This is a genomic window from Fundidesulfovibrio soli (assembly GCF_022808695.1).
Classification (GTDB): Bacteria; Desulfobacterota; Desulfovibrionia; order Desulfovibrionales; family Desulfovibrionaceae; genus Fundidesulfovibrio; species Fundidesulfovibrio soli.
This window is the reverse complement of sequence record NZ_JAKZKW010000006.1, coordinates 57,672-114,968: the sequence shown is the minus strand read 5'-3', so window position 1 is coordinate 114,968 and position 57,297 is coordinate 57,672. Positions and strand designations below refer to the sequence as shown.

The 57,297-nt window shown below is 65.3% G+C and carries 49 protein-coding genes (2 of these 49 running past the window's edge); 23 read left to right on the top strand and 26 right to left on the bottom strand.

Annotation, left to right across the window (positions count from 1 at the left end; all coding sequences use genetic code 11):
* Positions 1-31, bottom strand: partial view of a Smr/MutS family protein gene (locus tag MLE18_RS08200; protein WP_243438302.1) — the 5' portion only. 674 nt of this gene lie to the left of the window's left edge; the window shows 31 of its 705 coding nt (coding positions 1-31); it begins with the start codon at positions 29-31; the stop codon falls past the left edge of the window.
* A 229-nt stretch (positions 32-260) separates the two neighbouring features.
* On the opposite strand from MLE18_RS08200, the gene MLE18_RS08195 reads away from it, so the two are divergent.
* From MLE18_RS08195 to MLE18_RS08180, 4 genes are all read left to right on the top strand, one after another.
* Complete coding sequence (locus MLE18_RS08195; protein WP_243438301.1) at positions 261-1,277, top strand: DnaJ C-terminal domain-containing protein; 1,017 nt, start codon at positions 261-263, stop codon at positions 1,275-1,277.
* 57 nt (positions 1,278-1,334) lie between these two features.
* A complete protein-coding gene (locus tag MLE18_RS08190; protein ID WP_243438300.1) occupies positions 1,335-1,655 on the top strand; it encodes a chaperone modulator CbpM in 321 nt (106 codons plus the stop codon).
* Positions 1,656-1,706: 51 nt separating this feature from the next.
* On the top strand, positions 1,707-4,322 hold the full coding sequence (gene clpB / locus MLE18_RS08185; RefSeq protein WP_243438299.1) for an ATP-dependent chaperone ClpB: 2,616 nt from the start codon (positions 1,707-1,709) through the stop codon (positions 4,320-4,322).
* A 238-nt stretch (positions 4,323-4,560) separates the two neighbouring features.
* Positions 4,561-5,226, top strand: coding sequence for a GGDEF domain-containing protein (locus tag MLE18_RS08180; protein WP_243438298.1), 666 nt, complete (start codon positions 4,561-4,563; stop codon positions 5,224-5,226).
* A 51-nt stretch (positions 5,227-5,277) separates the two neighbouring features.
* On the opposite strand, the gene MLE18_RS08175 is transcribed toward MLE18_RS08180, so the two are convergent.
* Positions 5,278-5,973: an HD-GYP domain-containing protein gene (locus MLE18_RS08175; RefSeq protein ID WP_243438297.1), complete on the bottom strand. Its 696-nt coding sequence runs from the start codon at positions 5,971-5,973 to the stop codon at positions 5,278-5,280.
* Between the two features lie 156 nt (positions 5,974-6,129).
* Complete coding sequence (locus MLE18_RS08170; protein WP_243438296.1) at positions 6,130-7,125, bottom strand: polysaccharide deacetylase family protein; 996 nt, start codon at positions 7,123-7,125, stop codon at positions 6,130-6,132.
* A 96-nt stretch (positions 7,126-7,221) separates the two neighbouring features.
* Here MLE18_RS08170 and MLE18_RS08165 point away from each other — a divergent pair, with 96 nt between their 5' ends.
* From MLE18_RS08165 to MLE18_RS08145, 5 genes are all read left to right on the top strand, one after another.
* Positions 7,222-8,343: an aminotransferase class I/II-fold pyridoxal phosphate-dependent enzyme gene (locus tag MLE18_RS08165; protein WP_243438295.1), complete on the top strand. Its 1,122-nt coding sequence runs from the start codon at positions 7,222-7,224 to the stop codon at positions 8,341-8,343.
* 151 nt (positions 8,344-8,494) lie between these two features.
* The gene (locus MLE18_RS08160) at positions 8,495-9,232 is read left to right on the top strand and encodes a basic amino acid ABC transporter substrate-binding protein (protein WP_243438294.1); all 738 of its coding nucleotides are present in this window, start codon (positions 8,495-8,497) and stop codon (positions 9,230-9,232) included.
* A 58-nt stretch (positions 9,233-9,290) separates the two neighbouring features.
* Entirely contained in the window at positions 9,291-10,082 is a 792-nt protein-coding gene (locus MLE18_RS08155; RefSeq protein ID WP_243438293.1) for an amino acid ABC transporter permease, read from the top strand.
* Positions 10,069-10,809, top strand: a complete 741-nt coding sequence (locus MLE18_RS08150) for an amino acid ABC transporter ATP-binding protein (RefSeq protein ID WP_272881549.1) — start codon at positions 10,069-10,071, stop codon at positions 10,807-10,809. The genes MLE18_RS08155 and MLE18_RS08150 overlap by 14 nt, the downstream gene beginning before the upstream one ends.
* 484 nt (positions 10,810-11,293) lie before the next feature.
* The gene (locus MLE18_RS08145; RefSeq protein ID WP_243438292.1) at positions 11,294-11,809 is read left to right on the top strand and encodes a nitrous oxide reductase accessory protein NosL; all 516 of its coding nucleotides are present in this window, start codon (positions 11,294-11,296) and stop codon (positions 11,807-11,809) included.
* A gap of 268 nt (positions 11,810-12,077) precedes the next feature.
* Here MLE18_RS08145 and MLE18_RS08140 read toward each other — a convergent pair whose 3' ends face one another.
* Positions 12,078-13,424 carry a TrpB-like pyridoxal phosphate-dependent enzyme gene (locus MLE18_RS08140; protein WP_243438291.1) on the bottom strand — a complete coding sequence of 449 codons (1,347 nt, stop codon included), beginning with the start codon at positions 13,422-13,424 and terminating at the stop codon, positions 12,078-12,080.
* A gap of 166 nt (positions 13,425-13,590) precedes the next feature.
* Here MLE18_RS08140 and MLE18_RS08135 point away from each other — a divergent pair, with 166 nt between their 5' ends.
* Positions 13,591-14,889 carry a YhjD/YihY/BrkB family envelope integrity protein gene (locus MLE18_RS08135; RefSeq protein ID WP_243438290.1) on the top strand — a complete coding sequence of 433 codons (1,299 nt, stop codon included), beginning with the start codon at positions 13,591-13,593 and terminating at the stop codon, positions 14,887-14,889.
* Positions 14,890-15,102: 213 nt separating this feature from the next.
* Here the strand turns inward: MLE18_RS08135 and MLE18_RS08130 are convergent, their stop codons facing one another.
* Positions 15,103-16,110: a zinc-binding alcohol dehydrogenase family protein gene (locus tag MLE18_RS08130; protein WP_243438289.1), complete on the bottom strand. Its 1,008-nt coding sequence runs from the start codon at positions 16,108-16,110 to the stop codon at positions 15,103-15,105.
* 146 nt (positions 16,111-16,256) lie between these two features.
* On the opposite strand from MLE18_RS08130, the gene MLE18_RS08125 reads away from it, so the two are divergent.
* Positions 16,257-17,144 carry a LysR substrate-binding domain-containing protein gene (locus tag MLE18_RS08125; protein ID WP_243438288.1) on the top strand — a complete coding sequence of 296 codons (888 nt, stop codon included), beginning with the start codon at positions 16,257-16,259 and terminating at the stop codon, positions 17,142-17,144.
* Here MLE18_RS08125 and MLE18_RS08120 read toward each other — a convergent pair.
* Genes MLE18_RS08120 through MLE18_RS08105 form a run of 4 tightly spaced genes read right to left on the bottom strand, consistent with a single transcriptional unit; the run spans position 17,101 to position 20,799 of the window.
* Positions 17,101-18,228 carry an ABC transporter permease gene (locus MLE18_RS08120; protein ID WP_243438332.1) on the bottom strand — a complete coding sequence of 376 codons (1,128 nt, stop codon included), beginning with the start codon at positions 18,226-18,228 and terminating at the stop codon, positions 17,101-17,103. The genes MLE18_RS08125 and MLE18_RS08120 overlap by 44 nt on opposite strands.
* Before the next feature lie 5 nt (positions 18,229-18,233).
* A complete protein-coding gene (locus MLE18_RS08115) occupies positions 18,234-19,196 on the bottom strand; it encodes an ABC transporter ATP-binding protein (protein WP_243438287.1) in 963 nt (320 codons plus the stop codon).
* Positions 19,193-20,167, bottom strand: a complete 975-nt coding sequence (locus tag MLE18_RS08110; protein WP_243438286.1) for an HlyD family secretion protein — start codon at positions 20,165-20,167, stop codon at positions 19,193-19,195. The genes MLE18_RS08115 and MLE18_RS08110 overlap by 4 nt, the downstream gene beginning before the upstream one ends.
* Positions 20,164-20,799, bottom strand: a complete 636-nt coding sequence (locus MLE18_RS08105; RefSeq protein WP_243438285.1) for a TetR/AcrR family transcriptional regulator — start codon at positions 20,797-20,799, stop codon at positions 20,164-20,166. The genes MLE18_RS08110 and MLE18_RS08105 overlap by 4 nt, the downstream gene beginning before the upstream one ends.
* A gap of 205 nt (positions 20,800-21,004) precedes the next feature.
* Between MLE18_RS08105 and MLE18_RS08100 the strand changes: the two genes are divergently transcribed.
* Positions 21,005-22,231: a DUF2235 domain-containing protein gene (locus tag MLE18_RS08100; protein ID WP_243438284.1), complete on the top strand. Its 1,227-nt coding sequence runs from the start codon at positions 21,005-21,007 to the stop codon at positions 22,229-22,231.
* A 185-nt stretch (positions 22,232-22,416) separates the two neighbouring features.
* On the opposite strand, the gene MLE18_RS08095 is transcribed toward MLE18_RS08100, so the two are convergent.
* Both MLE18_RS08095 and MLE18_RS08090 read right to left on the bottom strand, forming a co-directional pair.
* Positions 22,417-22,806, bottom strand: a complete 390-nt coding sequence (locus tag MLE18_RS08095; RefSeq protein WP_243438283.1) for a tautomerase family protein — start codon at positions 22,804-22,806, stop codon at positions 22,417-22,419.
* 154 nt (positions 22,807-22,960) lie between these two features.
* Complete coding sequence (locus MLE18_RS08090) at positions 22,961-23,476, bottom strand: hypothetical protein (RefSeq protein ID WP_243438282.1); 516 nt, start codon at positions 23,474-23,476, stop codon at positions 22,961-22,963.
* Between the two features lie 83 nt (positions 23,477-23,559).
* On the opposite strand from MLE18_RS08090, the gene MLE18_RS08085 reads away from it, so the two are divergent.
* Genes MLE18_RS08085 through MLE18_RS08065 form a run of 5 tightly spaced genes read left to right on the top strand, consistent with a single transcriptional unit; the run spans position 23,560 to position 27,465 of the window.
* On the top strand, positions 23,560-24,783 hold the full coding sequence (locus tag MLE18_RS08085; RefSeq protein ID WP_243438281.1) for a class I SAM-dependent rRNA methyltransferase: 1,224 nt from the start codon (positions 23,560-23,562) through the stop codon (positions 24,781-24,783).
* Positions 24,780-25,583 (top strand): MlaE family ABC transporter permease, encoded by an 804-nt coding sequence (locus tag MLE18_RS08080; protein WP_243438280.1) that lies wholly within the window; start codon positions 24,780-24,782, stop codon positions 25,581-25,583. Before MLE18_RS08085 ends, MLE18_RS08080 begins: the two co-directional genes overlap by 4 nt.
* A gap of 46 nt (positions 25,584-25,629) precedes the next feature.
* Positions 25,630-26,088, top strand: coding sequence for an outer membrane lipid asymmetry maintenance protein MlaD (gene mlaD / locus MLE18_RS08075; RefSeq protein WP_243438279.1), 459 nt, complete (start codon positions 25,630-25,632; stop codon positions 26,086-26,088).
* Positions 26,088-26,660 (top strand): Tgt2/MlaC family protein, encoded by a 573-nt coding sequence (locus MLE18_RS08070; RefSeq protein WP_243438278.1) that lies wholly within the window; start codon positions 26,088-26,090, stop codon positions 26,658-26,660. The genes mlaD and MLE18_RS08070 overlap by 1 nt, the downstream gene beginning before the upstream one ends.
* Positions 26,661-26,670: 10 nt before the next feature.
* The gene (locus MLE18_RS08065) at positions 26,671-27,465 is read left to right on the top strand and encodes an MlaA family lipoprotein (protein WP_243438277.1); all 795 of its coding nucleotides are present in this window, start codon (positions 26,671-26,673) and stop codon (positions 27,463-27,465) included.
* 87 nt (positions 27,466-27,552) lie between these two features.
* Here MLE18_RS08065 and MLE18_RS08060 read toward each other — a convergent pair whose 3' ends face one another.
* Positions 27,553-29,346 (bottom strand): diguanylate cyclase domain-containing protein, encoded by a 1,794-nt coding sequence (locus MLE18_RS08060; protein WP_243438276.1) that lies wholly within the window; start codon positions 29,344-29,346, stop codon positions 27,553-27,555.
* A 100-nt stretch (positions 29,347-29,446) separates the two neighbouring features.
* Positions 29,447-29,710, bottom strand: a complete 264-nt coding sequence (locus MLE18_RS08055; protein ID WP_243438275.1) for a hypothetical protein — start codon at positions 29,708-29,710, stop codon at positions 29,447-29,449.
* Between the two features lie 135 nt (positions 29,711-29,845).
* Here MLE18_RS08055 and MLE18_RS08050 point away from each other — a divergent pair, with 135 nt between their 5' ends.
* Positions 29,846-30,226, top strand: coding sequence for a restriction endonuclease (locus MLE18_RS08050; RefSeq protein WP_243438274.1), 381 nt, complete (start codon positions 29,846-29,848; stop codon positions 30,224-30,226).
* A gap of 7 nt (positions 30,227-30,233) precedes the next feature.
* On the opposite strand, the gene MLE18_RS08045 is transcribed toward MLE18_RS08050, so the two are convergent.
* Positions 30,234-31,556, bottom strand: a complete 1,323-nt coding sequence (locus MLE18_RS08045; protein ID WP_243438273.1) for an NAD(P)/FAD-dependent oxidoreductase — start codon at positions 31,554-31,556, stop codon at positions 30,234-30,236.
* Positions 31,557-31,898: 342 nt separating this feature from the next.
* Here MLE18_RS08045 and MLE18_RS08040 point away from each other — a divergent pair, with 342 nt between their 5' ends.
* The 5 genes from MLE18_RS08040 (at position 31,899) to MLE18_RS08020 (ending at position 39,841) form a co-directional block, all read left to right on the top strand.
* Positions 31,899-33,995 carry an acetate--CoA ligase family protein gene (locus MLE18_RS08040; RefSeq protein WP_243438272.1) on the top strand — a complete coding sequence of 699 codons (2,097 nt, stop codon included), beginning with the start codon at positions 31,899-31,901 and terminating at the stop codon, positions 33,993-33,995.
* A gap of 21 nt (positions 33,996-34,016) precedes the next feature.
* The gene (locus tag MLE18_RS08035; protein ID WP_243438271.1) at positions 34,017-35,084 is read left to right on the top strand and encodes a phosphotransacetylase family protein; all 1,068 of its coding nucleotides are present in this window, start codon (positions 34,017-34,019) and stop codon (positions 35,082-35,084) included.
* A gap of 32 nt (positions 35,085-35,116) precedes the next feature.
* Positions 35,117-38,755, top strand: coding sequence for a pyruvate:ferredoxin (flavodoxin) oxidoreductase (gene nifJ, locus MLE18_RS08030; RefSeq protein WP_243438270.1), 3,639 nt, complete (start codon positions 35,117-35,119; stop codon positions 38,753-38,755).
* Positions 38,756-39,085: 330 nt separating this feature from the next.
* On the top strand, positions 39,086-39,442 hold the full coding sequence (locus MLE18_RS08025) for a hypothetical protein (protein WP_243438269.1): 357 nt from the start codon (positions 39,086-39,088) through the stop codon (positions 39,440-39,442).
* Between the two features lie 153 nt (positions 39,443-39,595).
* Positions 39,596-39,841, top strand: a complete 246-nt coding sequence (locus MLE18_RS08020) for a hypothetical protein (RefSeq protein ID WP_243438268.1) — start codon at positions 39,596-39,598, stop codon at positions 39,839-39,841.
* Between the two features lie 80 nt (positions 39,842-39,921).
* On the opposite strand, the gene MLE18_RS08015 is transcribed toward MLE18_RS08020, so the two are convergent.
* The 12 genes from MLE18_RS08015 to MLE18_RS07960 form a co-directional block, all read right to left on the bottom strand.
* A complete protein-coding gene (locus tag MLE18_RS08015; RefSeq protein WP_243438267.1) occupies positions 39,922-40,500 on the bottom strand; it encodes a flavin reductase family protein in 579 nt (192 codons plus the stop codon).
* A gap of 120 nt (positions 40,501-40,620) precedes the next feature.
* Positions 40,621-41,049, bottom strand: a complete 429-nt coding sequence (locus tag MLE18_RS08010) for a MarR family winged helix-turn-helix transcriptional regulator (protein WP_243438266.1) — start codon at positions 41,047-41,049, stop codon at positions 40,621-40,623.
* Positions 41,050-41,365: 316 nt separating this feature from the next.
* The gene (ldhH, locus tag MLE18_RS08005; RefSeq protein ID WP_243438265.1) at positions 41,366-43,495 is read right to left on the bottom strand and encodes an L-lactate dehydrogenase (quinone) large subunit LdhH; all 2,130 of its coding nucleotides are present in this window, start codon (positions 43,493-43,495) and stop codon (positions 41,366-41,368) included.
* Positions 43,495-44,046, bottom strand: a complete 552-nt coding sequence (locus MLE18_RS08000) for a LutC/YkgG family protein (RefSeq protein WP_243438264.1) — start codon at positions 44,044-44,046, stop codon at positions 43,495-43,497. Before MLE18_RS08000 ends, ldhH begins: the two co-directional genes overlap by 1 nt.
* Before the next feature lie 477 nt (positions 44,047-44,523).
* Entirely contained in the window at positions 44,524-45,270 is a 747-nt protein-coding gene (locus MLE18_RS07995) for a LytR/AlgR family response regulator transcription factor (protein ID WP_243438263.1), read from the bottom strand.
* On the bottom strand, positions 45,267-47,534 hold the full coding sequence (locus MLE18_RS07990; RefSeq protein WP_243438262.1) for an ABC transporter substrate binding protein: 2,268 nt from the start codon (positions 47,532-47,534) through the stop codon (positions 45,267-45,269). Before MLE18_RS07990 ends, MLE18_RS07995 begins: the two co-directional genes overlap by 4 nt.
* A 186-nt stretch (positions 47,535-47,720) precedes the next feature.
* Positions 47,721-48,341 carry a nitrous oxide reductase accessory protein NosL gene (locus MLE18_RS07985; protein WP_243438261.1) on the bottom strand — a complete coding sequence of 207 codons (621 nt, stop codon included), beginning with the start codon at positions 48,339-48,341 and terminating at the stop codon, positions 47,721-47,723.
* Between the two features lie 579 nt (positions 48,342-48,920).
* A complete protein-coding gene (locus MLE18_RS07980; protein ID WP_243438260.1) occupies positions 48,921-50,141 on the bottom strand; it encodes a methyltransferase domain-containing protein in 1,221 nt (406 codons plus the stop codon).
* Between the two features lie 147 nt (positions 50,142-50,288).
* Entirely contained in the window at positions 50,289-51,713 is a 1,425-nt protein-coding gene (locus MLE18_RS07975; protein WP_243438259.1) for a ferredoxin reductase family protein, read from the bottom strand.
* Positions 51,714-51,727: 14 nt separating this feature from the next.
* Positions 51,728-54,454 (bottom strand): cation-transporting P-type ATPase, encoded by a 2,727-nt coding sequence (locus tag MLE18_RS07970; protein WP_243438258.1) that lies wholly within the window; start codon positions 54,452-54,454, stop codon positions 51,728-51,730.
* 77 nt (positions 54,455-54,531) lie between these two features.
* Positions 54,532-55,038, bottom strand: coding sequence for a DUF2062 domain-containing protein (locus MLE18_RS07965; protein WP_243438257.1), 507 nt, complete (start codon positions 55,036-55,038; stop codon positions 54,532-54,534).
* Positions 55,039-55,554: 516 nt separating this feature from the next.
* On the bottom strand, positions 55,555-57,297 hold the end of the coding sequence (locus MLE18_RS07960; protein ID WP_243438256.1) for a translocation/assembly module TamB domain-containing protein. It continues 2,409 nt past the right edge of the window; only the last 1,743 of its 4,152 coding nucleotides appear in the window; the start codon falls outside the window, past its right edge; the stop codon is at positions 55,555-55,557.

The following is a 57,297-nucleotide window of genomic DNA, read 5'->3' as shown; positions in this document are numbered from 1 at the left end:
CGAAGGGATTGTTGAATGTGTCTTTTGCCATGAAGGCGTGCTAACGTCTCCGGGACCGGATGGCAATGCTCCCCTCCGGCCGCCGCGCCGAGTCGCGCCGCCGCATCCGCCAAGGCTGGCATTCAGACTGAAAATTCCGTAAACAAGGCCAATTGCGCGCTTGGCCCGAATATTCGGAATACGCCTTGACGGGTCACCTGACCAGATTATTATGTAAACTTGGCGGCGGCATCCCGCTCCATCTAACAGAGGGCACTCTCGTGGAATACAAAGACTACTACAAACTCCTCGGCGTGGACAAGAAGGCCACCCAGGATGAGATTTCCAAGGCTTTCAAGAAGCTGGCGCGCACCTGCCACCCGGACCTCAATCCGGGCGACTGCACGGCCGAGGCCAAATTCAAGGAGATCAACGAAGCCTACGAGGTGCTGCGCGACCCCGAGAAACGCAAGCTTTATGACACGTTAGGCCCCAACTGGCAGCACGGGCAGAACTTCCAGCCCCCGCCGGGCTACGAGAACTTCCGCTACAACTTCGGCGGCGCGGGCCAGGGCGGCCAGCAGTTCGACATGGGCGGCTTCTCGGACTTCTTCCAGACCATCTTCGGCGGGTCCGGTGGAATGGGCGGCTTCGGCGGGCGCGGCGGCTTCGGCGGCCAGGGCGGGTTCGGAGGCCAGGGCGGCTTCGGCGGCCAGACCTTCCAGCGCAGGCCCACCCGCGGCGGCGACGTGGAGGCCCTGCTGGAGCTCACCCTGGAGGAGGCCTACCACGGCGGCTCCAAGACCGTGACCATCCAGGAGGAGGCGCTCTCCCCCGACGGCAGGCCCTACATCCGGCCCAAGACGCTCTCAGTGAACATTCCGGCGGGCGTGCGCGACGGGGCCAAGATCCGCCTGGCGGGCCAGGGCGAACCCGGCGGGGCCGGCGGCTCCGCGGGCGACATGTACCTCAAGGTGAGCATCCGCCCGCATTCGCGCTTCAAGCTGGAGGACGTGAACGTGCTGGTGGACGTGCCCCTGGCCCCCTGGGAGGCGGCGCTCGGCGCCACCGTGCGCGTGCCCACCCTGGACGGCGACATCGACCTGAACATCCCCCCCGGCTCCAGCAGCGGGCGCAAGATGCGCATCCGGGGCAAGGGGCTGCAGGGCAAGGCGGGCCGGGGCGACCAGTTCGTGCGGGTGATGATCCACTCGCCCAAGACGCTCACGGACGCGGAGCGCGCCCTCTGGCACGACCTGGCCGAGGCGTCCTCCTTCAACCCGCGCGAGCACCATTGATCCCGCGGCGGCTGCAAGGCCGCCCGGAGCTAACGCCACGACAAAGCAGAGGCATCCATGGTCGATATCACGATACTCTACGGCTCGGACCTGCCCGCAAAATCGGACCGGATCGCCTGGGCGCAGTTCATCGAGATGACCGAAATGCACCCCGCCCTGGTGGGCGAGCTCATCGAGCTGGGCTGGCTGCGGCCGCAGATGACCTCGGGCAGCCAGTACCTGTTCCGCCACGCCGACGTCTACCGGGTGAAGAAGCTCTGGCGGCTCTGCAAGGACCTGGACATCTCCCCGGTGGGGGCCTCCATCATCGTCGATCTGGTGGAGCGCGTCGAATTTCTCGAGAAACGCGTCCGCGAGCTGGAGAAGCTGATCATCTAGCGCCACACGTTCACGACCGGAACAGAGAACGACTCCTCAAGGAGAACACATATGGACCTCAACAAGTTCACGCAGAAGTCCCAGGAAGCACTCGCCCAGGCCCAGGCCGTGGCCATCCGCCTCGGACATCAGCAGATAGACTCCGGCCACTTCATGCTCGCGCTCGTGCAGCAGGAGCAGGGCCTCGTGCCACGCCTGCTGGAGCGCGCCGGATACGACGTCCGCGCCTTCCAGCGTGCCGTGGAGGAGGAGCTGGCCAAGCTGCCCCGCGTCTCCGGCCCCGGGGCCCAGCCCGGGCAGCTCACCGTCACCCAGCGGGTCAACGAGATCCTGGTCAAGGCCATGGAGCTGGCCCAGTCCATGAAGGACGAGTACGTCTCGGTTGAGCACGTCTTCCTGACCATGCTCGACGAGCCGCCCTCCTCCCCCCTGGGCAGGGTGCTCAAGCAGTTCGGCCTCACCAAGGAGAAAATCCTGGCCGTGCTCACCGACGTGCGCGGCTCCCAGCGGGTGACTTCGGCCAACCCCGAGGATACCTACGAGGCCCTGGCCAAGTACGGGCGCGACCTGGTGGACGAGGCCCGCAAGGGCAAGCTCGATCCGGTGATCGGCCGCGACGAGGAAATCCGCCGCGCCATCCGCATCCTCTCCCGGCGCACCAAGAACAACCCGGTGCTCATCGGCGAGGCGGGCGTGGGCAAGACCGCCATCGTCGAGGGCCTGGCCCAGCGCATCGTCAACCGCGACGTGCCCGAGGGCCTCAAGGAGAAGACCCTCTTCGCCCTGGACATGGGCGCGCTCATCGCCGGCGCCAAGTACCGCGGCGAATTCGAGGAGCGGCTCAAGGCCGTGCTCAAGGAGGTGCAGTCCAGCGAGGGCCGCATCATCTTGTTCATCGACGAGCTGCACACCATCGTGGGCGCGGGCAAGGCCGAAGGCTCCATGGACGCGGGCAACATGCTCAAGCCCATGCTGGCCCGGGGCGAGCTGCACTGCATCGGCGCCACCACCCTGGACGAGTACCGCAAGTACATCGAAAAGGACCCGGCCCTGGAGCGCCGCTTCCAGCCCGTGCTGGTGGAGGAGCCCACCCTGGAGGACACCATCTCCATCCTGCGCGGCCTGCGCGAGCGCTTCGAGGTGCACCACGGCGTGCGCATCGCGGACGGGGCCCTGGTGGAGGCCGCCGTGCTCTCCAACCGCTACCTGCCGGACCGCCAGCTGCCCGACAAGGCCATCGACCTCATCGACGAGGCAGCGGCCATGATCCGCACGGAGATCGACTCCCTGCCAACGGAACTGGACACCATCAACCGCAAGATCATGCAGCTGGAGATCGAGCGCGAGGCCCTCAAGCGCGAGACCGACAAGGCCTCCAAGGAGCGGCTGGAGAAGCTGGAGGCCGAGCTGGCCGACCTCAAGGAGGACCAGGGCATCCTGCTGACCCAGTGGGACCGCGAAAAGCAGTCCATTGAGGGCCTGCGCAACATCAAGAGCGAAATCGAGCGCACCCGCACCGACATCGAGCAGGCCGAGCGCGACTACGACCTGAACAAGGCCGCCGAGCTGCGCTACGGGAAGCTGGCCCAACTGGAGGCCGAGCTGGCCAAGCGCGAGGAAAAGGCCGACCAGGACGCGGGCGGCCAGCGCCTGCTGCGCGAGGAGGTCAAGCCCGACGACATCGCCCAGGTGATCGCCCGCTGGACCGGCATCCCCGTGTCCAAGCTGCTGGAGACCGAGCGCGAGAAGCTGCTGCGCCTCCCCGAAGAGCTGCACCAGCGCGTGGTGGGCCAGGAAGACGCCGTGACCGCCGTGGCCGACGCCGTGCTGCGCGCCCGCGCGGGCCTCAACGACCCCAGGCGGCCCATCGGCTCCTTCATCTTCCTTGGCCCCACGGGCGTGGGCAAGACCGAGCTGTGCAAGACCCTGGCCCAGTCGCTCTTCGACTCGGAGGACAACATCGTCCGCCTGGACATGAGCGAATACATGGAGAAGCACACCGTCTCGCGCCTGATCGGCTCGCCCCCGGGCTACGTGGGCTACGACGAGGGCGGCCAGCTCACCGAGGCGGTGCGCCGCAAGCCCTACTCCGTGGTGCTCTTCGACGAGGTGGAGAAGGCGCACCAGGACGTGTTCAACGTCCTGCTGCAGATCCTTGACGACGGCCGCCTGACCGACAGCCACGGCAAGACGGTGGACTTCAAGAACACCATCATCATCATGACCTCAAACCTGGGCTCGACCTACCTGCTCGACGGCATCCGCCCCGACGGAACGTTCAAGCCCGGCACCGAGGACAGGGTGATGGAGACCCTGCGCGGCCACTTCAGGCCCGAGTTCCTGAACCGCGTGGACGAGATCGTGCTGTTCAAGCCCCTGCTCAAGGAGCAGATCGGGCGCATCGTGGAGCTGATGCTCACCGGGCTGCGCGCCAGGCTCGTGGAGCGCAAGATCGGCCTGGAGCTGAGCGACGAGGCCAAGGCCTTCATCGCGGACGCCGCCTACGACCCGGTCTACGGCGCGCGCCCCTTGCGCCGCTACCTCCAGACCCACGTGGAGACGCCCCTGGCCCGCAAGATCATCGCGGGCGAGGTGCTCGACGGGGAGCTGGTGACCATCGGCGTGGAGAGCGGCGAACTCGCCTTCCTCAAGCAGACGATCCAGTAACGTCCAGCAAGCGGGCCGCGCCGGAAATTCCGGCGCGCCCCGCACTGCTGCCAATACCACACCTTTATGGTCGTGATTGCAATAGCTTAATCGTATTCGAAATTTTACTTGAATTTTCCCCGCCAGGGCGTAGAAGCTCCGCACCCGTTTACAGTGTGGTAGGTCATAAGCAGTGGGTTTGCCGTATTTCCACCTCCGTCCGCGCCTCGCCAGGGCTCTGCAAGGCGAACTTCTTGCCGTGTTCGCGCCCCTGGGCTGGCTCGCGATCCAGACAGCCCGTGGCGGCTCCCCTTTTGACATCCTTTCCGGGCAGGCGGACCTCTTCGCGTACATGCTCCTGGGCTCCATGCTGACGTTCGGCACCTTCGGCTGGCTCCTGGGCAAGGAGCAGGAGCGTCTCGCCCAGCTGGCCACCATCGACGAGCTCACCGGCCTTGCAAACTCCCGCCACTTCCACCAGCGCATGAGCGAGTTCGCCAACCTCTCCCAGCGCCAGGGCCGGCCCATGAGCCTGCTCCTGGTCGACCTGGACCGCTTCAAGGGCATCAACGACACCTACGGGCACCAGGTGGGCGACCTGGCCCTCAAGACCGCCGCCGAAGTCATCCGCTCCGCCGTGCGCCGCTGCGACATCGCGGCCAGGATCGGCGGAGAGGAATTCGCCCTGCTGCTGCCGGACACCGGAACATCCGAAGCTTCCCAGGTAGCCAAACGCATCCTGCGCGCCTTCTCCCAGGCCACGGTCATGCTCGGGGACGGCCGCGAGGTGATGCTCTCGGCCTCCATCGGCGTCTCGGGCGGTGTGCCTTCCGGCCAGGAATCGACCGAGGACATCTTCGAGGACGCCGACAAGGCTCTTTACCGCGCTAAGGCCGAGGGCCGGGGCCGCATGGTCCTGGCCTGATCCCGCTGCCCTCATCCGAACTCCGCCTCCACGATCCGCCCGACCCGCTGTTTATCCCGCGGACGCCTTCGCCTCGTTTCCCTGAAGGGCCTCCGTGTGCGCGTGGCGCCGCACCACCGCCTCCACTTCCGCCTCGTGTTGCAGAAAATCCCTGCATAGCGACGGGTCGTACCAGCTCCCCGAGCAGCGCTCGATCTCGGCCAGAGCCTCGCCGAGCTGCAATGCCGGCCGGTAACTGCGGTATTCGAGCATGGCGGCCACGCTGTCCGCGATGGCCAGGATGCGCCCTCCCAGCGGGATTTCCCTTTTACGAAGCCCCCGAGGATAACCCCCGCCTTCGAACCGCTCATGGTGCGTGAGCACGATGTCGCGCACGCCGTTCCTGGCCCCGAAATTGGCGATGGGCGCCAGGATCTGGGCCCCGATGGCCGGATGCTGCCGCATGACGGCCCACTCCTGGTTGGTGAGCCTGCCCGGCTTGCCCAACACCGCGTCCGGGATGCCGATCTTGCCGATGTCGTGCAGGTGCCCGGCTATGTGGATGATGTCGGCCTGCTTGTCGGAGAGGCCGTGGGCCAGGGCCAGCAGCGTGGCCAGGTCGGCCGTGAGCGCCGAGTGCTCGAAGAGGCGTTTGTCCTTGGCGTCCACGGCGCGGCCAAGGCTTTCGGCCATCTGGTGGAGGGTGGCCGCCATCTGGCCGCATTTGTAGGCCCCGATGCAGCCTTCGAGCTTGCAGAGAAATTCCATTGCGTCTCGCTCCGAAGTGATTTCGGCTGCGTATAACGAAATTGATTGTCATTATCAACATAAAGTGAAGGATTTCATAAGGGACTGAAAAGATCCGAAGAACCTGCACCGGAGCCGTGGAGGAGCGGCCGTACGGCCCCTGGGCCGCATAAACTTTCAGGGCCTGTTCCTGCGCGGGTGCACGGTGCCCTCGCCGAACTGGGCGTCGTACACCGCCGTGTCCCCGGGGCGGGAATCGTAGCAGTCCGCCGTGGTCGCGGGCTTCCCAGCCTCCAGCAGCGCGCTCACGGTGACGAGCTCATAGCCCTTCTCCCGAAGCGCCGGGATGAGCGCCCGCAGTGCCTCGGCAGTGGCGTGGCCGAAGCCGTTGGCATGGCCCAGCACGATGGAGCCGGGGCGCACCTGGCGCAAGGCGTCGCGCACGATGGCCTCGGCCGTGCGCGATTTGGCGGCGTCCATCATGTTCACGTCCCACTGCACGGCGGCCAGCCCACGCGCCGCGAGCAGTTCCAGGGCCTGGGCGGAGCAGCGCCCATAGGGGAAGCGGAACACGGCGATGGACTCCCGTACGCCCTTGACCGCCTCCCCCACTCCCCTTTTACCGGCCAGCGCCGCGAGATCCTCGCGCAACAGCTCGTACTGGGCCTGGGTCCAGTCGATCTGGCGGGCCATCTCCTCCCTGCCGAGCACCCCGAAGTTGCCGTGGGTCCAGGCGTGGCTTCCCACCTCGAACAGCGGGTCGGCCATGAGCTGCATGGCGCGCTCCGGGTGGGAGCGCATCCACCTGCCGCCCGCGAAGAAGGTGGCCGGGGCCTTCAGCTCGCGCAGCACGGCCACCAGGGGGGCGTCGTACCCGGCGCGCTGGTCCGAGAGCTCGCAGAGGTCGAAGGTCAGGGCCACGAGCTTGCGCCCGCCCGTTTCGACGCGGCGGATGGAGCCGCGCTGATCGTTGGGCAGCGGCGAAGCCACATGCCGGGGCATCGCGCGCTGCGGGCCGGAGAGGTCCGGCGCGGCCAGCTTGCCGGGCAGCTTCTCCTGCGCTGAGCCCTCCAGCTCCGAAGCCTCGAAAACGGGACGCTGGGCGCACGCCGCCCAGGACCAGACCAGAACCGCCGCCAGCGCAGTGCACGCACCCGAAATCACCTTGTTCATGCCTCGCCTCCGCCCCGCGCTCTACGCCCCAGGCCCGGGGCTGGCAAGATGGCGCTCAGCCTGCTACACGGGCGCACCGCAACCGCAGGAGAATCCATGAAGCTGCCCCCGTTCATGCTGGAACGCTACTTCGCCGTGCACGAATTCTCTGTCGAGCATCTGCTGTGCGTCTCGGACTGCCAGACCCTCACCGCTGGCCAGCTGCTGGACCTGGAGCCCGGCGCGCGCCAGGCCTTCGAAGCCCTGCCCCTGGGCTACACCGAGGCCGCGGGCGGCCCGGCCCTGCGGGAGGAGATCGCCCGCACCTATCGCGGCATCGCCCCTTCGCAGGTGCTGGCGCATGTGGGGGCGCAGGAGGCCATCTTCAACTTCGCCACAGCCTGCCTCAACCCCGGGGACGAAGTGGTGGTGCACACCCCGTGCTACCAGTCCCTGCATCAGGTGGCGGCCACGGCCGGGTGCACGGTGCTGCCCTGGGAGGCCCGGCCGGAGAACGGCTGGCGGCCGGATATGGACGAGCTTGAACGGCTGGTGGGCCCAAGGACCGGGGCGGTGATCATCAACTCGCCCCACAACCCCACGGGCTTCGCCTTCAGCGCGGCCGAAATGGCGCGCATCGTGGAGATCGTCTCCGCCAGGGGCTGCCTGCTCTTCTCCGACGAGGTGTACGCGGGCCTGGAATACGACATGGCCAGCGCCCCGCGCCCGGCCTGCGAGCTGTACGAGCGGGCGGTCTCGCTGGGTGTGATGTCCAAGGCCTACGGGCTGGCGGGGCTGCGCGTGGGCTGGGTGGCCGCCCGGGACGAAAGCGTGCTCGCGGCCATGGCCGCCGCCAAGGACTACACCTCCATCTGCGGCAGCGCCCCCTCGGAGTTCCTGGCCGCCCTGGCCCTGCGCCACGGCCGGGAGATCGTCTCCGGCCTGCGCGCCCTGTGCCAGGAGAACCTGTCCCTGCTTGAAACCTTCATGCGCCGCCACGCCGGGCGCTTCACCTGGGTGCGCCCCCTTGCCGGGCCCATCTGCTTCCCGGCGCTGGCCTCGGGGCAGGACGCCGAACCCTTCTGCGCCCAGGTGCTGGACGGATGCGGCGCGCTGCTGCTTCCTGGCCGCCTCTACGGCGAGGCCTGGAGCGCCCATTTCCGCATGGGCTTCGGCCGGACCGGATTCGCGACCGGGCTGGCTGCGCTGGATGAATACCTCATGAAATCAACTTGTTGAAACCACGATAGTTTCCGAGAAAGTTGTTCATTCTGCTTGAATTCTTTCCAAATTCGGGCAATTGTTTCCGGTCGCGTGACGACCATGTGAAACTTTAACCGCTGAGGCAACCAAGCCCCCGAGCGGCTAACATCCAACCGTGGAGGAGAACATGCGCAGAATCGTCGTCCTGGCCGCCCTGCTGATCGCCCTTGCTTCCCAGTCCGCCTGGGCCAAAACCATCGTCTTCGCTTCCGACGCCACCTGGCCGCCCATGGAGTTCGTCGGCCCCGACAAGCAAATGACCGGCTTCGCCATCGACTACATGAAGGCCGCCGGCAAGGAAGCCGGGTTCACCCCCGAATTCAAGGCAGTCGCCTGGGACGGCATCTTCGCCGGCCTGGCCGCCAACAAGTACGACGCCATCTGCTCCTCCGTGTCCATCACCGACGAACGCAAGAACGCGATGGACTTCTCCACCCCCTACTTCAAGGTCCGCCAGGCCCTGGTGGTCCCCGTGGCCTCCAACGCCAAGACCCTGGCCGACATGAAAGGCAAGACCCTGGGCGCCCAGATCTCCACCACCGGCCACTTCGCCGTGAAGAAGGCCGAAGGCGTGAAGGACAAGTCCTACGACGAAGTGGGCCTGGCCATCGAAGACCTCTTCAACGGCCGCATCGACGGCGTCGTCTGCGACGACCCCGTTGCCGCCCAGTACGCCCTGCAGAACGACAAGTACAAGGGCAAGCTCAAGATCGCCGCCATCATCGAAACCGGTGAGGACGAGTTTTACGGCATCGCCGTCAAGAAGGGCGACAAGGAAACCCTGGCCCTCATCGACAAGGGCATCAAGGCCGTGAAGGACAAGGGCATCGAGAAGGAACTGATCAAGAAGTGGATCGGTCAGTAGACCTCTAAATTCAAATGGGGGACCGGGCGCTGGCCCGATCCCCCGTTTCAAATCGTACATGCAGACGCAACAAACCGTACCCGTCATCGAGCAGCACGACGGCCCCGCCATCCCGCGCAAGTCGGACAAGGGGCTCGTCTCAGCCTGGTGGCTTTCCCTGGTCGTGTCCGTGGGCACCCTGCTCTACCTCGTCCTGGTGGAGAAAGGGGCCTACCTGCGCCTCGTCAAATTCATACCCGACGGCGTCCTGGTCACTTTCCAGGTGACCATCTACTCCATCGTGCTGGCCCTGTTCCTGGGGCTGCTCACGGGCCTTGGGCGCGTGTCCCGCAACCGCTGGATCAACCTGGTCGCCTCCACCTACGTGGAGATCGTGCGCGGCATCCCCCTGCTGGTGCAGCTGTTCTACATCTATTACGCGCTGGGCCGCTTCGTGCGCGTGCCGGACATCCTGGCCGCCGTCATCGCCATGGCCGTGTGCTACGGCGCCTACCTGGGCGAAATTTTCCGCGCGGGCATCCTGGCCATCGACAAGGGCCAGACCGAGGCGGCGCGCTCCCTGGGCTTCAACCGCGCCCAGACCATGCGCTACGTCATCCTGCCCCAGGCCATGCGCATCATTCTGCCGCCGGTGGGCAACGAGTTCATCATGCTCCTGAAGGACACCTCGCTGGTGTCCATCCTGGCCGTGGCGGACCTGCTGCGCAGGGGCCGCGAGTTCGCGTCCGAAACCTTCCTGTATTTCGAAACCTACACCGTGGTGGCGCTGGTCTACCTGATCATCACCCTGCTGCTCTCCAAGTTGGTGTCCAGGCTCGAAGAGAGGCTCTCCTACTATGTCAAGCGCTGAGCCCATCATCACCATATCCGGAGTCGCCAAGTACTTCGGCAAGCTCAAGGCCCTCTCCGGCGTGAGCATGAACGTGCGCCCCGGCGAGAAGGTTGTCATCATCGGGCCGTCCGGCTCGGGCAAGTCCACCCTGCTGCGCACCATCAACCGCCTGGAGAACATCGACGCGGGCCGCATCGTCGTGGACGGGCAGGACCTCGACGACCCCAAGGTGGACATCAACAAGGTGCGCATGGAAGTGGGCATGGTCTTCCAGTCCTTCAACCTGTTCCCGCACTACACCGTGCTCGACAACCTCACCCTGGCCCCCATGAAGCTGCGCGGCATGAAACGGGACGAGGCCGAGGCCACCGCTTTCGCCCTGCTGGACAAGGTAGGCATCAAGGACAAGGCCACGGTGTTCCCCTCCATGCTCTCCGGCGGGCAGCAGCAGCGCGTGGCCATCGCCCGCGCCCTGGCCATGAACCCCAAGATCATGCTCTTCGACGAACCCACCTCCGCCCTGGACCCCGAGATGATCGGCGAGGTGCTCTCCGTCATGCTGGACCTGGCCCGCGAAGGCATGACCATGGTCGTGGTCACCCACGAGATGGGCTTCGCCCGACAGGCCTCGGACCGCATCGTCTTCATGGACCACGGCAGCATCATCGATGAGGGCGCGCCCGCCGAGTTTTTCGAGAGCGCCCAGCACCCCAGGGCCCAGAAGTTCCTGGAACAAATCCTCTGATGTGACGCGCGCAGTCACAGACGAGCGCCCGGTCAGGTTGTCTGGCCGGGCGCTTTTTTTGTGCTCCGGGATCGGGCGGAGGAAGGCCTCCGGGGGCCTTGGGGCCTGACTGCCCCACCTTCATCGGCGTGGAGGAGGAGGCAGGCTCTCAATCGGATGTCTCTCATGACGCCCACTTTTGCCGCTTCATTCCCCGGGGGAATTTCGTGGGAAGGATGTCGCGGTGTCATACGGAATATCGCCTGAATTGCTTGCGTGACAATCGGCAAGAGGCTTATGAAGCCAGAGTTGAGCCACCACACCGGATGCTCTCATGTGAAGGTTTCGCCACCCCGTTTTTGCTGATCGCGGCCAGTGCGTTACGTGTTAGGAGCACATCCCGACGAACGAACCATTTTGGAGGGCATCAATGCGCCGTACCTTCTGTGTTGTCATCCAGCTGCTCGGTTGCATCCTCGTTTGCGCAGGGCTCGCCGCAGCGCAGATGGAATCTCACGCCCAGTCTGGGGCCGGCGGCCACGGGGACATGCACGGGCATGCGGGCACCCCTGCCCCCGAGGACATGGCCATGGCTGCCGACATCACGGCGCATCCAGCATGCCCTCTGTGCAATATGAATAGGGCCATGTTCGCCTATGCGCGAATGGTGCTCGAATACGACGACGGCACGTCCTACGGCACCTGTTCCATACACTGCGCGGTGCTTGAGATGGCCGTGAGCCTGGACAAGGCTCCCGCCAGAATCCTGGTTGCGGATTACGACACGAAGAACCTCATAGACGCCGAATCGGCCGTTTGGGTGCTCGGAGGCGAGAGGATGGGCGTGATGAGCAAGCAGGCCAAGTGGGCTTTTGAAGATAAATCGGCGGCTGAGGCTTTCATCAAGAAGCGCGGGGGCAAGCTTGCCGATTTCGACACGGTGATCCAGGCCGCCTTCAAGGACATGGCCGCCGACACCCTTATGATACGCAGCCGCCGCAAGATGATGCACGGCAAATAGCTGGATATATCCGGCTGCCGGGGCCACGGCCGCCAGGCAGCGGCGCCCGCGGCTCAATTCGCCAGCCCCCCCGGAGGCACCCGTCAGGCAGGCCGGCTCCGGGGCATGCCCGACACAACGCTCACGCCACAGGCGTTGCGGGGTCGGCGACACCCCGTGGCGGCCGCGCAGCTCAACGCCAAGCCGCGTCGCGGGCCTGCGAGGGCGATCAAAAAGGCCGCCGGGCTTTCCCGGCGGCCTTGTCGCGTCGGTGGCGTTCCCCCGCGCCCTACCCCTCGATGGTCGGGCAGGTCTTGAGCGCCTCGTCGATCTCGGCCTGGGAGTGCTCGAAGTCGGTCAGGTTGCCCTGCAGGTAGGCGTCGTACGAGGCCAGGTCCAGTAGGCCGTGCCCGGAATACAGGAACACCACGTTCTGCCCCGCCTCGGCCTGCTTGGCCACGTCGATGGCGGCCTTGATGGCGTGGGAGGTCTCGGGCGCGGGCAGGAAGCCCTCGGTGGACTGGAAGAGCAGCGCGGCCTCGAAGCAGTCGTTCTGGTAGTAGGCGCGGGCGTCGATGAGCCCCTCGGCCATCAGGTTGCACACGAGGGGCGCGTCGCCGTGGTAGCGCAGCCCTCCCGCGTGGATGGGCGCGGGCATGTAGGCGTGCCCCAGGGTGTGCATCTTGAGCAGCGGGGTCAGGCGGGCCACGTCGCCGTAGTCGTAGCGGTACTGGCCGCGCGTCAGCGTCGGGCAGGCCTTGGGCTCGGCGGCCACGAAGGTGATCTTCTCCCCGGCCAGCTTCTCCGGCAGGAAGGGCAGCACCAGCCCGCCGAAGTTGCTGCCGCCGCCCACGCAGCCCACCAGGTAGTCGGGCTTGTCCCCGGCCATGGCCAGCTGGCTCTTGACCTCCTGGCCCACGATGGTCTGGTGCAGCACCACGTGGTTGAGCACGCTGCCCAGGGCGTACTTGGTGTCTTCATGGGTGGCGGCGTCCTCCACGGCCTCGGAGATGGCCAGGCCCAGGCTGCCCTGGCAGTCCGGGTCGGAGGCCAGCACGGAGCGGCCCACCTGGGTCATCTCGGAGGGCGAAGCGAAGATCTGCGCCCCGTAGGACTGGATCAGGATGCGGCGGTACGGCTTCTGGTTGTAGCTCACCTTGACCATGTAGACCGTGCAATCCATGCCAAACATCTTGCAGGCGAAGGAGAGCGCCGTGCCCCACTGGCCCGCGCCCGTCTCGGTGGCCAGGCGCTTAACGCCTTCGAGCTTGTTGTAGTAGGCCTGGGGGATGGCCGTGTTGGGCTTGTGCGACCCCGCCGGGGAGCGGGACTCGTCCTTGTAGTAGATCTTGCACTTCACGCCCAAGGCCTTCTCCAGCCTGCGGGCGCGCACCAGCGGCGTGGGCCGGTACAGCCGGTAGATGTCCAGCACCGGCTCGGGGATCTCGATCATGCGCTCGGGGCTCATTTCCTGCTGGATGATGCCCATGGGGAAGATGGGGGCGAGCTGCTCCGGGCTCACCGGCTTGCCCGTGCCCGGGTCCAGCGGGGGCGCCAGGGGTGTGGGCAGGTCCGGCAGGGCGTTGTACCAATGTCTGGGCATCTCGGATTCCGGCAGCATGATCTTCGTGTCCATCCGCATCCTCTTTTCGTCGGGGTTGGTGAAAAGGCCTTGTCCGGCAATGAATTCGCTACCCACGGGCTCGCCACCATGTCAAGGACGGCCGCCCCGCGAAAAGGCCATCGTCAAACCGAGCCGTGATTGGTATCATGCGGAAAATCAACTTCCTGCGAGGACCGACATGACCCCCGCGCGCCTGGGCCCCTCCCTCGTCCGCTCCTTCCTGGACAACCGCTGCCTGATGATGGCCTCGGCGCTGTGCTACGCCACGGTGCTCTCCCTGGTGCCGCTCCTGGCCGTGGCCTTCTCCCTGGCCAAAGGCTTCGGCGTCTACGACGCCCCCTACCTGCGGGAGGCGCTCCTGCGTCTCACCGCCGAGAAGGCCGACATCGTGGACGCGGTGCTGGGATACATCCAGAACACCAACGTGCGCGCCCTGGGCTTCATCGGCGTGGCCATGCTCTTCATCACCTCGGCGGGGCTGATCTCCACCATCGAGGAGGCCTGCAACGTCATCTGGCGCGCCCCCGGCAACCGGGGGGTCTGGAGCCGCCTCACCAACTATCTCACCGTCATCCTGGTCTGCCCGCTGTTCATCCTGGCGGCCTTCAGCGTCACGGCGACCTTCCAGAACGCGCAGGTGGTGCAGTGGCTGGGCGAGATCGATCTGGTCAACCAGGCCTTCGCTCTGGGGCTCAAGGCCGTGCCCATGCTGATGGTCTGCGTGTCGCTCTTCGTGCTCTATAAGTTCCTCCCCAACGTGGAGGTGCGCGCCGTTCCCGCCGCAGCCGGGGCTCTGGCCGCAGGGATCGGCTGGCAACTGGCCCAGGCGGCCTACATCCGCTACCAGATCGGGGTCACGGGCTACAACGCCATCTACGGCAGCTTCGCCCAGATACCGCTGCTGCTGGTCTGGCTCTACATCAGCTGGCTCATCGTGCTGGCCGGTGCCGAGTTGGCGCACGCCATCCAGAGCGCCCCCACCGAGGCCGCTCGCAAGGCCAGCGCGGCCTATTCCCTGGCGGACAGGCGCGGCGTCGCCCTGCTGGCGGCGCTGATGCTCACCGAGAAGGCCGAGACCGCGGGCGGCCCCCTGCTGTCCGAGGACGCCGCCCAGGCCGGGGGCCTGCCGCCCCTGGTGGTTGAGGAGGAGCTGGAGCGCCTGACGCGCATCGGCATCGCCGCCCGGGTCGAGGGAGGTGGCTACGCGCTGCTGGCAGCACCGGACAGGATCACCGTGGGTGAGCTGCTCTCAGGGTGGGAGAACCTGCGCGGCGACGGCACCGTGCCCGACCTGGACGGACGCTACCCCGTGCTGGCCCGGCTCCGCCGCGGCATGGAGACCGCCTGCCGCGGGGTGGACGGCCGGACACTGCGGGAGCTGTACGAGACGCTGCCGCCGCAGGAGCAGGACTCTGGTGGCGATGGCGGCAGCGGGCAGGCGACGCCGGCAGCGCCGGGCTGGCGGAGATTTTTTTAGGAGGAGCGCCTCCGGCGGCCAAAGGGAGTTCCTCCCTTTGGAATCCCATACGGCTTCGCGTTCTTGTCGGTGAAGGCACCGACCGCCGGTTTGTTCAGCCAATCAACAACAATATAAAGGATTCCAAAGGAACGAAGTCCCTTTGGCGGGAGAGTGCAGAGAGGACGGCGCCCTCTCTGCCCGCCGGAGGCTTTCCCCCAAAATTCCCCCAAATCAGAACACGATCACCTGCTTGCCGATCATGGTCGCGCTCTCCTGCCGCACATGCGCGGCCTGCACGTTGGCGGCGGTGAGCCCGTCCAGCGTCTCACGCAGGGTGCTGCGCAGCACGCCCGCATCCACGAGCCCGGCGACTTCCTCCAGAATCTCGCCCTGCCTGCCCATGTCCGGCGTCTCGAACAGCGGGCGGGCGAACATGAACTCCCAGTGGATGGACGCGCACTTGCGCTTGAAGACCGTGATGTCCAACGGCCCGCTGGGGTCGTCGATGAGCGCCACGGGCCCCTGGGGCCGGATGATTTCGGCCATCTGGTTCCAGTGCTTCTCCATGTGCGTGGTGCAGAAGATGGCGTTGACCTCCGGAAATCCCTGGGCGCGCACTGCCTCGGCCAGGGGCTGGCGGTGATCCACCACCACGTCCGCGCCGAGCTCCTTGCACCAGTCCACGGTGTCCGGGCGGGAGGCCGTGGCCACGACGGTCATTCCGGCCCAGCGCGCCAACTGGATGGCCATGGAGCCCACGCCGCCCGCTCCGCCCACGATGAGCACGCTGCGCCCCGCGTTGGCTCCCTGCGCGGGGACGAAGCCTAAGCGGTCGAACAGGGCCTCGAAGGCGGTGATGGTGGTCAGGGGCATGGCCGCCGCCTGGGCGACGGACGCGCTCCTGGGCGCGCGGCCCACGATGCGTTCGTCCACCAGGTGGTATTCGGCGTTGGTGCCGGGCCTGTTCACGGCACCGGCGTAGTAGACCCTGTCGCCCTTGGCGAAGGCGCGCACGTCCGGGCCCACGGCCTCCACCACGCCGCAGGCGTCCCAGCCGAGCACCACGTCGGTGCCCACGGGGGTGCGCACGCGGATTTTGGTATCCACGGGGTTGACGGAGACGGCCTCAACCTTCACCAGCAGATCACGCCCGGCGGCCCGGGGCGCTTCCAATTCGGCCTCGCGGAAGGCGTTGGGGTCGGCGGCCTTGCTGCCGCCTGCGGCCAGGATAGCTTTCATGGCGGTGTCCTCCTTCTTTGTGCTTGTGGTATCGAATTTTCAATCAGTGTCCATCCCCTGGGCCGTGAATACCCGCCCCAGATTGATTATGGAAATTAATTCGAGTTGATTTATTGATTAGCATTACTTATTTCTGTGTCATGAGAATGCCAGACTTGGAAATCGATCTGCTGCGCGGCTTCGCAACGGTGGCTGAGTCGGGCAGCTTCACCGCCGCAGCGGTGGCATTGAACCTGACGCAGTCTGCAGTGAGCCAGCAGATCAAGCGGCTGGAAGGCTTGGTGGGCAAGGAACTTCTGGAGCGAAGCAGGCGGCGTGCGACTCTCACCCCGGAAGGGGAGACGCTCTACGGCTACGCCAGACGGGTACTCGCCTTGAACGATGAGGCCGTGCGCCGCCTGGCGGCCCCGCCGATGAGCGGTGTGCTTCGCCTGGGCGTTTCGGAGGATTTTCTGCCGCTGCGGCTCCCAGCGCTGCTGGCCGGGTTCGCCAAGGCCTACCCGGGTATCCAACTCGAGCTAACCACGGGCCTGAGCACGGCCCTGGTAGGCGCCCTGGCGTCGGGATTGTTGGATTTCGCCATCGCCAAGCGCGATGCGCATCCCCATACAGGGCGGGTCATCTGGCGGGAGAAGCTGGTCTGGGCGGCTGGCGCCGCCCTCCCGACGGAGCCGTTGCCGCTGGTGCTGCTGCCTCCCCCCTGTTCCTACAGGCGGCTCATGCTGGACACCCTGGCCGCTGCGGGCAGGCCCTGGCGCGTGGCCTGCACCGCCCACAGCCTCATGGGCATGCAGGCCGCCGTGGCCGGAGGGCTGGGCGTTTCGGTGCTCGGCCGCTCCTTCATGCAGTCCGGCCTGCGCGACATAGGGGGGGAATGCGGCCTCCCGGATCTTCCGGATACCGAGATCGCCCTGTTCGGGGAAAACGGCGCGCGCGCCGAACTGGTGGAGTGCGCCTTGTCCTTCCTGTTGGAGGGCCTTCCGGCCGGAGCTAATCCAAAGTCTGGCGGTAGCGCTTCACGGCCACGGTCATGAGTACCACCAGGAAGGCCAGGATGGGCCAAAGCTCCGGTAGCAGGTCCGCAAACCCGATGCCCTTGAGCACGATGCCGCGCACCACGCGCAAATAGTGCGTGAGCGGCAGCACCGAGCCCACCCACTGGGCCCACTCCGGCATGCCCCGAAAGGGGAACATGAAGCCCGAGAGCAATATGGAGGGCAGGAAGAAGAAGAACGCCATCTGCATGGCCTGCAACTGGTTGCTGGCAATGGTGGAGAAAGTGATCCCCACGGCCAGGTTGGCGGCGATGAACAGGATGGACACGGCCAACAGCAGCGGCAGGCTGCCCAGGATGGGCACCCCGAACACCACCTTGGCCGCCAGTATGATGAGCATCATCTGGATGTAGCCCACCACGATGTAGGGCACGATCTTGCCCGTCATGACCTCGAAAGGCCGCACCGGGGTGCAGAGCAGGTTCTCCATGGTGCCCCGCTCACGCTCGCGGGTGATGGCCAGGGCCGTGATGATGACCATGGTCATGGTCAGCACCACGCCCATGAGCCCGGGCACGATGTTGTAGCGCGTCTGGATTTCGGGGTTGTAGAGGCGGTGCACCACAAGGTCCACGGGGCCGGGCTGGGCGCGCAGGGGCAGCAGCGGGCCGATGAGGTCGCGGTTCAGGCTCTGGCTGAAGATGGTGTCCAGCGCGCCCAGGGCGAAGCCCGTGGCCGCCGGGTCCGCGGCGTCGGCCTCCACCAGGGCCTGGGGCCTGTCCCCCCGGGCCAGCAGGCGGCCGAAGTCGTGCGGGAAGGTCAGCACGAACTGCACGTCGCCCAGGTCAAGCAGACGCTTGGCCTCGGCCTCGCTACGAATGACCTTGGTCACCCGGAAATAGACGCTGTTCTGCATGGCCGCCACCAGGGTGCGCGAGAACTCGGAATCGTCATTGGAGAGCACGGCCAGGGGCAGGTTCTGCGGATTGGAGTTGATGGCGAAGCCGAACAGCACCAGCTGCATCAGCGGGATGCCGATCATCATGGCGAAGGTCAGGCGGTCGCGGCGCATCTGCACGAACTCCTTGACGACCATGGCCCAGAACCGGCGCGGGGAGAACATAAGGCTCACTCCCTGCCCCCTTTAGCCGCTCCGCCCGCCTGCGGGCTCGGGCTTCTGCCCATGAGGCTGATGAAAACCTCCTCAAGGCTGGTGGGCACCTCGTTGAACGTCTGCGCTCCCCTGGCCAGGAACGGGGCCAGGGCCTCCCGGAGTTTCTGGGCGTCCGCCCCGGAGACGTGCAGCGTATTGCCGAAGTGGGCCACCTGCTCGACGCCGGGCTGGCCCTTCAGTTCGGCGGCCAGCTCGTAAAGATCCCCGCCGGAGACCTCCCAGGTGTGCAGGCCGCAGCCCGCGATCACGTCCTCCACGGTCCCCTTGGTCAGCAGGTTGCCGTAGGAGATGTAGGCCAGGCGGTGGCAGCGCTCGGCCTCGTCCATGTAGTGGGTGGAGATGAGCGCCGTGAGCCCCTGCCCCGCCAGTTCGTGCACCTGGTCCCAGAAGTCGCGGCGGGCCTTGGGGTCCACGCCCGCGGTGGGTTCGTCCAGAAGCAGCAGTTCGGGGCCGTGGATCAGGCTGGCGGCCAGGGCCAGGCGCTGCTTCCAGCCTCCTGAGAGGTTCTGGGCCAGCTGCTCGGCGTAGGGGCCAAGGCGCATGCGCTCGATCATGGCTTCCACAGTACCCCGGCGGTCGTCCACGCCGTAGACGCGGGCCATGAAGTCCAGGTTCTCGCGCACGGAGAGGTCGCCGTAGAGGCTGAAGCGTTGGGCCATGTAGCCCACACGGGTCTTGATGCGGGCCGCGTCCTTCATCACGTCCATGCCCAGGCAGGAGCCCGAGCCGGAGTCGGGCTTGAGCAGCCCGCAGAGCATGCGGATGAAGGTGGTCTTGCCGGAGCCGTTGGGGCCCAGGAAGCCGTAGATTTCCCCCGGCTCCACGCGCAGGGAGAGGTTGTTGACCACCACCTTGCCCCCGAAGGACTTGGTGATGCCCGACACGTCGATGGCCGGGCCGCTGCGCCCGGAGTTCACGCGCCGCCCCCGGGGTTCGCTGGGGCCAGGCGCACGTCCACGGGCTGGCCGGGTTTGAGCAGACGGGCGGTCTCCGGGTCGAAGCGCGCCTCCACCATGTACACGAGCTTGGAGCGGAAATCCTGGCTGTAGATCACGGGCGGAGCGTATTCGGCCTGGGGGAACACGAAGCTCACGGCACCCTCGAAGGGCTTGGAGCAGCCGTCGCAGCTCACCGTGACCTTCTGGCCCAGGCGCACCGCGCCCAGGGACTGCTCAGGGATGAAGAAGCGCACCTTGATGGCGTCGGGCGGCAGCAGTTTGACCACGGGGGACCCGGCCTGGACCCACTCGCCCCGGTAGTGCAGCAGGTCGAACACCAGTGCGTCGCGCGGGGCGTTCTGGAATTTCTGGCCAAGCGACCATTTGGCCTGCTCCAGATCGGCCTGGGCGGCCTTGACCTGGGCCTGCGCCGCCAGGATCTGGTCGATGCGGGAGCCGAGCTTGCCCGTAGCCAGCTGGGCCCGGTAGTCGTCCAGGCGTCCCTTGGCGGTCTGGTAGGCGGTGTCGGCCCGGTCGTAGTCCTCCTTGGCGACGGCTCCCGTGGCCAGCAGGTTGCGCCTGCGATCCAGCTCAAGCCGGGCCAGGGCCAGGTCCGCCTCGGACTGGGCGATGCGCGCCAGGATCTGGTCGATCTCCTGGGGGCGCAGGCCCTTCTTGAGATCCTCCAGGGTGTCCTGGGCGCGCTTGAGGTTGGCCTGGGCGCGGTTGACGCCCTGGCTTTCCAGTTCGTGCTCCAGCACGAAGAGGGCTTCGCCCGCGCGCACGGAGGCCCCGCGCTGCGCCGCCAGTTCGTCCAGCCTGCCCCCGTAGGGGGAAGCCACATACACGAACTCGCCCTCAACATACCCCTGGTACACGCCCTCGGCGCCCTTCGAGCATCCCCAGCAGAGGGCGGTCGCGGCTGCCAGCGCCAGAATCAGTCGTTTCATGAGGCCTCCCCGGCTGCCTTGCGGATCATATCCGCCAGAAACGCGGCCATGTCGCCCGCATGGGCCGAGGCCGCCGTACGCAGATGCTCGGGCAGCTCGCCGCCGAAGCGTCTGCGGATGGGCTCCGTAAGCGAGATGAAGACCATGGGCCCGACCATGGAAAAATACGTCAGCACCGGATCGAGCCCCAGCTCCACGGCCAAGGGCGCGACGGATTGCAGGATGCGGCCCCAGTGGCGCACCACCGCGCCGGGCATGTTGCTCCCGCCGGAGGCCAGCTCCCAGGCCATGATGCGCGGCAGGCGCGGGTCGGCGCGGAAGAGCTCGGCCACGCGCTCCAGCACGGCCCCGAGCTGGCGCGCGGGGGAGCCCTGCACCTGCCTGCCCTGCTCCACGGCGCGAGCCACACGGTCGAAGAGCGTGCCCACCACAAGCTCGTACAACCGGGCTTTGGCCCCCACCCGATAATAGAGCATCGCCTTGTTGATCCCGGCGGCCTGGGCTATGGCCTCCACGCGCGCGCCGGAATAGCCGTGCTCGGCGAACACGGTCGCCGCAGCCTGGAGGATGGCCTCCACAGGGGCGTCGTCCTGAGGCTGCGCAGGCTTGGTTGTGGCGGTTCGGGCTTTCATTTACCGAACAGTTTAACCAAACGGTTAAACATGTCAACGCCTCAACTCGTGACAGATCCAAACACCCCTGCCTGCAAGATCGGGCTTGCATCCAGCACAACCCGTGCTAGAAGCAAGCAAATACAATATTCAGTTATTTTAAATATTTAAATATAGATTCGTAAAAGTCGTGCGTGGATGACAACCTGAACAGGAAGGAGAAGCCATGGCGAAATTCATAGTGTTTTGTGCCGACGGAACCTGGAACGGACCCGACTGCGAGGATGCGGACCACGACAACCTCGCCGACATCACCAACGTGCTCAAGCTCTACCGGCGGCTTGAATGCGATTCGCCGGTGATATCCAAAGACACTGAGCAGGAGTGCGTGCTCACCGCCAGCGGATCGCCGGTGATGGTCGCCAAGTACCTCCATGGCGTGGGGCACAGCTCCAACAAGCTCGTGAGAGCCTTGGGCGGGGCTTTCGGGGCGGGCATCATCGCGCGCATCGTGCGCGGCTACACGTTCATCTCGCGCCATTACCAGGACGGCGACAAGATCATCCTGGTGGGGTTCAGCCGTGGGGCCTACACCGTGCGGGCCCTGGCGGGCATGATCTGCGCAATGGGGCTGCTGGACGCTGAGCGGATGAAACTTTCCGACAAGGATGCGGCCTACCATGCCGGTGTCGCCACCTGGAGCGAATATCGTAGGGAAAAGATGGCGGTTCCGGGGCTGTTCGAGAAAATCACGGACTTCCTGAAAGGCTTTGAGAAGTATCTCACCACGCATCCCGCGGAGGAAAACCCTGACGAGAGGCTCGACGCCGTGCTGCAGCCTTTTGAGGTCTACCTTCAAAAGCGTTTCCCGCCCATCTACAGACGTTTGCCCATACCCATCGAAGCCGTGGCCGTGTGGGACACGGTTGGCGCGCTGGGCATCCCGTTCTACGATAGGGACAGACGCGTGGATGTTTTCCGCTTCGCTGACACCGATCTGAGCGGCTGCGTGCAGCACGGCTACCACGCGGTGTCGGTGGATGAAGTGCGCAGGGACTTTACCCCGACACTTTGGGCGCCCGACGACCGCGTCGATCAGGCGCTCTTCCCTGGCGCCCACTCCGACGTGGGCGGAGGCTACCCCATCGGGGACAAGGAGAGCGGACTCTCCGACCATGCCCTGATCTGGATGATCAATAAGCTGGAAGGCCTCGAACTGAGCTTCGTTGATGGATGGATTGATTCTCTGGCTCCCGACGCCGAGGGCTGCGCCCACGAGCCGTGGCGGCATTGCGCCATGCCCATGCTGACGTCGCCGCGCCAGTTCCCGGCTGCCCCGGCGCTCGGGGTGCATCAGAGCCTCCGGGATCGCCTTGGTAAGATGGTGAAAGCGGACCCCGATGTCCCCGAGACTCCTTACGCGCCGGGAAACCTGAACGGGTACATCCCCTGAAGCCGTCTCCGGCCCTGGGCGATCACCTGACACTGGATGTTGAGGCCAACCGCGGAGCAAAGGAAAAGCCCGGGCGGCGTAGCCGTCCGGGCTGTACATTCGAAGCCGCGACACGGCCGGTGATCCGCGGACAGAAGTGCCGCCCGCATCCGGCGCTCGCACAGGTCCCTAGCGGCTATCGCCGCCTACACCTTCACCTTATATCCCAGATCCACCAGGTCGGCCCGCTGCCCGCCACGGATGCCCCAATTTTCGCGGGGCTGCTCCACCACAATCACGAACACGTCCGAGGGCTCCACGCCCAGCGCGCCCAGGTTGCGCACCACTCGGGCGTAGAGCGCGCCCTTGGCCTCGGGGCTGCGCCCGGCGAAGGCGTGGATCTCCACCAGGGTGTAGCGTTCGGTCTTGCCCGGGGGCAGCAGCCAGTCACCCGGGGCGTATTCATTCAGGCGGATGTTGCGGTCGGGCTCGGGGATGCCGAAAGCGGACACCAGCGCTTCATGCACGGCCTCCAGGAGAGCGTGTTTCTGCTCAGGGCTGCGGCCTTTGAATACACTGACGGCTACGAGCGGCATGAACGCCTCCGGTGGTTGCGGTTTCGCGCCGCGCGGCGCGTTTCGGGCACGGGTTTCGGGCTCCGGCTTCGGGCTCAGGCTCGGGCCACGGGAATCAGGTTCCGACATCGAGCTCCGGCTTCGGGCTCGGGCATCGGGCCCCGCAAAAGACGGGCTACTGCGCTTTGTCCAGCTTCTTGGCTTCCTGCTCCGGCGTGGGGATGGCCCCCTTGGGCACGTCCGTCGAACTGGCTGGAGCCGGGGCGCCTCCGGCCTGACTGGCGGATGGCGCGGCCGGGGGCTGCGCTCCCGGCTGGGGAGCGTCGCTGTGCCCCTCGCGGGTGGCGGAGGCCGACAGCTGGTTCTGCATGTCGGTGAGGCGCTTGTTCAGGTTGAGCATGGAGGCCCGAAGGTCCTCCAGATCGTTCAGGCGCAGGGCTGTGCAGTCGTCCAGCTGGTTCTTCTGCTCGGCCAGGCGGGCCTCCAGTTCGGACTGGATGCGCTCACGGTCCAGCCGGAGGGCCATTTTTTCCTCTTCCTGCCGCTTGCGTTCCATGCTTATAGATTCCAGGTGCGACCGCGCCTCGAGCACGTCTTTCTCGAGGGTGAGGTAACGCGTGGCCACCAGGGTTGAAAGCGCCGCCGCTGCGGCCGTTACGACCGCGAAGAGGATGAATGCTACCGTACGCATGGGAGAAAAATAACCCTCAACGGTTTCATTCTCAAGACGAAATATTGCAAAGCCCGCCCGGAAGTCCTACAGGACCGTCGCTTATGAACCTTCCCATTCTCCATTTGAAGAAGCACGAGGAACGCCGCCTCAAGGTGGGGCACCTCTGGGTGTTCTCCAACGAGGTGGACACCGCCCGCAGTCCGCTCGCATCCTTCAGCCCCGGCGACCAGGCGGTTGTGGTCTCTGCGCGCGGCCAGGCGCTTGGCGTCGGCTACGTGAACCCGGGGTCGCTGATCCTGGCGCGCATCTGCGACCAGAACCCTGGCGCACGCCTCGGCAGGGACTGGCTGCGGGAGAGGATTGCCCAGGCCCTTGCCCTGCGCGAGGCGCTCTTCCCACGGCCGTACTACCGCATGGTTTTCGGCGAGGGCGACCACCTGCCCGGCCTGGTTGTGGACCGCTACGCCGACGTGCTGAGCGTGCAGTTGCTCACCGCCGGCATGGAGCGCCTGCGCCAGGACGTGCTGGACGTGCTGGACGAACTGGTGCGCCCCCGTGCGGTTCTGCTCAAGGGCGACGTGCGCTCCCGCCAGTTGGAGGGCCTGCCCCTTGAGGTGGTGGCCGCCAAGGGCGAAGTGCCGGACGAGGTGGAGGTGCTGGAGGGAGAAGGCCTCTACCGGGCAAGCCTGGCCTCGGGCCAGAAGACCGGCTGGTTCTACGACCAGCGGCCCAACCGTCTGGCGATACTCCCCCTGTGCAAGGGCAGGCGCGTGCTGGACGTGTTCAGCTACGTGGGCGCGCTGGGCGTGGGCGCGGCCCTGGCCGGGGCCAGCGAGGCAGTGTGCGTGGACGCCTCCGGCGCGGCCGTCGAGCACGTCGCCGCCAACGCAGCCCGCAACAACGTTTCCCAGAAGGTGCGCGCCGTGAAGGCCGACGCCCAGGACTTCCTGGAGGAGATGGCCGCCAAAGGCGAACGCTTCGATGTCATCAGCCTGGATCCGCCCGCTTTCGTCAAGCGCAAGAAAGACCTGGACCATGGCATGGGAGCCTACCACACCGTCAACAAGCTGGCCGCCAGGCTGCTTACCCCTGACGGATTCCTGCTCACGGCCTCCTGCTCCCAACACATGGAGGAGCAGCAGTTCCAGCGCCTGATCGTCTCGGCCCTGGCCGGAAAGCGACGCTCCCAGCTCGTCTGGCGGGGCGGCCAGGGGCCGGACCACCCGGTGCACCCGGCAATGCCCGAAACGGCCTACTTGAAATCCCTGCTGTTTCGCGTAACGGCTGCACACGCATCCGGTGACGGCCATTCCCCAAATCCATGAAAGCACTTTCCGGCATTCTCGATATTCCGGCATCCGTCGGGCGCAAGGCCTTGGGGCTGGCCTGGGAGCTTGGCTCCCTGTCCCTTTTCGTCTGCCGTGGCGCCCTGCTGGTCTTCAGCCTGCCGCTGCAATGGGCCAAGACCGTGCAGCAGGTCTTCTTCATCGGGGTAAAGTCCGTCTCGGTGATCCTGCTCATCGGGCTGTTCACCGGCATGGTATTGGGATTGCAAGGGTATTACACGCTAGTAAAGTTCGGGGCCGAAGGCCTGCTGGGCGTGGCCGTGGCCCTCTCCATCATCCGGGAGCTGGGGCCGGTGCTCACGGCCATCATGATAACCGGGCGGGCGGGCTCCTCCATGGCGGCCGAGCTTGGCATCATGCGTATTTCAGAGCAGATAGACGCCCTTGACGCCATGGGCGTCAGCCCCGTGCGATACCTGTTCAGCCCCCGGCTGGCGGCCTCGCTCATCTGCTTCCCGCTCTTGACGGCAATGTTCGACGTCATCGGGATCATGGGCGGCTACCTGACCGGGGTGCTCATGCTGGGCGTGAGCCCCGGCATCTACATGGCCCGCATATATGACGGCGTGGTCATGCAGGACGTCACCAGCGGATTCGTGAAATCAGCCGTGTTCGCGGCTCTGGTGGCCTCGATCTGCTGTTACCAGGGGTATTACGCCCATCGGCGCGAGGGCGGATTCGGCGCCAGAGGCGTGAGCCTGGCCACCACTACTGCCGTCGTGGCCTCCTGCGTGTCCATACTGGCGGCGGACTATGCACTGACTTCGTTTTTGCTGTGAGAAGAATGTTGCATTACAGAATTGGCGGACCTATTGGGTGGGGACAATGAAGAGCTACTCGATTGAAACCGCAGTTGGCCTGTTCGTCCTGGCCGGGCTCCTCTGCGTTGGCTACCTGTCCATCAAGCTCGGGAAGATGGAGGTGTTCGGGGGCGACGGTTACGTGGTCAAGGCCCGGTTCATCGACGTCACCGGACTCAAGGAAGGCGCCAGCGTGGAGTTGGCCGGGGTGCGCGTGGGGAGGGTGGAGGCCATCGGCCTCTCGCCGGACAAGCGCGCCATCCTGGACCTGCGTCTGAGCACGGGCATCAAGCTCACCGACGACGCCATCGTCTCCATCAAGACCAACGGCCTCATCGGCGACAAGTACGTCAAGATCACCCCCGGTGGCGCGGGCGAACCCGTGCCGCCCGGCGGCATGCTGACGGAAACGGAATCTTCCGTGGACCTGCAGGATCTCATCGGCAAGTATGTGTTCGGTGGAGTGAAGGAGGAGAAGAAATGATGGCTCGCGCCATCGGCACGATCCTTTTCGTGCTGCTTTTTTCGCACGCGGCCCTGGCCGGCGAGGCCAAGGACGCGCTGAAGTCCAGCGTGGACGCCGTATTGAACGTGCTGACCACCACCAAGGCCGGAGACTCCGGCCGGGTGGAGAAACTCTATACCGCAGTCGGGCGCGTGTTCGACCCCGAAGAACTGGCCAAGCGGACCTTGGCCGCCAATTGGGACAGCTTCAACCCCGACGAACGCCAGCGCTTCACCAAGGCCTTCGTCAAGCTGCTGGAGCGCACCTACCTGCGCCGCATCGAGGCATACACCGACGAGAAGGTCGTATTTCTGGACGAATCCCCGCTGGGCGATGGCCGGGCCGAGGTAAGCACCAAAATTGTCACTTCCACCAAGGAGGTGCCTATAGTATACAGGCTCATCAAGAAATCCGACTGGAAGGTCTATGACGTGACGATCGAGGGCGTGAGCCTCGTTCAGAACTACCGCAACCAGTTCAACCAGATCCTGGTCAAGGAATCTCCGGCGCAGCTCATCAGCCGTGTGGAGTCCATGGGTTCGGCCAGCTAGAGGTTTAAAAATGCTCGACGGCAAACGCTCCCTTGTCATTGTGCTGCTGCTCGCGGCCCTCACCGGCCTGGCCGGTTGCGCCACGAAGAAGGCGGCCCCGGCGGCCCCGGCCGACTTCGCAGATGACCTCGGGCCCGTCGTGGCCGACCCCATCGAGCCCTGGAACCGTTTCTGGTTCGCCTTCAACGACAGCCTGTACATCGGCGTGGTCAAGCCCGTCAGCAAGGTGTACACCACCATCGTGCCCAAATACGGCAGGGACCGCATCGAGAACGCCTACTCCAACTTCCTGTTCCCGGTGCGCTTCGTCAACGCCGTGCTCCAGCTCAGGCCGGACATGGCCTCGCGCGAGCTGGGCAGGTTCCTGGTCAACTCCACGTTCGGCATCGGCGGCCTGTACGACCTGGCCGCATCCAAGCCGGACATGGGCCCCCAGAAGCTCGACTTCGGCCAGACCCTGGGCGTGTGGGGCTTCGGGCACGGGTTCTACCTCGTGCTGCCGGTTGTCGGCCCCTCCTCTCTGCGGGACGGCATCGGCATAGCCGGGGATGTGGCCGTCCAGCCCACAACCTACCTGCAAACGCCCATAGTGCTCACCCTGGCCATTTCCGGGGCGGGCCGCATGAACCGGTTCCCCGAGATGATCGACATCTACGAGGAGCTCAAGCGCTCCTCCATCGAGCCTTACACCGCCGCCCGCGATGCCTACGTGCAGCTGCGCGCCAAGATCATCGAGGACGCCAGGCGCTCCAACCCGGTCTTCGGCGGCCAGAGGACGCCCGCGGCGGCCGCGACCGCGCCCTAGCCTCATAACGAGCCCGCAAACGAATCCGGCCCGGCCGCATCCGAAGATGCGCGCCGGGCCGTCAAGCTTTCGAGGGGTTCCGCCCGATCAGCGCGGAGGCAAGCCCGTGTCCGGTTGCCCGTCCGGGCCGGAGTCGGAGAACCGGAAGGCGTTTCGTCCGGCGCCCTTGGCGGCGTACATGGCCTTGTCGGCCTTCTGGATCAGGGTCGCGGCATCGGAGCCGTCCCAGGGATAGAAGGACACGCCGATGCTGGTGGAGAGCTTGAGCGTATGCCCGCCGATGGCGTACGCCTCGAACACGGCGCGCAGCATCTTCCCCGCCACGGCGGCCGCGCCCTCGGGGGTCTTGACCTCGGGCAGGATGACCAGGAATTCGTCCCCGCCCATGCGGCCCACCGTGTCCGACTTGCGCAGCAGCCCGCCCAGACGGCCGGCCACGGCCTGAAGCAGCTGGTCCCCGATGTTGTGACCCAGCGTGTCGTTGACCTGCTTGAAACCGTCCAGGTCCAGGAGCATCACGGCCAGCAGGCTCCCTTTGCGCCTGGCCTGGGCCAGGCCCTGCTCCAGCCTGTCCGCCACCAGGAAGCGGTTGGGCAGGCCGGTGAGCGCGTCGTGGTAGGCCATGCGCCTGACGGTCTCCTCGGCGGTGCGCTTCTCGGTCACGTCCTGCAGCGTCAGCAGGAAGCCCTCGGCCTGGTTTCCGCCCCCGCGAATGCCGTTCACACGCCCCTCAAGATAGCGCATGCCTTCCGCGCTGCCTACCTGGACGCAGAAACCGTGCTCCTTGCCGCGCTTGGCGTCTGCGAGGATCTTCCTGAAACTCCGGGCCGTCACCCCCAAGGCCCGGTGCAGCCCCAGCAGATCCTGCCCTATTCCCTCGCCCTCGGGCAGGGAGAGCATCCTGCGCGCGGCCTGGTTGACGAAGGCCAGCGTGTTTCCTTCGCTGGCGACGATGCCCAGGTCCATGGAGGAATTGAGGATGCTGTCAAGATAGATGGATTTCCGGGCCGCCTCGCCCACGGCCTCCCGCAGCATCTCGTCCTTTTCGCGGATGACCTCGCGCAGCATTTCGACATAGCGCGCCTCCATCCCCTTGACGATGTCGGACTGGGTCAGCAGGCCGCGCACATCGCCAGCGCCGTCCACAACAACGAGCCTGCGAACCTTCTTCCTGCTCATCAGGGCTGCGGCGTTGTGCACGGAGGTATCCTCGTCCACGCAGACCACCGGCCGGGACATGGCCTGTCCGAGCAGCGTGGCTTTCAGGTCCAGGCTATCGGAGAGCAGCCCGACCATGTCTCGCTCCGTGAGTATGCCCTCCGGCTTGCCGCCGGAAACGGCCACCACGCAACTGAACGGCCCGCGGATCATCAGTTCCATGGTTTCGGACAGGTTCGCCTCGGTGGAAAGAGTGGCCAGGGCGCGCGTCATGATCTGGCCCACGCGCTTGACCTCCACGAAGTATTCCACGCCCAGATGCTGGACCATGTTGGTCTGGGTGACCATGCCCACGGCCCGGCCTTTGGCGTCCACAACCACGAGGTGCCGGATGCCTTTGTTCAGCAATAGGCTGAAGGCCTCGTGTACGGGCGTGTCCTCGACGGCGGTGCACACCGGAGAAGTCATGATCTCGCGCAACGGACGCTTCAAGCCGTCCTGCCCGGTCCCGGCCAGGGCTGTGAGGGCACCCCTCTCGGTGAGAATGCCCACGGGCCGCCCCCGGTTCAGACAGACCAGGGCGCTGATGCGCTCCTTGTGCATCTGCCCCAGGGCGCGGCCCAGGGTCGCGCCGGAGCGGATGCTGATGAGCCCATGGGCGAGGATGTCCTTGAGGATGGTTCGTGAGCGTGGACTGGTAATCGCGGGGTGGGTGACGGACATGGTGACTACGCCTGTAATGAGATTGCTTCTTATACAGTTTTCATACGCACATGTCGACCCACTTGAACACGACGTAATCCGCCCGCTGTGGCAGATTCGACTATTTCCTGAATCCGCGCAGCATCAGCCTGTCGCAATGATGCTCGCAGGCGTCGATGCGGGCCTCCTCGCGGATCTCGCGCGACCAGTCAGCCGGAGTGTTTCCCGGCTTGCGGACGTGCTTCCGGCAGGCTTCGATGCACTGGCGGTACTTCTCGGCCAATCGGCGCTCCTTCTCGCTCTCGGACGAGGCCGCCAGGCCCGGTCCGGCGAAAACGCAGGTCAGTGCGAACGCCAAAACCGGTACTGCGAGAAGTTTGTTCATGGTTTTTCCACTTTCCTTGCTCCTCCTATCGGCAGCTGCCTCTTGCATTTTAGGGCCGGAAGGCTCACAGGGAGCATATCCTGCGCCGACGGGGCGCAAAACGGCACGAATCGAAACCATTTCTCGGGAGGGCACATGAGCGGGACGACCACGCGCAAACTCGGCGCGCTCGAGTCCATCCGCAAGTTCTGCGTGGCCTGCATGGGCGGCTCCTACCAGTTGGTGGCCGAATGCGGCGCCCTCGGCTGCCCCCTGCACGCCTTCCGCATGGCCGACGCCGAAGGCGCGGACAGGCCCCCCGTGCGCGCCATCCGCAGGCAATGCCTGATCTGCTGCGGGGACCGCGAGGGAGTGCGTGCCTGCGCCGCCTCGCCTGGCTGCCGCGCGCCCTTCGAGCCCTGCCCACTGTGGCGCTTCCGCCTCGGCTCCCGCCCTGAAATCTTCGAGCGCCGCAAGCGCAAGGCGCAGCGAACTCCCCTGACCCTTCCCGGGCTCACCCTGCCCAAACCGGCTTGACTGGTCCCTAGCGTCCGTCCTTCCCCCCGGCGGGACGTTCCTCTTCCGCATGCTTGTCCCCGCGCGCCCTCCTGGCCCTCGCGGGGATGATCAGGCGCACCGAGCGTTCGAAGAACAGGTAGTCCCAGGCCCAGTTGATGAGCACCGCCAGCCTGTTTCTGAAGCCGATGAGCATCATCAGGTGCACGAAGAGCCATGCGGCCCAGGCCCCGAAGCCCATGATGCGCAGCCTGCCCAGGCTGGCCACCGCCGCCGACCGCCCGATGGTGGCCATGACCCCCTTGCTGCGGTAGCGGAAGGGCTTGAGCTGCTTGCCTTCGAGCAGGCGCACTGCGTTTCTGGCGGCCGCGCGCCCCTGGTCCATGGCCACGGGGGCCAGCATGGGCAGCGCTCCGCCCGGCCCCTCGAACCAGGACATGTCCCCCACCACGAATATGTCCGGGTGGGAGCGGGCCTGCAGGTTCTCGTTCACGGGGATGCGACCGCCTGGGCCGACCTCCAGCCCCAGATCCCGGGCAACGTCCGGCCCGCTGACGCCCGCGGCCCAGACAACCGTGCGTGTGGGCAGGGAGCTGCCGTCCTTGAAATCAACCCTGTCCGGCGACACCCTGGAGACCACGGCGCCCAGGTGCACCTCCACGCCTTTGCGGCCCAGGGTGTTCAAGGCGTAGCGCTGCTGCGACTCGTGGAAGGGGCCGAGCACCTTGTTCCCGGCCTCCAGCAGCACCACGCGGGCCTGGCTCAGGTTCAGCAGGGGGAAATCCTTGGCGACAGGCCCACGGATGAGCTCCGCCAGGGCCCCGGCGAACTCCACGCCCGTGGGGCCGCCCCCGGCCACCGCGAAGGTGAGCAGTTCGCGCTGCAGGGCCGGTTCGTCCGTGAGGGAGGCCAGCTCGAACATGCGCATGATGTGGTTGCGCAGGACGATGCCCTCCTCCAGGCTCTTGAGCCCGAAGCAGTTCTCGGGCGCGCCCTGCACGCCGAAGAAGTTGGTCTGGCTGCCCAGCGCCAGGATCAGGCAGTCGTAGGGGACGGGCGGGCCGTCGGTCAGCAGGGCGCGGGCTCCGAAATCGATGCCGCGCACCTCGCCCAGAGCCACGCGCACGTTGCGGCAGTCCCTGAACACTCCGCGCACTGGGTAGGCCACCTGGCTGGGCTCCAGTTCGGCCGCCGCTACCTGGTACAGAAGAGGCAGGAAGGTGTGGAAGTTGTGCCTGTCCACAAGCACCACGTCCACGCCCGCCCCGGCCAGGGTCTTGGCCGCCCAGAGCCCTCCGAAACCGGCCCCGGCGACAACCACCGTCTTCGCTGCGCTTCCAGCCTGCGGCATGCCTCCTCCTTCCAGCATTGGCGCTGATTCCCGGCGTCATTGACGCCCCCCCGCTCTTGGGGCATAGAATGCGGCCAGCCTGCCCGCCGCTGTCCGAACTACCGGACGGATTCTCCCCATGCGACCGTCCGAATAACCGGACAAACAGCGTCATTCCGGTGGACCGGACAGCCGCTTTTCGCCTTAAGCTACCGATATCACGACTTTAGGTACAATGGAACGGAAGTTGTATTAGTTTTTTTCGGCCATAAGCCGAAGCGGTTCCGCCAGGGGGACTAGGCGGCCGCTTTTTTCCAACCAACTGGACTTTCCTGGGCCGCGCCCAGCCTTGTGGAGAAACGGATGCACCTTGACGCGCTTTTCAGCCCGAAAACCGTGGCCGTCATCGGCGCATCCAGGTCTCCCGGGAAGATTGGCCACACCATCTTCAAGAACATGATCGAGGCCGGCTTCAAGGGGGAGCTCTTCCCCGTCAATCCCAAGCCCGGCACCATCCTGGGCCACACCATCGTCACCGACATCTCCAAGCTGCCCCCCTCGCTGGACCTGGCCGTGCTGGCCGTGCCGCGCGACGCCGTGCCCGGCGTGCTCAAGTCCCTGATCCCGCACAGGCTGCGGGCCGCCGTGGTCGTCTCCGCCGGATACCGCGAATCCGGGCGCGAGGGCTGGAAGATCGAGGCCGAAGTGGCCCGCATATGCCACGACAACGACATCGCCCTCATCGGCCCCAACTGCCTGGGCGTGCTCTCCACCGCGGACGGGCTCAACGCCTCCTTCGCCCCCGGCTTCCCCAAGCGCGGGGACATCGCGTTCTTCTCGCAGTCCGGGGCGCTGTGCTCCGCCATCATGGACTGGGCCATCGGCGAATCCGTGGGTTTCTCCAAGTTCGTGAGCCTGGGCAACAAGGCCGTGGTGGACGAAACCCACATGCTCTACTCCCTCTCGCAGGACCCGGACACCAAGGTCGTCCTGGGCTACATCGAGAACATCGAGCACGGCGAGGCATTCCTGCGCATGGCCCGCAAGATCACGCGGGAGAAGCCCGTGATCGTGCTCAAGGGAGGCACCACCGCAGCCGGGGCCAAGGCCGCGTCCTCGCACACCGGGTCCATGGTGGGCTCCGAGCACGCCTACGAGGCGGCCTTCCGCCAGACCGGCATCCTGCGCGCCCGGACCATCTCCGAAATGTTCGACCTGGCTCAGGCCTTCTCCACACAGCCCCTGCCCGCCGGGCCGAGGCTGGCCATCGTCACCAACGCGGGCGGCCCCGCCATCCTGGCCGCCGACGCCACGGAGAAGTCCCACCTGGCCATGGCCCAGCTTTCCGCGGGCACCGTGGAGGCGCTCAAGAAGAGCCTGCCCACCACGGCGGGCATCTACAACCCCGTGGACCTCCTGGCCGACGCCGACGACTCCCGTCTGCGCAAGAGCGTCGCCGCCCTGCTGGCCGACCCCCTGGTGGACTCGCTGCTGGTGCTCATCGCGCCCACTGCCTTCACAGACGCCGCCAAGATGGCCAAGGCCGTGGTCAAGGCCGCCGACGGCACCCTCAAGCCCGTGATGTGCTGCTTCATGGGCAAGTCCCGCATGGAGGAGGGGGTGGCCATCCTCAAGGAGGCCAAGATCCCCTGCTACACCTTCCCGGAGCAGGCCGTGCGCAGCCTGGAGGCCATGTACCGCTACGGCCTGCGCAAGAGCCGCCCCTCCCCGGTGATGGCCAGCGTGGAAGGCCGCAAGGACATCGTCCGCCGCGTCATCAAGGACGTGCGCGCCCAGGGCATGACCGAGATCCCCGAGGAACTGGCCCAGGAAGTGCTCAGGGCCTACGACCTCCCCGCCGCCGACGCCATCCTGGCCAGAACTTCCGACGAGGCCCTGGCCGCGGCCGCGAAGATCGGCTATCCTGTGGTGTGCAAGGTGGCCTCGCCCCAGATAACCCACAAGGCCGACGCCGGGGGCGTCGCCACGGGCGTCTCCACCCCGGAGGAGCTGCGCTCGGCCTTCCTGGACATCACCGGGCACGTGAAGATCACCCGGCCCGACGCCCACGTGAGCGGCTGCATGGTGCAGGCCCAGGCCCCCGACAACATGGTCGAGGTGACCATCGGCTTCAGGCGCGACGACAATTTCGGCCCCCTGCTGCGCTTCGGCCTCTCCGGCATCTACACCGACGTGCTGGGGGACGTGAGCTACCGCCTCGCCCCCGTCTCCATGCACGACGCCCGGCAGCTCATCCGCGAGATCGACTCCTACATGCTGCTCAAGGGCGTGCGCGGGCAGGCCCCTGTCGACATCGAGGCCCTGGAGGACATCGTGATCCGCGTCTCCCAGATGGCCCTGGATTTTCCCGAGATCTACGAGGCCGAACTCGGCCCGGTGCTGGTCAACAACGAGCGCGCGATCATCGCTGACGCGCGGCTCATGCTTCTGCCACAATAGCGAACGGAGAACCCACACACCATGCCCGGCCTGTACATCGGTTCCACCGTCCCCTTTTCAGGGAAGAACACCCTCTGCCTCGGACTTGGCCTCAAGTTCCGCGCCGAGGGGTTGAGCGTCGGCTACTTCAAGCCCGTGGGGGCGCAGGCCGCCAGGATCGGCGACGCCTGGGGCGACCTTGACGCCCACACCATCAGCCAGGCCCTCGGGCAGGACATCCCGCCCGAACTTGCCACCCCGGTGCTCGTCACCCAGGACTTCATGCACAAGGCCTTCGCCCAGGGCCCGGGCATCGACCGCACCGGCCCCATCGTGGAGGCCTACAAGAAGATCTCCAAGGGCAAGGACATCACCCTCATCGGGGGATCGGGCGGGTTCTCGCACTCCGGGCTCTACGCCGGGGTCGACGGCCCCACCGTGGCCAAGGCCCTGGATGCGCCCGTGCTCATCGTGGACCGCTGCACCCACGAGATGCACTACGACAGCCTGCTCTCCATCAAGGAGACCCTGGGCGACAAGTTGCTCGGCTGCGTGCTCTCGGACGTCCCCGGCCACTACATGGAGGAGCTCAACGCCGTGCTCATCCCCTTCCTGGCCTCGCGGGGCATCAAGGTGCTGGGGCTCATCCCGCACGACAGGCTGCTCGGCGCCATCACGGTCAACGCGCTGGCCGAGCGCCTGGGCGGCAAGCTCATCTCCAGCGCCCACAGGGGCGACGTGGTGGCCGAGAGCTTCCTCATCGGCACCATGCAGGTGGAGAATTTCCTGACGCATTTCCGCAAGTACCCCAAAGCGGCCGTCATCCTGGGCGGCGACCGCTCGGACCTGCAGCTGGTGGCCATCGAAGGCCGCTGCGCCTGCCTGATCCTCACCGGCAACCTCTACCCCAACGACATCATCCTCTCGCGCGCCGAAAACGCGGAGGTGCCCATCATGGTGGTCCGGGACGATACATATTCCGTGGCCCGCAGAATGGAGTCCCTGCTCGCCAGGCACAAGCTGCGCGACCCCCACAAATTCCAACAAGCCGCCCAGCTTGTGGCCTCCAACCTCGACGTTGCGGCCATCAAGCAGGGTCTTGGACTCTAACCCATATACATCCCTATAAAAAGGAACGAGTAATGGCACAGAAAATCATCAAAACCGTGGACGGCAACACCGCCACCTCGTGGGTGGCCTACGCCCTGTCCGAGTGTGCGGCCATCTACCCCATCACGCCCTCCTCCAACATGGGCGAAATGGTGGACGATTGGGCCTCCCAGGGAATGAAGAACATCTTCGGCCAGAAGGTCTCCGTTCGTGAGATGCAGTCCGAGGCCGGCGCCGCCGGCGCCGTGCACGGCTGCCTGGCCGCCGGCGCGCTCACCAGCACCTACACCTGCTCGCAGGGCCTGCTGCTGATGATCCCCAACATGTACAAGATCTCCGGCGAGCTGCTGCCCGGCGTGTTCCACGTGTCCGCCCGCGCCGTCGCCGCCCACGCCCTCTCCATCTTCGGCGACCACCAGGACGTCATGGCCTGCCGCCAGACCGGCTTCGCCATGCTGGCCGGCTGCTCCGTCCAGGAAGCCCACGACATGGCCCTGGTGGCGCACCTCGCCGCCATCGAGTCCAGCGTGCCCTTCCTGCACTTCTTCGACGGCTTCCGCACCTCCCACGAAGTGCAGAAGATCGAAGTGCTGCCCGTCGAGGAGATCGGCAAGATGGTGAACCAGGAGAAGGTCGCCGAGTTCCGCGCCCGCTCCATGAACCCCGAGCACCCCCAGGTTCGCGGCACCGCCCAGAACCCCGACATCTACTTCCAGGGCCGTGAAGCCGCCAACAAGTACTACGAGGCCGTGCCCGGCATCGTGAAGCAGGTCATGAAGAAGGTCTCCGCCGCCACCGGCCGGAGCTACGGCCTGTTCGAGTACTATGGCGCCCCCGACGCCGACCGCGTCGTCGTGGCCATGGGCTCCTCCTGCGAGGCCATCAAGGAAGTGATCGACGCCTGCAAGGGCGAGAAGATCGGCCTGGTCACCGTGCGCCTGTACCGCCCCTGGAACGCCGAGGCCTTCCTGGAAGTGCTGCCCAAGAGCGCCAAGACCATCACCGTGCTCGACCGCACCAAGGAGCCCGGCTCTCTGTACGAGCCCCTCTACCTCGACGTCTCCACCACCCTGCGCGACGCCGGCAACGACGCCCTGCTGCTGGGCGGCCGCTACGGCCTGGGCTCCAAGGAGTTCACCCCGGCCATGATCAAGGCCGTGTTCGACAACATGGCCGCCGGCAAAAAGAAGCGCTTCACCGTCGGCATCAACGACGACGTGAGCCGCATCTCCCTGGACGTGCCCGCCTTCGCCGACACCACCCCCGCCGGCACCGTGCAGTGCAAGTTCTGGGGCCTGGGCTCCGACGGCACCGTCGGCGCGAACAAGGAAGCCATCAAGATCATCGGTGACAACACCGACATGTACGCCCAGGGCTACTTCTCCTATGACTCCAAGAAGTCCGGCGGCATCACCGTGTCCCACCTGCGCTTCGGCTCCTCGCCGATCCGTTCAACCTACCTGGTGAACGCGGCCGACTACGTGGCCGTGCACAAGGCCAACTACGTCCAGCTCTACGACGTGCTCGAGGGCATCAAGGAAGGCGGCACCTTCGTGCTGAACTCCAACTGGACCCTGGCCGACATGGAAGCCCAGCTGCCCGCCGCCTTCAAGCGCGCCGTGGTGGCCAAGAAGCTGAAGTTCTACAACATCGACGCGGTCAAGATCGCGCAGTCCGTGGGCCTGGGCGGCCGCATCAACATGATCATGCAGACCGCCTTCTTCAAGCTCTCGGGCGTGCTGCCCTTCGAGAAGGCCGTGGAGCTGCTCAAGAAGTCCATCCAGAAGGCCTACGGCCGCAAGGGCGAGAAGATCGTCCAGATGAACATCGACGCCGTGGACCAGTGCGTGGCCAACCTGGAGGAAGTGAAGTACCCCGCCTCCTGGGCTGACGCCGCCGACGCCGCCAAGAGCGCCGAGACCGCTCCCGACTACATCACCAAGGTCGCCCGCCCCGTGCTGGCCCAGAAGGGCGACGCCCTGCCCGTCTCCCTGTTCGACCCCGCGGGCGTGACCCCGGTCGGCACCTCCCGCTTCGAGAAGCGCGGCGTCGCCATCAACGTGCCCGTGTGGATCAAGGAAAACTGCATCCAGTGCAACCAGTGCGCCTTCGTCTGCCCCCACTCCGCCATCGTCTCCGCCCTGGTGAACGATGAGGAGAAGATGCGCGCCCCCGCCACCTTCGAGACCCTGCCCGCCACCGGCAAGGAGCTCAAGGGCCTGGGCTTCCGCATCCAGATCAACACCCTGGACTGCTACGGCTGCGGCAACTGCGCGGACATCTGCCCCTCCAAGAAGAAGGCCCTGGAGATGGTCGCCATCGAGACCCAGACCGCCGCTGAAGTGCCCAACTTCCAGTTCTGCGAGACCCTGGCTCCCAAGGACGACCTGATGAGCCGCTCCTCCGTGAAGGGCTCCCAGTTCCAGACCCCGCTGATGGAGTTCTCAGGCGCCTGCTCCGGCTGCGGCGAGACCCCCTACGTGCGCGTGCTGACCCAGATGTTCGGCGAGCGCATGATCATCGCCAACGCCACGGGCTGCTCCTCCATCTGGGCCGGCTCCGCCCCCACCACCCCCTACTGCGCCAACAAGAACGGCCACGGTCCCGCCTGGGGCAACTCCCTGTTCGAGGACTGCGCCGAGTTCGGCTTCGGCATCGGCTTCGCCGTGGCCCAGCGCCGCGAGCTGCTCAAGAGCAACATCGTCGCCGCCCTGGCCGAGCCCCTGTCCGACGACCTGAAGGTCGCCTTCACCGGCTGGCTGGACGGCTACATGGACGCCGACAAGTCCGCCCTGTTCGCCAAGCAGATCAAGTGCCTGCTGGCCTCCTGCTCCGACAAGTCCGCCGCTCTGAAGGCCATCGAGGCTGACGCCGACATGCTGGTCAAGAAGTCCGTGTGGTGCTTCGGCGGCGACGGCTGGGCCTACGACATCGGCTTCGGCGGCCTGGACCACGTCATCGCCTCCGGCGAGGACGTCAACATCCTGGTGATGGATACCGAAGTGTACTCCAACACCGGCGGCCAGGCCTCCAAGGCCACCCCCACGGGCGCCATCGCCAAGTTCGCCGCCGCCGGCAAGCGGACCCGCAAGAAGGACCTTGCCCGCATCGCCATGACCTACGGCAACGTCTACGTGGCCTCCGTGTCCATGGGCTACAACAAGCAGCAGCTGATGAAGGCCTTCGCCGAAGCCGAAGCCTACGCCGGCCCCTCCATCATCATCGCCTACGCCCCCTGCATCAACCAGGGCATCAAGCGCGGCATGGGCAAGACCCAGGAAGAAGAGCGCCTGGCCACCGCCTCCGGCTACTGGCCCATCTTCCGCTACAACCCCATGCTGAAGGCCGAGGGCAAGAACCCCCTGACCATCGACTCCAAGACCCCCGACGGCACCGTCGCGGACTTCATCATGGGCGAGAACCGCTTCGCCGCCCTGGACAAGATGATCCCCGACACCGCCAAGCAGCTGCGCGCCACCCTTGAAAGCGACGTGATCGACCGCTGGGTCCAGCTCTGCTCCCTGGCTGGCGTCGACTCCGGCATCGAGGCCGCCAAGGCTGCCGACGCCGCCGCCGTGGCCACCGGCTTCGAAGGCTGCACCCTGAGCTCCACCGCCGAGCATACCGGCGGCGACGGTGAGCCCTGCGACGACGGCCGCGCTGGCAAATAACCCACACCCATAATCCGCCCCGGGCGGCCGCAAGGCCGCCCGGGGTGCATATTTCCCGAGATTCCTGCCGCCCATCCCGGCAGGATGCCCCGCACAGCGCAACGCTGTCGCCCCGGGACCGGCTGGAACAAGACTCGTGGCATCGCCCCACCACAACCCCGCCCTACCCGTCGCGAGTCTATCCACGCTGCCCACACACCGGCCGGTCCTACCGAGCGGGGGGAAATGCCCTCTCCCCCCGCTCTTCTTTTATGCACCTCAACCGGTTGTTCCAGGCACGTTCAGTTATCGCTAGTATCACAGAGCGGCAAACGCCGCCGGGGGATGACCGTGAAGATGTATGCCTGCGCCCTGCTCTGCCTGCTGTTGGCCGCCACTCCCGCCAGCGCCAAGTTCGTGACCCCGCTGCAACTCCTGGAGCAGCTGGATTCCGGTGAATGCTCGAAGAACAACGCGGCCAGGGGCGATATCCTGGGTGTGTACGACAGCTTCGAAGGCACTCTCTACGCCCAGCAGGAAAGCCTCTCAGAGGATGAACTGATCCGCTTCGTCGGCTCCTCCCTGCGAACCCCGGCGAAGGAGACGAGCTTCTCCGCGCAGGTGCTCATCATGCAGGCCCTGGAGGCCTACTTCAAAGCCAAGGAAGGGACGTACACCGTGCGGCCCCAGCCCTTCTCCCATCCGTGAAGGCGCTCCAACAGCGGGTTTGCAGGCGCGCTCGCTGTATTTCAGGGACCAAACCTTTCCGATTTGAAAGATGACCAGAATTTAATGAAACCACTTGAGGTGGGCCGATTCATGCGCTAAAATACTGAAAACCTTTCGAGAGGAGCTTTTCTCATGAAGAAATTGCTTGTTGCTTGCCTGGTCATGGCCATGACCCTGCCCGCCGGCGCCGCCCTGGCCGCCGGAAAGAAGGCCCCCAAAAAGGAAGCCGCCAAGAAGTGGGAATGCACCATGGGCGACAAAAAGATCATGACCGCCACCCTGGACGAGTGCATGAAGATGGGCGGCCTGGTTATGAACTACCCCGGCCCCGCGCCTGCCAAGGCTGCCGCGAAGGCCCCCAAGGCCAAGAAGAAATAGGGTTCAGCCTTCCGGCGCCGATTTCTTCACCGGCGGGGGCATCCGGAAGCCCCCGCCGGTATTTTTTCCTCCACCTGCCTTCAGGATTTCCTTCCGCCCTGCTTGAGCTCCTTCCCGACCTTCCAGCACGGAGCGACCTCCCCCCCTAGGGACCAGTACTTCACGCTGGTCATGTCGAAGAGCAGAGGCCTGAGTGCCGCGATGTCGATCTTGCCCTCCTTGAGCACGGCCTCGTCCGCATAGGTGGCCACGATCTCGCCCACGAAAACGTCGTGTGTCCTGAAATCCACCACCCGGTCCAGCCTGCACTCCATGCACACGGGGCACTGGGCGATCATGGGCGCGCCCTGCAATTCGCCGTTGAAGATTTCGAACAGCGTGGACTTGTCCGTGTTCTTGCCCGAGACGATGCCCACGTAGTCCGTCTCCTTGACCATGTCCTCCGAGGGAATGCACACGCTGAAGGTCTTGTTCTCGTGGATGCCCCGCACGGAATAATGGGCCCGGTTCACCCCGATGGAGATGTACTGGGGCTGGCCGTGATTCATGATGCCCACATGGGCGATGGCCAGAAAGTTGGGGCGCCCGTCCACCACGGTGCCCACGATGGTTGTCAGCGAAGGGTACATGGCGTTGGCTGGACCGAGTTTGCGTTTCATCGTCCTGCTCCGTTCTGGTCTAGGTGTTGAAGGAATGCGCTCCCGTGTGGCAACAGTTGCTTGCGCAAGCAAATTTTACGGCCCGACAAATAACGCGGCTTTTCATGTTCCCGCATGATCTCACCGCTCTCCGAGCTTCTTCGCGGCCTTGTGGATGGACTGGGTCAGCTCCTGACCGCCCTGTTCCCCAAGCACCTCTGAGTAGGCCCGGTGCAGGCCCTTCCAGGCCGCCGCGATCTTCGGGGCCAACTCCCTGGCCTGATCCGTGGGGTGGATGCTGGCGCTCTTGCCCTGCGTGCGGCGCTCGATGAGCCCCCTGGCCACCAGGGCGTCCGCCAGCCGCGTGACCGTGGATGGCGCCAGGTTCAGGCAGCCCGCCAACTCCCCGGAGGATATCCCGGGATTCTCCAGCGCCAGCATGATGAGGAACGCCTGGGATGGCGACAGCCCCAGCGGCTTGAAGCACTCCTCCCCGAGCCGGGTAATGGCTCGGGCCAGGGTGTTGGCCGTGAAGTACAGGCAGTTGTTCAAAAGGCGGTCTGAATCCATGCGCCCTCACTTGCTTGCGCATACAACTATCCAGACGACAGACGGCGGTCAATGGGAATCTTCCTGACCGGCTGATCCTGCAGTGGAGAGAGTCCCGTGCAGAGCGCTGTGAGGATGGAAACGGGCCTCTTCCCGGCCTGGCCAAAACCTGAAACCGAAACGGGGTGCGCGCCGGGACTGACGCCCTCCTACGGGCCTCTCCGGCGGCACCCAAGCGTGAATAGAGACGGCCCTTGCGTGGGAAACATTCCCGCGCAAGGGCCGCCCGACCGGGGAGAACCCGGAGGCGGCTCCAAGCCGCCCCCGGAACAACGTACTATTTCAGGGCGTCGGCAAGCAGCTCCAAGGTGTGCTTCACCTTGATCTTGGAGCCTTCCTTGTCGAAGCCGCCGCGGATCTGCATGACGCAGCCGGGGCAGTCCATGGCCACGGTCTTGCAATCGGTGGCCTTGATGTTGGTGAGCTTGCGGGTCAGGATCGGCTTGGAGATCTCAGGGAACTTGATCGAGTAGGAGCCGCCCATGCCGCAGCAGGTGTCGCACTCGAACATCTCGTTGATCTCGTAGCCCGCCTGGGTCAGCAGCTGGCGCGGCTCCTTCTCGGCGTGCAGGGTGCGCTTGAGGTGACAGGAGTCGTGGTAGGTGACCTTGCCCAACTCGGCGCCTTCCTTGAAGCTCAGCTTGCCCTCGTCCACCAACTGCTTGACGAAGGTGGAGAAGTCCATGGTCTTGGTGGCCAGCCGGCGGGCCTTGGGCAGCTTGTCGCGCTGTCCCAGGTTCTCGTAGACCTCGATGAACTCGTGCTTGAGAGCGCAGGTGCAGGTGGGGCAGGCCGAGATGACGTAATCCACGTCCTTCTCGAGCAGGGCGTTGATGTTGTCCGTGGCGTTGCCCGCGGCAACCTCGTAGGCGCCGTTGTAGCGGGCGGGAGCGCCGCAGCAGGTCTGGCCCTTGGGGAAGGTGACGTTGTAGCCGGCCTTGTTCAGGATTTTCACCAGCTTCTCGCCCATCTCGGGGTAGGCGAAGTCGATGAGGCAGCCGGCGTAGAAGGCCACCTTGCCGGGCAGCACGGGCTGCTTGATGGTGTCGAACACGTCGCGGAAGGGCTTGTCCGCGATGGCGGGCAGGCTGCGGAACTCCGACAGTTCGGAGAGGAACATGGGCAGATGGCGGATGAAGCCGTCCTTGGCCATGAACTTGCCAGCCTTGGAAGCCGCGCGCAGCATGCCGTGGAACAGGTGACGGTTGTTCACCACGGAGAAGATGGCCTTCTGGGTGACGGTCTGGCCCTGCTCCTGCACCAGCCTGCGCCGGATCTCCAGGATCAACGCGGGGATGTCGATCTTGCCGGGGCAGACTTCCTTGCACTTGCCGCACTGAATGCACAGGCCCTGGATGTCCTCGCTCTTCTTGAGTTCGTCGAACCAGGCGGTCAGGATGGTGCCGATGCCGCCGGTGTAGATGTGGCCGAACACGTGGCCGCCCACAAGGCGGTACACGGGGCACACGTTCAGGCAGGAGGCGCAGCGGATGCACTGCAGGGCCTGCTTGAACACGGGGTCGGCGGCCATCTCGGAGCGGCGGTTGTCCATGAGGACGATGTGCATCTCCTTCATGGTGCCGTCGTCGTTGGGCGTGGGGCCGGTGATCAGGCTCACGTAGCTGGTGAGCAGCTGGCTGGTGGCGCTCTTGGGCAGGGCAACCAGGATGGGGGCGGCGTCGGCCCAGGTGGGCACCAGCTTCTCCAGGCCCACCAGGGCCACGTGGATCTTGGGCAGGGAGGTGGTCAGGCGGGCGTTGCCCTCGTTGGTGACCAGGGCGATGGTGCCGGTCTCGGCGATGGCCATGTTGCCGCCTGAGATGCCCATGTCGGCTTCCAGGAACTTGGAGCGCAGCTCCTTGCGGGCCACCTTGACCAGGCGGGGGATGTCGTTGGACAGGCGCTCGTGGACCTCCTTGCTGAACAGGTCGGCCACCTCGTCGCGAGTCATGTGGATGGCGGGCATGACCATGTGCGAGGGTTTTTGCCCGGCCAGCTGGATGATCCACTCGCCCAGGTCCGTCTCGTTGACGGTCAGGCCCTGCTGCTGCAGGTGCTCGTTGAGGTGAATCTCCTCCGAAGCCATGGACTTGGATTTGACGATCTTCTTGACGCCCTTCTCGCGGCAGAGGTTGGCGATGTACTCCTTGGCCTCCTGCGGGCTGCGGGCGCGGAACACCTTGGCCCCGCGAGCGGTGGCCATCTTGGTGAACTGCTCGGCCAGCTCTTCCATATGCTCGGCGGCGTAGCCCTTGATGGCGGCCACGCGGTTGCGCAGGGCTTCGATGTCGATGCCCTCGTAGGCCTTGAGGCGGGCGACGGCGTACGCCTCTGAGAAGCGGCCCAGAGCGCCGCCCAGATTGGGATTATTGAGAGCCTTGTCGACCGAATCTTTGAATGTGGACATTAGTTGGTCCCTCCCAGGTCGTCGATGCAGACCACCACGAGCCGCTGCGGCCCATGCACGCCGATGGTCAGAACGCGTTCGATGTCGGCCGTGCGGCTGGGGCCGGAAATGATGGCCAGGTAGGCGCAGTCCTTGGGGTCGACCTTTTCGAGCAGAGCGGGCATGTCCGGCAGGATCTGGTCGGTGCCGATGATGGCCACGTGGATCCAGGACAGCGAGGAGGCCAGGCGCTCTTCGGCCGGGGTGGAGTTCTGGCACACGGAGCCCGTGTTGGCCAAGCCCCAGTGCATCTGGGTGATGCCGATCTTGGACTGCTCGGCGAAGGTGCGGGTCACGTTGAACTTCAGACCAGGGAACTCCTTCACCAACTCGTCGCGGTCGACACCCTCCAGGAAGGGGCAGTCCGTCCACACCGCGTAGGACTGGGGCTCGTCCGCGATGCCCTCCGTGCCCATGAGTTGACGGATGAAATCCAGGCCCTCTTTTTTGGTGGCGAAGCGGTGCACTTCGGCGCTGACCGCTTCGGCCTTGGCTTTGAACAGATCGAACATGCTTCGGTCCTCCTCGATTAAGGGCTGCGAGTGCGCTGCCCGTTGCAAGCATGCCGCACGCGGTGCGGCCCGTGGAGCGAAATTAGTCACCCTTGCGAGATTTTGCCAAAATAAATTTCAAACAGCTTCAAGAGAGGATGAATGGTGGGCATCCGCGTCCCAAAGGGCATCAGGCGAGGCAGCGCAAGGCTTTGCTGCGGCCTGAACAGCCAACCGGCGTATTGCTTACAACAATTACAGTATGTTACAAAATATGGCCGCCCCAATGGAGCATATTTCGGGCTGAACGGACCGAATATCTGGACCAATGGATGAGGTTTCGCGCCCTGATGATGACCAGGAGGGCGTGCGCAGGCTGCGGCGGCAGCGACCAAAGCGAAGCAATGAAGGATTCCAAAGGAACGAAGTTCCTTTGGCGGGAGAGTCCAGACAGGGCAGCGCCCTCTCTGGCCGCCGGAGGCGTTCCCCGCCGCGCGGCTACAGGTCGAAGTGGGCTTTGAGGTCCTTGGCGTTGTAGCGGCTGACCAGAATCTCCGAGCGTTCCTTGTCGCTCATAATCAGCTTGTAGCTGCCGCCGGACCAGGGAATGATCTCCGCCACGTGGTTCAGGTTCACCAGGTGGCTGCGGTGGGCGCGGAAGAAGCCGTGCGGGGCCAGACGCTCCTCCAACTCGGCGATGGTGGCCTTGGCCGTGTAGCGGCCGTGAACGGCGTGCACGGTGATGCGCCCCTCGTCGCTGGAGACGTAGAAGATGTGCCTGGGGTGCGTGGGCACGATGCGCTCGCCGTCGTAGAGCGGGATGCGCTTCTCCAATTGCTGCGGAGCCGCGGCGGGCGCGGGCTGGCTTGGCTGGCCTTCGTCCAGGCGCAGATAGCGCCGGGCCTTGTCGATGCTCTTGCGCAGCCTGTCCAGCGTGAAGGGCTTGAGGATGTAGTCCAGGGCGTCCAGCTCGAAGGCCTGCACGGCGTGCTCCTCGTAGGCGGTCACGAACACGAGCAGCGGCTTCCGGGGCAGGTCGTCGAACAGGTAGGAGAGCTCCACGCCGGAGAGCCCCGGCATCTGGATGTCCAGGAACACCATGTCGGGCTGCAGGGTGCGCAGCTCCTGCATGGCAGCCGTGCCGTTGGCCGCCTCCCCCACCACGGTCACGTCCTCGATGCGCCCCAGCAGGTAGCGCAACTCGCGCCGCACCGGGCCTTCGTCGTCGATGATGAACACGTTCATTGCGGCGTCACCGGAACGATGGTCGGGATGGTGAAGGAGATGGTGGTGCCCTCGCCCGGCGCGCTCTCGATCTTCAGGCCGTGTTGCGCGCCGTGGATGGCCACCAGACGCGCGTTGACGTTGCGCAGGGCCAGACCGGTGCCCCTGCGCGGGGGAGCGCCGCCGCTCTCGTCCAGCAGGGAGGCGACGGTGGCCGCATCCATGCCCACGCCGTCGTCGCGCACGAAGATGCGGATGACACCGCCTTCGGGGTGTGCCCCGATGACGATCTCACCGCCCTCCTCCTTGGGCATGATGCCGTGGCGCAGGGCGTTTTCCACCAGGGGCTGGAGGATCAGCGGCGGCACGGGGCAGTCCAGCGCGGCCGGATGGATGTCGTAGCTGACGCGCAGCCTCTCCTCGAAGCGGGCGCGCTCGATGGAGAGGTAGTCCTCGCAGTGGTCTATCTCCTTGGAGAGGGGCACGCTCGCGCCGCCGGGCTTGATGTTCTTGCGGAAGAAATCCCCCAGCTTCACGAGCAGGTTGTAGGCCACCTCCGGGTCCGTACGGATGTAGTACATGATGGAGGTGATGGCGTTGAACAGAAAATGGGGGTTGATCTGCGCCTGGAGCATCTTGATCTCGGCGTCCGCGCGCAGCTTCTTCTGCTTTTCCGTCTCGATGAGGGCCAGTTCCGCCTGTTTCTTGCTGGTGATGTCGCGCACGATGGAGATGATGCATTTCTCTCCGCTGATCTCCACCAGTTCGCCCGCCCGCTCGACCGTGATGACCTCGCCGGACTTCAGGCGGTATTGCAGCTCCTGTATCTGGGTGCGGCCCATGCGCAGGAAGGCTTCATCGAGCTCGTAACGCTCCTTGGGGTTGGAATAGATGCCGATGTCAAGCGCGGTCTTGCCCAGCACCTCGGCGCGGGTGAAGCCGGTGATCTTCTCGAAAGCGTCGTTGACGTCCAGATAGGTGCCGTCGGAGAGCCGCATGATGGCGATCCAGTCCGGGCTGTGGCGGAAGATCTTCTCGAACTTCTCCTCGGACTCGCGCAGGCTTGCCTCGATGCGCTTGCGGCGCTGGATGTTCACCCAGAGCGCCAGCAGCATCCCGGACATGAGCAGGAAGGCCACGCCCACGGCCAGCACCTTGCCGGAGTGCTCCTCGTAGAAGGAGGTGGGGCGGCTGACGACCGTGCTGCCCTCCGGCAGCGACTCGGGGGAGATGCCGAAGCGCTTGAGCTGGGCGTAGTCGAACATGAAGCGGTTGGTGCTCTCCTTGACCACGGGGATGCTCCCCGCCCGCTCCCCCGCCAGGATGCGCATGGCCATCTGCGCAGCCAGACGGCCCTGGTCGAACCCGTTGGTGATCATGCCGCCCGTCAGGCCGCGCCCGAGATAGAAATCCCACACGCCGAACACGGGCACCTTGGACTGCCCCGCCACCAGGGAGATGGACTCATTGTAGTCCAGCACGCGCCCGGCCTTGTCCCGGTTGAAGGTCATGAGCAGGACGATGTCCCCCGGAGCCAGGGAGCGCACCTTGGCCAGGAGTTCGTCGGTGGTCAGGTCGTCCAGGTAGACCACGCTGACCTTCTTCTCGAACTCGGGCAGCACTTCGGACAATATCTTCTTGTTGGCCTGCCCCGTTGGGGTGCGGTCGTTGACGACAACCAGCCGGTAGGTGCCCGGGTGCAGCGCGAGGGCCGCGCGCAACGTGCTGCGCACGTCGTAGGCCTCCACCACGCCGGTGTAGGCCCCGGCGCTGTGGGCGATCATGGCCTCGTCGAAGTAGTTGACCCCGCAGAAGACCACCTGCGCCCCGGGGAACAGCGTGTCGCGCCGCGCCAGCAGGAACTGGAAGGCGTCGTCGTCGGTAGCGATGATCACGTCGAAGCGGGAATTGGCGTACTTGCGGCCGTAGTAGGTGGCCAGGCGTTCGCTGTCGGCGGGCTGGGCGTAGCGTTTGGCGTCCATGTATTCGGTGAACACCTCCAGCCCCGGCTTGCCTTCGAGCACCGAGCCGATGCCCGCGTCCTCGCTGTCGGTCCAGGCCAGGCCCTTGTGGTAGGAGTGCAGCACCAGCACCTGCCTGCGCTCCTGAGCGGAGGAAAACGCCTGGGAGGTAGGCGGCTCCGCCTTCTGCGGCTGCGCCTGGGCCTCCGCGCGGCCATGCGCGGCGAGCAGCGCCAGGACTGCCGCCAATGCCGCCAACCGGAGGATTCGGGAGAAGGACGCGATCATGGACGGGCCCTGGTGGTTCATGATGGAGACGAACATGCTGGAAAACGGCCTTGTCCTGAATCAATAGCATGTTCCCCGCCGCAAGGGAATGGGCGGGCCGGATGGCGCAGGCACGGCCGGAAAGCCGCCTGCCAGCCCTGGATCAAGCTGGGAGGGAAGAGAATCCCGCAAATCTGGGGGCCAGGGCGGCAACCCTGGCCCCGTTTCTGCGACATTGGACGATTAGGAAGCCTGCTTGGCCTTCATCATCTTGCGGCGCTCGCGGATCATTTTGGTGTCCGCGGCCATGTCCTCGAAGGCGGCCTGGATCACGGCGTCGAAATCGGCCAGCTTGCCGCCGTGCGCCTTGATGTATGCTTCCGCGGCGGCCTTGTCCGCAAAGGCCCACTTGGCCCGCTTGCTCATCACGCCCGTCTGGTCGCCGCCGAGGACCCAATAGGCCTTCTCGGCGTCGATGAGCTTCTTTGTGCCGTAATCGCCCACCAGGATTTTGACCGGAACCTTGTCCAGGCTCACGGCCATTTCCAGTACGGCGCAGTGCAGGGAGCAGGCCCCATAGGAGGAGCCGTCCTCGAATTCAAGAAGCATGCGCGAATGGGCGAACTTGCCCCGGTTCATGCCGCACAGCGGGCAGGAGGGGTGGGCTTTGACGTCGGGGTCCATGGAGGCCATGTCGCCTGATCCGGCCATGTCGCCGTGGCCGTGCATGCCCCCCTGGGCGGCTGGGGCCTGCTGACCGTGCATGCCGCCCTGGGCTGGGGGAGGCGTCTGGGCCATAGCGGGTGAAGAGACAAAAAGACAGCACGCCAACAAGGCCGTGAGCATGATGGATTTACAGCGCATTCAATCACCTCCTGAATCGGTTGACAATTCGTGGATATTGGCGGGGTGGCTGTCGCAGCCGCCCTGCCCCGCACCGGTGACGGCACAGCAGGGAGTCTGAAGGTATCATCTCTACAGGGAGAATACCTATTAAGCATATCCTGTAGCAGACGCGTGATCTTGCCGCAAGAGTCCATGCACAAATTCCATTGCACTCTGCACGCAGCATTGAAAACACCATAAAAACATAGCGCTCACCATCCGCTCAGCCTCTGCAGCAATTCCGTACAGCGCACACCGGCGCAGACACCGTCACGCAAATTATCAATTTCGACCAAAGCAGTTCGGCTGTTTCAATCCCTAGACATGGCCCCCGAACACTCATGTCATTGGCGGATTGCAGGGCGAGATACACAAATCATCCCATTTTGATCCAATATATACAAGGACACAGGTTCGGCCGCGAGCCTTTCCTTGCATGCCGCGCGGAAACGGCCACGACACCGGATCGAGCCCCCAGCCAACCGCCTGGCCTGGAGGCCCCCCAAGGAAACGTGCTTTGCCCCAGCATCGCGGATAGGCGGATCTGCGGGCGCCGGGCTAAACACCGCCGACGCGCGATCCGGCCACCACGAAGACGGGGTCGCTCGTCAGCAGCTTGGGGAAATGCGGGTCATCGACCGGCCGCCACCAATTGCGCACGGAATGGGTTGAAAGCTCTGTGAACAGCCTGGATTCGCTGATGAGTTGGCTGACGAACCCCACGCGCTCGAATTCGTGAAGCTCGCTCCACACGGCTATGGCCTTGGTCGGGAAATAACGGTCAGAAAAGCCGACTAGCAGCCTGCCGCCGGGTTTGAGGACCCTGGCGCACTCGGCGATGATCCCGGCTGGCTGGATCAGATACTCGAGGGACAGGCTGATCAGGACCGCGTCGAATGCGCCCGGCCCAAAGGGGAGCCGAGGGTCCGCGTTCAGGTCCTGGACGACATGGTCAACGAGACGGGGGTTGGCGGCCATTTCCTCGCGGTTGAGGCCCAGGCCCACGACGCGCGCGGGGTGGCCGGAGGGCAGATGCGTGGCGAAACTCGACATGAGATCGAGGACCAGCGCCCCCGGCTCGACAAACCTTGCGTGGATTCCCGCCAGATGCGCCGATGCCTGGGCGTCCACGTGGTTGACCATCCTCGGCGAGGCGTAGAACAGGCCGTCGGGGCCGTCATCCTTTCGCCTCAGGGCCCCTGGGGCTTCAAAGATCGTCGGCCTGCCGTCACGGAGGCAGGCCTGCATCCCCGGGCCGAAGTCGCAGACGCGCTCCACGATGTGGCTGAGCGCCCCGCCGGTGTCACCGGGTTTGGGGCGCACGTCGGCCACCTCAACCGCCAGGCGCAAGAACCGGCCGGCCATGGGGTGGTTCAGGTCAATGGTGAGGCCGTCCGGCGACGCATCCAGGACGCGGGCGGGCCGGATATTCTGGGGAAGCACGCCAGGCAGCCCCTCAAAGAAGCCTTGGGGATAGAAACGGCCGACTTGCGGTTGTATCTCGCGGTGTTGAGCCGACTGCGGTTTGAATGATTTTCGCGGCAGGGAGCGTACCAACCGCTCGTCCCAGTCAGGCATGACAGCCCCTGGGGCGTAGTCGAAGGCGGCTTTTTCCCCGGGGCGAAGGCCGGTGATGGCTTCCTTGACGCCCGGAGGATAGATGTCCCTCCAGGGGTTGGCGTTGCGCAGCAGATAGCGTTCTTCATGCAGGGCCTCGGGGCCTTGCCAGGTGATGGTCAGATCGAGAGTGGCGTGAGTGTTCTCGCTTAAGCGGATCAATGTCTCCTTCTTTGCTCACCCTGAATTGGGTTCAAAGGTTGTTCGAACAATCCGTCATCATGACTAGTAATGCGCCCACTCTCCGTGTCAACAGCACCTCCCGCCGGAGGAATCGACACCCCTGCTGGTTGCAACGCGCCTGCAGTATTACACAAGGTTGAAATCCTCGACGATGATGTCGCGCGGCGACACGCCGCACCTCAGCAACTGGGAGCAGAGCGACTCCATCATCGTCGTCGGGCCGCACAGAAAGAACAATCGCCCGGCAAACCGCTCCCCGACGGCCCTCTCGATGTGCTCGACGCCGAAGCGCCCCGATTGCCTGCTCTCATGCAGGACGTACTCGTAACCTGCGCGCCTGGCGGATTCCTGGCCGCCGAACGGGCTTGAGGCGACCTGGGCCAGGATGTCGTCGTCGAAGCTGGCTTCCGTCCGGTCCTTGCAGATGTAAAACAGAGTGATCCTGGGAGCTTTCCAGTCGCCGGAAAGCTCGGGGTGCCGGGCCTTGAGCAAGGCGTCCATCTCCAGCGAGCGCAACCGCTCCTCAGTATGCAGTGCCACATGCCACATGCCGATGAACGGGGTTATGCCGATCCCCGCCCCGATGAAGACGCAGTCCATGCCTCTGGAGAAGAAGGGCTGGCTGAATCTCCCATAGGGTCCGTACACGTCTGCCCTGTCGCCGGCCTTGAGGCGGCCGAGCGAGCGCGTGTGGTCACCGGCCTCCTTGATGCCCAGCTTGAAACGGCCGTCGAGCGAGTAGCCCGAGGCTATCGAATACGGATGGGGTTCCGGCGAAATGGAAGGCTTGCGGATCACCAGGTAGACGAACTGACTGGCCTTGAAGTTCATTGGGCTGCCCAGGGGGCGAAGTGTCAGCTCCCGGACTTCGCCTATGGATTCGATCCGCTCGATCTCATACGCATGGCGGGGGCCGAACCGCCCGTATAGAAAGCGGATGTACACCCATGACGCGGCAGACACCAGGAGCATGGCCCAGAAGGTGACGCGCAAGGGGGCGTAGCGGGCCACATCCGCATGGACCAGATACACATGGACCATGACGACCACGAACACAGGCCCGAGAAGCTCATGCAGGCGCTTCCATTGGTCGTATCGCATGAAGAGCCGCAGCGATATCCCGACCAGGGCGTACAGCAGGATCATCGCCGCGGTCCCGGCGTACAGGCCGAGTGAATAGGAGTCGGCAGGATTCAAGGCCGGCGTGAAATAGGAGAGAAAAGCCACCGGATCCGGGAGCCTGTGCGCCGCGAGGAAGGCGGGATGCAGCGCGATCACCAGGCAGAGCGCTTTGCCGAGCCGCTTGTGGACCTGATAGACCTTGTCCAGGCCGCCGAAATGATCCTCCATGACTCTGAACCTGGCGGAAAGGACGACGCACCAGCACATCAACGCCGTGGCGCTCAGGGAGGCGGCCTTGGCGACGTACTTGTACCCGTCGTCGAACCAGTCGTCATAGGCCCACTTGCAACCCAGCCAGAGCAGCAGCAGCGCCCCGGTCGACACCCAAACGGGCCACATGCGCAGGTGGAACCGTGAGGTCGTCAGCACTGGAGAACTCCCCCCTACCTTCTGAAGCCCGACTGGAAGCCGTCCTGCCGTTGCCGCTTGAACCGGACGCCCTTGTCGATTTCGACCACGAAATAGGCGATCAGCCCCACGGCTCCGGCCTTGGCCCAACTCGCAAGGCCGACGGGCGCCGAATGGAACATGACGTTCATGACCGGAGCATAGGTGAACAACGCCTGCAGCGCCATCATCAGCGCCGTTCCCCCGAGAACCCAGGGGTTGCTCCAGAAGCCGAGGGCGAAAGGGGATCTCCTGAATGAGCGACTGTTGAAGAGGTAAAACGTCTCGACGATCACGAAGACGTTCACGGCCACAGTCCTGGCCTGAGCCTCGCTGCCGCTGGCGGCCAGCTCCCATTTGAACAGCCCGAAGGCGGCAAGCAGCAGGATGCCGCCCACCAGGACGATTCTTTGGAAAAGCTCGCGGTCGAGGATCGGATGGTCGGCCTTGCGCGGGGGCCTGTCCATGAGTCCCGGCTCCTTGGGCTCGAAGGCGAGCGTCATGCCGAGAAACACGGCGGTCGTCATGTTGATCCACAGTATCTGCACCGGCAGGATCGGCAACGCTCCCCCCAGAAGCACGGCCACGAGGATGACAAGCCCTTCGCCAAGGTTCGTGGGCAGGGTCCAGACGATGAACTTCAAGAGGTTGTCGTAGACGCCCCTGCCCTCCTCCACAGCGGCCTCGATCGTCGCGAAGTTGTCGTCGGTGAGGACGATGTCCGCGGCCTCCTTGGCGGCCTCGGTCCCGCCCCGCCCCATGGCCACGCCGATGTCGGCCTGGCGGAGCGCCGGAGCGTCGTTGACCCCGTCCCCTGTCATGGCCACGATCTCGTCCCTCTTCTGGAGCGCCGTCACAAGCCGGAGCTTCTGATCCGGGTCCACGCGGGCGAATATGCCGATGGAGCGGGCCTTCTCTTCGAGCTCCGCGTCAGACAGCTTCGCCATCTGCGCCCCAGTGAGATAGTCGCAGGTGGCGGGGTTGCTGCAGGAATCGCCGCCCAACCCGAAGACGCCGCCGATCGCGGCCGCAGTCAGGGCGTGGTCTCCCGTGATCATCTTCACCTGGACGCCAGCCTTCTTGAAGGAGGCCACGGCCTGTATCGCCTCGGGCCTTGGCGGGTCGATCATGCCCTGCAGGCCGAGGAATTCGAGGCCCTCCGACAGGTTCTCGTGATGCAACGTCTGGACCCCGGCGGGCATGATCTTCCTGGCAATGGCCAGCACCCGCATCCCTTGGGCGGCCATGCGCTCGGCCTCCGCCTTTACAGCCGTTGCCTCGAGGGTGGATACGGATCCGTCCGGATTCACCTGCGACGACGCCCTGCCCAGCACGATCTCCACCGCGCCCTTGACGAAAGCGATCGGGGCCTCCCCCTCCCGGCCGTGAAGGGTCGCCATGTATTGATGCTGCGATTCGAACGGCAAGGCGTCCAGACGCGGATGCAGCACGGACGAAACCAGCGCATCGAACCCCGCCTTGGCGGCGGCCACCAGCAACGCCGCCTCGGTGGGGTCGCCTATGACGGTCAGGCCGGCCTCGCCCGGCTCCAGCCGCGTGTCGTTGCAGAGGACGCCAGCCAGCAGCGTGCCGGACAACGACTTGTCGGCCGGGTCGGCGTTCTCCACGGCGCCGGCCGCCTCGTACCCGGACCCGCTGACCGGATGTGTCGTTCCTCCGGAGTATATTTCCGTCACGGTCATCTGGTTCTGGGTGAGCGTGCCAGTCTTGTCGGAGCAAATGACCGTCGCGCCGCCGAGAGTCTCCACGGCGGGCAGTTTGCGCACGACCGCGCCTCTGGCCGCCATCCGGGAAACGCCGATGGCGAGGATCACCGTCACCGCGGCGGGCAAGCCTTCCGGTATGGCCCCCACCGCCAGCGCGACCGAGGCCATGAACATCTCGGCGGCCGGCTCCCCCCTGATGACGCCCGCCAGGAAGGTCAACGCCGCGAGCCCCAGGATCGCCCACAGCAGAAAAGTGCTGAATGCCTCGATTTTTCGCGTCAGAGGGGTAGCCAGATCGTCGGCTTCAGACACCAGCGTCGAGACCTTCCCCACCTCCGTGCCCTGCCCGGTAGCGACAACCAGGCAGAGGGCCTGGCCGTAGGTGACGAGCGTCGTGGCGTAGGCCATGTTCCGCCTGTCTCCCAGAACGCTCTCCAGGGGGACGACGCCGGGGTCCTTCTCAACCGGGAGCGATTCACCGGTCAGCGCGGATTCGTCCGTCATGAGGTTCTTGGATGCGATCAGCCGCAAGTCCGCAGGGACCTTGTCTCCAGAGCGCAGGATGACCACGTCGCCAGGCACCAGCTCCTCGGCGGAAATCCGCTGGGTTTTCGCCTCCCGCAGCACCACGGCCTCGGTCTTCATCGACTTGGCCAACGCCTCCAGGGCGTCGACGGCCTTCGCCTCCTGGACATAGCCCACTATGGCGTTCAGCAACACGACGCCAATGATGACCAGCGAATCGACCGGACTGCCAAGAAGGGCCGTGACGGCTCCGGCGCCCAGCAGGATATAGACGAGCGGCTGATGGAACTGGAGCAAAAAACGCCGCAGGGGCGACTTGCCCTTTCGTGGCTCCAGCGCATTGGTTCCGAACGTTTTGAGGCGGGCCTGAATATCGGACGGGCTCAAGCCCCGGTCAGGGTTGGTGCCCAACAGGCTGGTGACTTCGGCCGCCGTGAGACTATGCCAAGCCTGGCCCTTCAATTGGTCCATGCGGATGACTCCGATGCCTTGTTGCGTGGCCACGAGGGCATGGCCCCCATGACACGTTTCATGAGAGGGACTGCATATTAGGATAGGCCTTTGGCATCCAACTGTCGCCTCATCTTTCGCGCCTGATATTGCCTGGCAAGATTCAATGTGACGAAATAGGACACCACAGCAGTAGGTATACCCACTATCACACCGCCCGCGTTGAGAATCAAGGCTATCTTCCACCCTGTATCGAAGATGAACTCAGTGCTGAACCAATCCAGATTGGTATAGAAACTCAATGGATTGATGTCTATGCCAGGGAACGCGCGTTTACCGACATAATAGAATGCCGCAAAGAGCGGCGGGACCGTCACTGGGTTCGACACCCATGCTCCGGCGAAGGCGGCCAACTTGCTCCCCCCGAATACCCAGCACAGCCCTATGGCCCAGATGGATTGGAACGGTATGATTGGAATGAAGCCTACGAAAACACCGAACGCCAAGCCCAGAGCGATCTCCTTCGGCGTTTTCTTGATGCGAAGAACCGTCAGCCATTTCCGTTTCAGCAGTCGAAGGCAGTGGAATTTGTCATTTGTCCGCATGAGTATTCTTAACCACCTGAGCGAGATTGTTCAACCCAGGCAACTACTAGTAATATCTATCTTTATCTGCAGAATTGCCTACTTCGAAACCACCCGAAAGACTCCCTTCAACAGCAGGAAGCCCACCCTGATCATTTATCCTGACTTCTGGGTTTCCCGCAACACGCAGTTGGAGGGACGGCCTTCAGCAGCGGCGGCATGGCCAAGGCTTAAAGCTACGACGCCGCCGGGAACGCTTGCCCACACTGGCTGTCTCGAACACCAGTCGGGCGTTGCCCAGGAACCGGTCTCGCCACCGGTAATACTGCGCCTGGGAATGCCGTGCTCATTGCACAGCCCACCGACTGGCCGTCCTCGAAGCCCTTTGAGGACGATGAGCGCCTTATGCTCTGTGGTCCATTTCCGTCGTTTCATGGCCGATCTCCTCCTCGGAGTCAGCCACGGAAATTCAGTTGGCGCAAACGCTCACCAAAGCGGGGGCAGGATACTTGGAACAGTGCCGAGCAGGTCACCTTCTCAGTAATCGAATTTCCAGTTGACCCCCACTCCCGTTTTGGAATCCAGGCCAATCCTACTCTCCACGGTGATGTTCTTGGTCACGTCAACCTCCACGGAGACCGCCCCGCTGCTGCCCGCCAAGCCTTGGCTGGCCTCCACGTAGACTCCATCGGCCACGTACTTGCCCGCCGCCACGGTGCTCTGCCCGAGGCTCTTGCCCGTGGACTTGACCCCCAGATAGTCGAGCCCGGCCAGTTTGCGCGTCGCGCCCAGAAAGTCCAGTGACCCGCCCGCCCCGCTCATGGAGGCCACGGCCTGGGCCAATTGCAGGGCCTGCGGCGGGGTCAGCGAGGAGACGCTCTGCCCGAAGAGCACCCTGGCCAGAATCTCGTCGCGGGGCACCGCCGGGTCGGAGGTGAACTCGATCTTCGGACGGGTCGCGCTCCCGCTCACGAGGATGCTGGCGGTGATGTCCCCCGCCTGTGTTTTGGCCTCCATGTCGAGCATGGGCACCGGAGGATTGGTACCGGTAAAAGTCACCTCACCACGGGCGAGATCGAAATTCTTGCCGAAGAAGTCCAGTTGCCCCTTCACGATGCGGATGTCGCCTTCGATTTCGGGCTCGCCCGGCGTTCCCTTCACACGCAGGTTTCCGGCCCACATGGAGTCGAGCCCCATCCCCCGCACGAATATTCTGCCGGGGAAGTCCACGGACACGTCCAGGTCCACCGGGTACGGCTTGGACGCCGCCGCGGGCTTGGCCCCCGCTGGGCCCGGGCGCCCGGCCATCTCCACCGGGATGGGGACGGCGCTCGGCGGGATGCGGTCGGGGATGTTCACCTCCACCGGGCCTACGTTCACGCTGCCCGCGACCTTGGCCCCGCCCGAATTGCCCTTGGCGGCAACTTTGGCGGAGAGCATTGCCGTGGCCATATCCATGCGCACCGGTGTGAGCTTGTCCAGCACCACCGAGGCTTCGAAAGGGAAGCCGCCCTGAGGGTAGAGGTCGGCCTTGCCGGAGACCGTAAGGCTGCCCTGCCCCGCGTCACGGGCCGTAAAGGTCTTGATGGCCAATTTCGTGCCTTCGGCCTCCAGGTCGAGGGAGATGTCCCGCAGCCTCGTCCCGGTGGTGACGTAGTCCGCCTGACCGCCCGCGAGTGTGGCCCGCCCTGAAACCAGGGGGGCGGAAAGCCGGCCCGCGACGCTGAAGTCGGCCTTGAGCGTGCCCTTGAGGCTGAGCGCCTCGTCGCCGCTCAAGGCTGCCAATTGGCCCAAATCCACGTCGCCGGCCAGGGATGCCTCCAGGGCGGCGTCGCGCGGGACGGCGAAGACGAAGGGGTCGAGACTCAGCCTGGCGGGCAGGGAGGCCTTGCACTCGAACGCCGCGCCGGGCCCGGCCGAAACACGGCAGGTTGCGGCCAGGCGTCCCCCCCCGACGAGCGCTTCGGCGGTCAGCTTCGCGGGCGGGACGTCCCGTCCTTGAACGCCCTTGAGCGAGAGCTGATCCATATTCACTTCGGCTGAGACTCGTGGAGCCGAGGGTGTACCGCTGACCCGGAGCGCGGCCGAGGCCGTGCCGGACAACGCGGGCAGCCCAGCTTTCTCCAGCACGCTGAGGGGCAGTGCGGCCACGTCCGCCGAAAAATCGACCTTGCCGGGCTTGAGGGCGCCGGACGCTGTTACGGCCGCCCCGGCCAGCGAGAGGTGCAGCCCGTCCAGGTTCAGCACGCCCGGGCCGAAGCCGGCGGTGGCAGGCCGGGT

Bases quoted from the DNA above. Each gene is read 5' to 3' on its own strand.
- MLE18_RS08085 (WP_243438281.1), top strand. From the start codon at position 23,560: ATGAACCTTCCCATTCTCCATTTGAAGAAGCACGAGGAACGCCGCCTC.
- MLE18_RS08065 (WP_243438277.1), top strand. From the start codon at position 26,671: ATGCTCGACGGCAAACGCTCCCTTGTCATTGTGCTGCTGCTCGCGGCC.
- MLE18_RS08040 (WP_243438272.1), top strand. From the start codon at position 31,899: ATGCACCTTGACGCGCTTTTCAGCCCGAAAACCGTGGCCGTCATCGGC.
- MLE18_RS08135 (WP_243438290.1), top strand. From the start codon at position 13,591: ATGACCCCCGCGCGCCTGGGCCCCTCCCTCGTCCGCTCCTTCCTGGAC.
- MLE18_RS08190 (WP_243438300.1), top strand. From the start codon at position 1,335: ATGGTCGATATCACGATACTCTACGGCTCGGACCTGCCCGCAAAATCG.
- MLE18_RS08045 (WP_243438273.1), bottom strand. From the start codon at position 31,556: ATGCCGCAGGCTGGAAGCGCAGCGAAGACGGTGGTTGTCGCCGGGGCC.
- MLE18_RS08125 (WP_243438288.1), top strand. From the start codon at position 16,257: ATGCCAGACTTGGAAATCGATCTGCTGCGCGGCTTCGCAACGGTGGCT.
- MLE18_RS08070 (WP_243438278.1), top strand. From the start codon at position 26,088: ATGGCTCGCGCCATCGGCACGATCCTTTTCGTGCTGCTTTTTTCGCAC.
- MLE18_RS08165 (WP_243438295.1), top strand. From the start codon at position 7,222: ATGAAGCTGCCCCCGTTCATGCTGGAACGCTACTTCGCCGTGCACGAA.
- MLE18_RS08140 (WP_243438291.1), bottom strand. From the start codon at position 13,424: ATGGACACGAAGATCATGCTGCCGGAATCCGAGATGCCCAGACATTGG.
- MLE18_RS08100 (WP_243438284.1), top strand. From the start codon at position 21,005: ATGGCGAAATTCATAGTGTTTTGTGCCGACGGAACCTGGAACGGACCC.
- MLE18_RS08175 (WP_243438297.1), bottom strand. From the start codon at position 5,973: ATGGAATTTCTCTGCAAGCTCGAAGGCTGCATCGGGGCCTACAAATGC.
- MLE18_RS08120 (WP_243438332.1), bottom strand. From the start codon at position 18,228: ATGTTCTCCCCGCGCCGGTTCTGGGCCATGGTCGTCAAGGAGTTCGTG.
- ldhH (WP_243438265.1), bottom strand. From the start codon at position 43,495: ATGTCCACATTCAAAGATTCGGTCGACAAGGCTCTCAATAATCCCAAT.
- MLE18_RS08110 (WP_243438286.1), bottom strand. From the start codon at position 20,167: ATGAAACGACTGATTCTGGCGCTGGCAGCCGCGACCGCCCTCTGCTGG.
- MLE18_RS08015 (WP_243438267.1), bottom strand. From the start codon at position 40,500: ATGAAACGCAAACTCGGTCCAGCCAACGCCATGTACCCTTCGCTGACA.
- MLE18_RS08130 (WP_243438289.1), bottom strand. From the start codon at position 16,110: ATGAAAGCTATCCTGGCCGCAGGCGGCAGCAAGGCCGCCGACCCCAAC.
- MLE18_RS08155 (WP_243438293.1), top strand. From the start codon at position 9,291: ATGCAGACGCAACAAACCGTACCCGTCATCGAGCAGCACGACGGCCCC.
- MLE18_RS08050 (WP_243438274.1), top strand. From the start codon at position 29,846: ATGAGCGGGACGACCACGCGCAAACTCGGCGCGCTCGAGTCCATCCGC.
- MLE18_RS08055 (WP_243438275.1), bottom strand. From the start codon at position 29,710: ATGAACAAACTTCTCGCAGTACCGGTTTTGGCGTTCGCACTGACCTGC.
- MLE18_RS08010 (WP_243438266.1), bottom strand. From the start codon at position 41,049: ATGGATTCAGACCGCCTTTTGAACAACTGCCTGTACTTCACGGCCAAC.
- MLE18_RS08160 (WP_243438294.1), top strand. From the start codon at position 8,495: ATGCGCAGAATCGTCGTCCTGGCCGCCCTGCTGATCGCCCTTGCTTCC.
- MLE18_RS07985 (WP_243438261.1), bottom strand. From the start codon at position 48,341: ATGCGCTGTAAATCCATCATGCTCACGGCCTTGTTGGCGTGCTGTCTT.
- MLE18_RS08095 (WP_243438283.1), bottom strand. From the start codon at position 22,806: ATGCCGCTCGTAGCCGTCAGTGTATTCAAAGGCCGCAGCCCTGAGCAG.
- MLE18_RS08090 (WP_243438282.1), bottom strand. From the start codon at position 23,476: ATGCGTACGGTAGCATTCATCCTCTTCGCGGTCGTAACGGCCGCAGCG.
- MLE18_RS08060 (WP_243438276.1), bottom strand. From the start codon at position 29,346: ATGTCCGTCACCCACCCCGCGATTACCAGTCCACGCTCACGAACCATC.
- MLE18_RS07995 (WP_243438263.1), bottom strand. From the start codon at position 45,270: ATGAACGTGTTCATCATCGACGACGAAGGCCCGGTGCGGCGCGAGTTG.
- nifJ (WP_243438270.1), top strand. From the start codon at position 35,117: ATGGCACAGAAAATCATCAAAACCGTGGACGGCAACACCGCCACCTCG.
- MLE18_RS07965 (WP_243438257.1), bottom strand. From the start codon at position 55,038: ATGCGGACAAATGACAAATTCCACTGCCTTCGACTGCTGAAACGGAAA.
- MLE18_RS08000 (WP_243438264.1), bottom strand. From the start codon at position 44,046: ATGTTCGATCTGTTCAAAGCCAAGGCCGAAGCGGTCAGCGCCGAAGTG.
- MLE18_RS08105 (WP_243438285.1), bottom strand. From the start codon at position 20,799: ATGAAAGCCCGAACCGCCACAACCAAGCCTGCGCAGCCTCAGGACGAC.
- clpB (WP_243438299.1), top strand. From the start codon at position 1,707: ATGGACCTCAACAAGTTCACGCAGAAGTCCCAGGAAGCACTCGCCCAG.
- MLE18_RS08080 (WP_243438280.1), top strand. From the start codon at position 24,780: ATGAAAGCACTTTCCGGCATTCTCGATATTCCGGCATCCGTCGGGCGC.
- MLE18_RS08020 (WP_243438268.1), top strand. From the start codon at position 39,596: ATGAAGAAATTGCTTGTTGCTTGCCTGGTCATGGCCATGACCCTGCCC.
- MLE18_RS07970 (WP_243438258.1), bottom strand. From the start codon at position 54,454: ATGGACCAATTGAAGGGCCAGGCTTGGCATAGTCTCACGGCGGCCGAA.
- MLE18_RS08035 (WP_243438271.1), top strand. From the start codon at position 34,017: ATGCCCGGCCTGTACATCGGTTCCACCGTCCCCTTTTCAGGGAAGAAC.
- MLE18_RS08145 (WP_243438292.1), top strand. From the start codon at position 11,294: ATGGAATCTCACGCCCAGTCTGGGGCCGGCGGCCACGGGGACATGCAC.
- mlaD (WP_243438279.1), top strand. From the start codon at position 25,630: ATGAAGAGCTACTCGATTGAAACCGCAGTTGGCCTGTTCGTCCTGGCC.
- MLE18_RS07990 (WP_243438262.1), bottom strand. From the start codon at position 47,534: ATGTTCGTCTCCATCATGAACCACCAGGGCCCGTCCATGATCGCGTCC.
- MLE18_RS08150 (WP_272881549.1), top strand. From the start codon at position 10,069: ATGTCAAGCGCTGAGCCCATCATCACCATATCCGGAGTCGCCAAGTAC.
- MLE18_RS08170 (WP_243438296.1), bottom strand. From the start codon at position 7,125: ATGAACAAGGTGATTTCGGGTGCGTGCACTGCGCTGGCGGCGGTTCTG.